The following is a 57,671-nucleotide window of genomic DNA, read 5'->3' on the forward strand; positions in this document are numbered from 1 at the left end:
GGAAGTATGGCTGTCCACAGACTGTCACTCCTTTAAATCTTCCAAATGTGGCATCAGCCATGAAGTGGAAATGTCGAAGAAAATAGGTTGGTGCTGATATTTATCCCCAGTAGGCAATATGAAGAGACAAAAAAATATGGATAAATTTGATTTGTTCACAACTTTATCCACAGCTTGTTGATAATTAAGAGAACAAACAAATCTATTCACATTCAAAAGTAATACCATCATAGCAAAACGCCCCTTATTTTTCAATGAGCAGGGCTATTTTATCCACAAATTCAAGCACTTGTGTACAATTATTAGGAACACCACTACATATTGTTGATAATTTGTTTACGGTTCGACACTTTACGCCAAAGGTTCGATAATTTTATACACAGGTTGTGCTCAACTGTGAGCAGTCGACTTTATTTTTTGATCACAGGTGGATAACTGTCATATCTTGTGGATTACTTTTTTTCTGGGGAGAGTTGTGGATAAACACCTGAGCTTGAGGGGGAGGAACAAGCCGGTTACTAGGTTGACTTTTGCTCATAAAATATGTTTAAATATATAAAGGTGTTTTCTGTAAGGATATGTCTCGATATATAAAAATGATGATTCTTGTAGATACTGTCCCTACTATAAGGACGGCTTAGTCCGTTTCTGCTTATATGACAGTAATTAAGTTCCTGTAAGGGAGGTGCAATTATGAGACCGACATTTAGACCAAATGTGAGCAAACGTAGTAAGGTTCACGGTTTCCGTAAAAGAATGAGCACGAAAAACGGCCGTAAAGTGCTGGCAGCTCGCCGCTTGAAAGGCAGAAAAGTTTTGAGTGCGTAAGTTAGGCCACTAAGGGACCACTGCGGTGGTCTTTTTTTACTGCTTTTTATTATTATTGCTCTGCAAAAGTCTAGGATCTCGCTTAATGCGCTAGCTACACTTTGCGGGGCTATTTAACGTATATTGAGAAATATTTTGTGAGAAGTTGAAATTATTTTTCCTACTATATATAGAAGCTTAATTTCAGCACAGCAAATGTGGTCGTTTATGGCTGCTTGCAAATGCCTATACTATTAGAAGAAAAAATTCGGAGGGACACTTAAACCGGATTTTTATGAAGGAGATTCCCGTGCACAAAAAGTTACGTTTACGAAACCGTGCCGACTTCAGTCGTGTATACCGCCATGGGAAGTCATTTGCGAATCATCAATTTGTAGTGTATTGGTTTGGCAAAAAAGAGGTAGAGCGATTTAGAGTAGGTGTGTCTGTTAGCAAAAAGGTCGGAAACGCGGTTGTCCGTAACCGTATGAGAAGATTAGTTAAGGAAATCGTCCGTCACCATGAACCCGAGATTGCAGGTGGCTTAGACATGGTGTTTATCGTAAGAAAAGGAGCGCTTTCCATGGAGTATGCAGAGCTCGAAAAAAGTGTGCTGCATGTGCTTCGTAAAGCCAAGCTACTCAAGGCTTCCCGCAAATAAAGGGTGCTTAAGAGGCTTGTTTATTTGTATTCATAATTATGGTATGATTTACGGTGGAATGGAATGTTTAAGAGAGGGGTTTTGAAGTGTCTCTAATGAAGACTAGACGAGGAAAATGGTTTCTCCTCATCACGGTAATGGTGTTGTCGTTAGCTGTTCTGTCGGGATGCGCTCCGTCGACTGCTGTTACGCACACTACGGAGGATTTGAAGAATGGAGGCTTCTGGCAAAGTAATGTAGTGTATTATTTCGCCATTGCCTTGGACAAGTTTGCAGATTGGTTTAACGGAGAATATGGTTTAGCCGTACTTGTGATGGTTATTATTGTCCGCACGTTGATTCTTCCGCTTACTATTAAACAGGTGAAGAGCTCGCGTGCAATGCAAGCCATTCAGCCGGAACTCCAAAAGATCCAGAAAAAATATAAAGACACACCTGAAAAGGTGCAGCAAGAAACAATGCGTTTGTTCCAAGAAAACAAGGTTAACCCAATGGCGGGTTGTTTACCGCTGATCGTTCAAATGCCTATCTTTATCGCTCTCTACAACTCGATCTACTATAATCCACATTTGCGGGAGCACACCTTCTTGTGGCTGGAGCTAGGTAAACCGGATCATCTGTTTATCTTACCAGTGCTAGCAGCATTAACAACATTTATTCAAACTAGAATGATGACCAAAATGAATCCAGTGCAACAACAAGGGCCAATGCAGTTCATGATGATGATCTATCCAGTTCTGATCTTCGTTATGTCGTACAACTTCCCTGCAGCCTTGCCACTATACTGGGTGTACAGTAACCTTTACACTATTATTCAGAACTACTTCTTATACCGCAACAACGATAAACACAAATTGGCAATCGCAAGTGCTGTAAAAAGTACAGATGACTCCAGTCCTGCTCCGAAGAGCAAAGGCGGCAACAAGTCATCGAAGGGAGCCAAAAAGTCAAAATGAGCAAAGTCGTCGCAACAGGGAAAACCATTGAAGAAGCTGTAGAACGGGGACTAACCCAGCTTGGAGTTCAAAAGGACCGGGTAACGGTCAACGTACTTGAGCAGCCATCAAGAGGATTCCTGGGATTGATCGGTGCGAAAGGTGCCAAGGTTGAACTAACCTTGATAGCCGAAGCCGCACCGGCATCAGCGGCGAGTGCTCCGTCACTGCCTCAACAGTCAGCAAGAGAGAGCAAACAGGAGGCCATCGGCGGTGTGCCACGCCAAGATTCCGGACAACCGGTGGAGGAAGCTTACCAAGAAGCCGTTCATTTCATTGTGGATGTCGCTAAGAGCATGGGGCTCGAAGTGGAGGTAGAAATCGTCCACACCAAGGAATCCACGATTCTGCAAATTTCCGGTCCAGATTTGGGACTGTTAATTGGCAGAAGAGGACAAACTCTCGATGCTCTACAGTATTTGGCTAATATTGTAGCTAACCGTTATTCCGACAGTTTTATACGGCTTGTGTTAGATGCAGAGAACTTCCGTGAGCGCCGTAAAAAAACGCTTGAAGAGCTGGCTGATCGTTTAGCCGGACGTGTAATTCGCACTCGTAAAGAGGTTGTATTGGAGCCAATGTCTCCTCAGGAGCGCAAGATTATCCACTCCAGGTTACAGGATCATCGGCAAGTGAGTACCCTCAGTAAAGGCGAAGAGCCAAATCGCCGCGTCGTTATAACCTTGAAGTAAAGACTATATGGATGCAATGACTCCTTGACCAATGTAAGGGGTCATTGTTTTTTTAAAAATAAAAGAACGTTTCTATTCAAAAAATATAAGTTTTGGGGTGAAAAACAGCATGCTTAGTGACACCATTGCTGCCGTATCGACGGCATTAGGCGAGGGAGGAATTGCTATTATTCGGGTAAGTGGCCCACAGGCTATTTCCCAAGTGGCACCATTATTTCGCAGCCGAATTCCATTAACTGAAGCGGAATCGCATACCGTTCATTACGGACATATCGTCAGTCCTGATAGCGGAGAGAAGATGGAAGAAGTGTTGGTAACCGTTATGAAAGGACCACGTTCTTTTACGACCGAGGATGTAGTAGAGATCAGTGCTCATGGCGGTGTGATTTCTGTAAGAAGAGTGATGGACTTACTTCTGCAGCAGGAGATAAGGTTAGCCGAGCCGGGGGAGTTCACCAAGCGTGCTTTCTTGGGCGGACGTATCGATTTATCGCAGGCTGAGGCTGTTATTGATCTGATTCGCTCTAAGTCTGACCGGGCTTTTTCTGTAGCTTTAAAACAGGTTAGCGGATCCTTATCGGATCGAATTCATGCTTTACGCCACACACTTATTGAGATGCTGGCTCATATTGAAGTGAATATAGATTATCCAGAACATGATGTAGAATCCATGACAGCTGAATTTATTAAAGACAAAAGCAGTGAGGTTATGGAGGGAATAACAAAGCTGCTTAAGACATCTAATGAAGGAAAAATACTTCGTGAAGGGATTACGACAGCTATTGTCGGACGTCCGAACGTTGGTAAATCATCATTGCTAAACGCATTAGCTCGTGAGAATAAAGCGATTGTAACAGATATTCCGGGAACAACACGTGATGTAATAGAAGAATTTATAACGATAAATAATATACCGCTTAAGCTGCTCGATACTGCGGGAATTCGTGAAACGATGGATGTTGTTGAGAAAATTGGGGTGGAGCGCTCCAAAGCGGCAGTTAGTGACGCCGACCTGATTCTACTTGTGCTGAATGCTAATGAAGAGCTGCATGAGGATGAATTGGCATTGATGGAACAAATACACGGTAGACAGTGCCTAGTAATCATGAATAAAATGGACTTACCGTCCAAACTGGATAAGGATAAGTTGCTCTCGTTTTTTGAGGAGTCTAACATTGTACCGATGTCCGTTCTGGAAGAGGAAGGTCTAGACAAACTTGAAGATGCCATTTCGACACTCTTTTTTGGTGGAAAGCTGGAATCGGGTGACTTGACATATGTGAGTAATGTGAGACATATAGCCCTGCTCAAAAAAGCCTATAAATCACTTCAAGACGCATACGATGCTGCAGAACAGTATATACCGATTGATATGATTCAAATCGATGTACGGCTCGCATGGGAACAGCTTGGGGAAATTATTGGAGATACAGCAGCTGACTCTTTGTTAGACCAAATATTCTCACAATTTTGTTTAGGAAAATAAGATTCACGATTTAATATAATTTCAAGGGGGAAACAGGACATGAGTTATGATGGAGGCAACTATGACGTTATCGTCATTGGCGCTGGTCATGCTGGCTGTGAAGCAGCACTGGCTGCAGCCCGGATGGGTTGCAGTACGTTAATGATCACAATTAACCTGGATATGGTTGCATTCATGCCCTGCAATCCGTCCATAGGCGGACCTGCCAAAGGACATGTAGTGCGTGAAATTGATGCGCTTGGCGGAGAAATGGGCCGCAATATAGATAAGACATTCATTCAACTGCGTATGCTGAATACAGGTAAAGGACCAGCAGTACATGCTTTACGTGCACAAGCTGATAAATTCCTTTATCAACATACAATGAAGGAAACTATGGAGAAAACGCCTAATTTGACACTTCGTCAAGGGATGGTTGAGCGTTTAATCGTTGAGGATGGACGTTGTGTAGGTGTAGTTACGAAGACTGGCACCGAATACCATAGTAAGACTGTTATCCTGACAACAGGTACTTACCTGCGCGGTAAAGTGATTATGGGTGAGCTAACATATGAAAGTGGACCTAACAATCAACAGCCATCCGTGAAGCTTTCTGAGAATTTGCGGGAGCTTGGGTTTGAATTGGTGCGTTTTAAAACAGGTACTCCACCACGTGTACATCGTGATACGATCGATTTCTCTAAGACAGAAATTCAACCAGGGGACGATGAACCGAAATTCTTTTCGTTCGAAACGAAATCATCCGATAACGAACAGCTTCCTTGTTGGTTAACGTATACCTCTGAGGTTACTCATCAGATTATTAATGACAACCTTCATCGTGCGCCGATGTTCACAGGTATTATCGAAGGAACTGGCCCACGTTATTGCCCTTCTATAGAAGATAAGGTCGTAAGATTCAGTGATAAATCTAAGCATCAGATCTTTTTAGAGCCAGAGGGAAAAAATACATCGGAATACTATGTACAAGGTCTGTCCACTAGTCTTCCTGAGGATGTACAGCTAGCTATCTTACGTTCCATCCCCGGTATGGAAAAGGTAGAGATGATGCGTAACGGCTATGCTATTGAATATGATGCAATGGTTCCTACACAGCTATGGCCATCTCTTGAAACTAAACGTCTTCCAGGTCTGTTCACTGCTGGACAAATCAATGGCACTTCCGGTTATGAGGAAGCAGCAGGCCAAGGGGTTATGGCTGGAATTAATGCAGCACGCAAAGTGCAAGACAAAGAACCCGTAATTCTAGATCGTTCACAGGGATACATTGGTGTACTCATTGATGATCTCGTGACTAAGGGAACGAATGAACCTTACCGTCTGCTTACTTCACGTGCAGAATATCGTTTGTTGCTTCGCCATGACAATGCAGATCTAAGACTTACACCTATCGGTTACGACATTGGTTTGATCACACAGGAGCGTTTCGATAACTTCACAGATAAGAAAGAACGGGTGGAGCGTGAAATTGTTCGTCTGCAAGAAACAAAGGTTAAACCTGTTGATGTAAACCAAGTACTAGCGCAATATGAATCGGCACCTATTGTAGATGGCAGTAATTTGCTAGTTCTGATGCGGCGCCCAGAGCTTGTATATAGTTTTGTTAATCAAGTATCACCATCACCAGAGATGCTGGATGCAGAAATGAAAGAGCAAGTAGAAATCCAAATTAAATATGCCGGATATATAGAAAAACAACTTCAACATGTGGAGCGCCTGCAAAAGATGGAGAAGAAAAAAATTCCAGATGACATTAATTATAATGAAATCCATGGATTAGCGATGGAAGCGCGGCAGAAGCTGACTAAGATTCACCCGATCTCTATCGGGCAGGCTTCTCGGATTGCGGGAGTTACACCTGCTGATATTTCCATTCTTCTTGTATATCTTGAGCATTACAACCGGGTAACCGCGGCGAAAGGATAAGCTATGGATAATACGGAAGTTCAATTCACACAACTATTACAGGAACGAGGCATATCCCTTACAGCAGAACAGTTAGCACAATTTGATCTGTATTATAAGGAACTCGTATCCTGGAATGAAAAAATGAATCTCACGGGTATAACTGAGCGAGAGCAGGTATATACAAAGCATTTCTATGATTCTATTTCATTAGCTTTTTTCCTTGATATTAACGAGGTCACCAATCTCGCAGATATCGGTTCAGGAGCTGGTTTTCCAGGAATTCCACTTAAAATATGTTTTCCTCATTTGAAGCTAACGATTGTTGATTCGCTCAATAAACGAATTTCATTTCTGCAGCATGTAAGTACGACATTGGGATTAACTGATGTACAATTGATCCATGGGCGGGCAGAGGATGTCGCGCGCAAGTTCACTCATCGTGATGCCTATGATTTGGTTACAGCACGTGCGGTAGCAAGACTGTCTTTATTGAATGAATTTTGTCTTCCCTTCACACGCAAAGATGGGGTGTTCGCTGCAATGAAGGGCAGCGATCCTTCAGAGGAATTAAGCGAAGCTAAGTACAGCTTAAAAGAGCTTCGTGCTGAACTCAGCAAAGTGGAGTCGTTCAGCTTACCAGTGGAGGAGTCGGATCGACATATTGTTATGATCCGTAAGACAGGAGCAACACCAGCTAAATATCCAAGAAAAGCGGGAATTCCTGCCAAAACGCCATTGATGAAATAATGTTTCACGTGAAACATTGCCGATACTCAAAGTTCCTTTAGGAGCATTCCCTTTGAACAAAGGGAATGCTCTTTTTTTATGAAGATGATGATAACAAAAATCGATAAATATCAATTTAGATGAAAATTAGATTTATAAGCTGATTTGGTTGTGCACCTGTAAAAATGCAGGAAAAATAGGTCTTTACGGAGAATATGATTATGTAGAGAAAAGTGATAGAATAGCATAGTAGACTTTAATTTTGTATATAACTCCTTCTCTGTACTCTTGTTCGAAAGAAGGAGAGATTATGATGCCTGTTCATTACAGGTAATTCCATAATATCAGAATGTTTTAGATTGCTGTACGATATGCTTTCCGTGAAGAAGGTCAAGAAGATCGTACTATAACGAAATTAGGTGGTTATGAACGGAATGAAAGAACAATTTACCAAGCTATTTGGGTTTAACGAGCGGAGCAGCGGAGAAGAAATCAAACAAATACCAGTTCATGAGGTCGTTAGCAGTCCTTACCAACCACGGACTATATTCGATGATGACAAAATTGATGAGTTATGTCAGACAATTAAAACTCATGGTGTCATTCAGCCTATTGTTGTACGTATGCGAGATTCTATATATGAGATCATCGCAGGTGAACGGCGCTGGCGGGCAGTTAAAAAGCTTGGTTTAGAGACGATCCCTGCTATTGTCCGTGAGTTCAATGATTCGCAGGCTGCATCTATTGCGCTCATAGAAAATCTACAGCGTGAAGGTTTGACCTCCATAGAAGAAGCTGTCGCTTATCAGAAGTTAATTGATCTTCATCAATTAACACAAGAAAGCTTAGCACAACGCTTAGGCAAGAGTCAGTCGACTATAGCGAATAAGATTCGTTTACTCCACTTACCTGAAGAGGTTAAGACAGCATTGATGGAACGTCAGATTTCCGAAAGACATGCGCGTTCACTCTTATCACTGGATAGTGTGGAAATGCAATTAAAAGTTTTGGCAGAGATTATTGCAAAAGGATTAAATGTTAAACAAACGGAAGCTCGTATTGCTTTCTATAAACAAGTCTCACAAACTAAAAAGTCAAAACGGGTCTCCTATACCAAGGATGTTCGTCTAGCTCTTAATACAATTCGTCAATCTATTGATATGGTGTCAGGCTCAGGTATGGAAATCAAAACGTCAGAAAATGACCGTGGTGACCATTACGAGATTGTAATCCAAATCCCCAAAAGATAAATTGTTTCAAAAGCTGAAGGCGGCCTTAAAGTGATTGGCCGCCTTTTGTGTGACTTGAACCAGGATGTATTGCTCAGTCCTGCATTTTAGAGTTTTAGCCTATATAAAGTAACATAGTTTGGCCGTTTGTACTTGCGATCTACGAGAAGATTCTTCCTAACTATTCGAGGTGAAATTAGTGTCCAAGATTATTGCCATAGCAAATCAAAAAGGCGGTGTCGGTAAAACAACATCCTCTGTGAACCTAGGTGCCGGTATGGCTACATTAGGAAAAAGAGTGCTTCTAGTTGATATCGATCCTCAAGGCAACACTACCAGCGGCGTTGGCATCAACAAGGCGGACGTAGCGAATTGTATATATGACATTCTCATTAATGAAGTAAATCCTCTAGAAACGATACTTGAAACTCAAAATGAAGGACTGCACATCATTCCAGCGACTATTCAATTAGCAGGGGCGGAGATCGAATTAGTATCAACGATTTCCAGAGAGTTGAAATTGAAAAAAGCCTTAAATGCGGTTAAAAATAATTATGACTATATCATCATTGATTGTCCTCCATCCCTTGGGATTTTGACGATCAATTCCCTTACAGCTGCTGATTCGGTAATCATTCCGATTCAATGTGAGTATTATGCGCTCGAAGGGTTGAGTCAGCTTTTAAACACCGTGCGTCTAGTGCAAAAAAATCTTAATCCGCATTTGAAAATAGAGGGAGTATTATTAACCATGTTGGATGCCCGTACGAATTTAGGGATCCAAGTCATCGAAGAGGTTAAAAAGTATTTTCAGGAAAAAGTTTACAGAACTATCATTCCTCGGAATGTCCGCTTAAGTGAGGCACCGTCTCATGGACAATCCATTATTACTTATGATCCTCGCTCAAAGGGAGCAGAAGTGTATTTAGAGTTGGCAAAGGAAGTGATTTCTTATGAGTAAACGTTTAGGGAAAGGTCTGGATGCTCTGATTCCTTCTTTATCTATTAATGAAGATGATAAGGTAGTAGAAATCCCATTAGCTCAATTGCGAGCTAACCCTTATCAACCACGCAAGGATTTCAATGAAGAAGCAATCCAGGAATTGGCTGAGTCTATCAGACAACATGGCGTGATTCAACCGATCATTGTACGGAGTGTTTTGAAGGGGTATGAAATCATTGCCGGGGAACGCAGATTCCGGGCTTCGCAATATTGTGGTAAACCTACGATTCCAGCAGTCGTAAGAAATCTAAGTGATCAACAGGTTATGGAGATCGCCCTGATTGAGAACTTGCAACGTGAAAATTTAAACGCCATGGAAATCGCAGTTGCTTATCAAGGTTTGATGGATCAATTTTCACTCACACAAGAAGAGCTATCTCTGAAAGTTGGGAAGTCCAGATCACACATCGCTAACTTCCTAAGATTGCTTACTTTACCGGAAGAAGTAAAAGAATATGTTTCACGTGGAACAATGTCTATGGGACATGCGAGAGCTATTGTTGCCTTGAAAGATCCGGAAGTTATTAAACAATTGGCTGAACAATGCGTGGAACAGCAATGGAGCGTAAGAGAGCTTGAAGAAACGGTGAAAAATCTGGATCGAAAGCCGACGAACGGTACAAAGATTAAAGTTGTTAAACGTGATCCCTATATTGATAATGTAGAGGAAGTATTGCGTGAACGGTTTAAAACAACGGTTAAGATAAAACAAGGTAAGGAAAAAGGGAAGATTGAACTGAATTACTACAGTGCGCAGGACTTAGAAAGACTGTTGGAATTATTGGGTAACTAAATGGGTATCTATGCCAAGAACATATCCTGAGCTATCCGTAATCGGATAAGTAGGGGTATGTTTTTTCAAAATATAAGGATGTATAAAGTAGAGCTGAATATTATCCTTATATTTTCTACAGATAAGGTTATTATCAATAAAGGGTGACAACGTTATTTCTTCTTAATGAAAAAGAGTATGAGACGAGGAGCGGGGTTATGGAAGACTTCGTATATTTGGATCATGCGGCTACGTCCTGGCCTAAACCTCCAGAGGTGGCAGCTGCGATGATGAATGCTTTGCAGTCGGGAGCAAATGCTGGTAGAGGAAATTATTCGCTGGCCATGGGAAGCGGACGGGTGTTGGTGAGAGCCCGGAGTTTGCTGGCGGAGTTGTTTGGGGTTTCTAATGCACAAGACATAGCGTTTACCCAAAACACTACGATGTCATTAAATATGGCGATTAGAGGTACGCTCAAAGCAGGGGACCATGTAATCTCCACAATGACTGAACACAATTCTGTGCGGAGACCTTTGGAATATTTACGTAAGTCACTAGGAATAAGTGTTGATTATCTGAAGGTGGATCGGGCGGGTCAATTGGATTTGAAGGAATTGGGCAAAACGTTTCGACCAAACACTAAAATGGTAATTTGTAATCATAGCTCCAACTTACTAGGTAGTATACTTCCCATTGGTGAAATCGGAGATCTAACTAAAGCAAAGGGTGCTATATTTCTAGTGGATGCTGCTCAAAGTGCAGGCTCGCTTGATATTGATGTAAAAAAGATGAATATTGACTTATTAGCTTTTCCTGGGCATAAAGGATTGCTTGGACCACAAGGGACTGGTGGACTCTATATATCACCTGAATTGGATCTCGAGCCCTTAATGCATGGAGGCACAGGCAGTCAATCTGAGAATAGTGAACAACCCTCCGTTCGCCCAGATCGGTATGAAGCGGGAACGCAAAATGCGGTAGGAATTGCTGGTTTACTAGCCGGTGTTCAAAAGGTAAAATCGATAGGGACAACCGTTATCCACGAAAGAGAGTGGAAGCTGACTCAACTGCTGATGGAGGGGTTGTCCCATATTCCAAACATTAAACTATTAGGACCCACATTAGGGGCTCCGAGAACTGGAATTGTGTCGTTTGTAGTGGATGGGGAAGAATCGGCGAATATAGCTCACCGTCTAGATCGTGAGTATAAAATAGCCGTCAGAGCGGGTATGCATTGTACCCCGCTGGCACATAAGGCTGTTGATACACTAGAAAGTGGTGCTGTTCGGGCGAGTGTAGGCGTAGATACAACAGAGCATAATATAAGCAGAATGCTAGCTGCTATGGATGAGTTATATGGCTGATGCCCGCAGCAGATAAATAAAAAGGATGGTCCATTCATGTCTGAAATGAATCAATTAATTAATGAACAGTTGCAGTGGTTTGTGTTTGGTTTCGTAGTAATTATGCTAGTACTGATAGTGACTGTAATCGCCCAGGGAGCTAAGCTGCGGACTATACGGCGCAAATATGAGGCCATGATGGCAGGAAGCGGTGTGGAGGATCTGGAAGGCCTTCTGGTTGATCTGAAGAACCAAAGCGACATGCTGGAAGAAGAACAACGTGAGCAAAAAGCGTTGATAGAAGCTACCCAAGTCAAAATCCGCAGCATGAAGTCAAATATCGCTCTCAAGCGTTATAATGCCTTCGGTGAACGTGGTAATGATTTGAGCTTCTCGGTGGCTATTCTGGATGACAATAGCAGTGGCATTGTATTAACCAGCCTTCATAATCGTGAGAACTCATATATTTACTCCAAGCCTATGCAAAATGGGGAGTCACAATATGCCTTATCGCCGGAAGAGAAAGAAGTTATAACTCTCGCGTTGCAGCAGAAGTAGCATGTAGGTTCCATTGTTTTAAAGCAGAATATAGACTTGTAGCGATAATATCAGATAATCGCATGACTAGACTTAGCCGTGTATTCTGCAATACGAAATACTCCATAAAGCCGCCGACATTAACGATTCCAGTCAAATGGATATCCCCAACCGGCGGCAATTGTTTATTTACGCCAGCTCCTGGTCTGAGGGGGCCTTCAACGACTTGGATGCAGCCAACACTAGTAGAGTGACCTAAGCAGGCATCTATTCCGATGACAAACGGGTTATTATATTTTTCATTAATTAGCGACAAAGTCTCTTCAAGATTGACGGCATGAACCGGTTCCTCAAGGGTACCGTATAAATGAAACAACGGGCTATGAAAACGGGATAATGCAGTACCAACAAGAGGACCGAGAGAATCTCCGGTGGAGCGATCAGTGCCTACACAGATGACGATAATTTGAGTCTCTGGACGCGTGCGTGAAAAGTGAAAAAGTAGCCGATGAGTAATTGCGGAATAGATATCGGGATCTGTATGTGATATTTTTAAACAGGACGTTTCTTGCGCTGCTGTAGCCTTGGATGAGGAGTTCATACCATCTTCCTTTCTAAAGGTGATTCTATTTGTTGGTATCTAGTATATGGATAGAAGAGGGGTTTTATACTACAGCAGCAAGAGATAGGACGATAAACCTATGGAGAGGCTTGACGTATATGCAGGATGAGATGTTAATAGCGTTTGACTCCACCCAGCAGGCGCTTCGTGCTGAAATGCTGCTTGAGTATGCTGAAATAGAAATTGATATATTTCCAACTCCGAAGGAAATCACCGCAGGCTGTGCAATTTCAATTCAGTTTTTTCAAAATGCGCTGGAAGAGGTAAAAAAGATTATAGTTGAGCAAGAAATAGAAATACGCGGCATCTACGGAAAACACAACGAGAACTACATACTGATTTAGGGGTAGGGAGGAGTACATGCGATGAATATGTGGATACTGGAGGCTGATACACCCGGTGCGGATACATTAAAAGATGCCATTCGCTTTAAAGATAAGGTGTGGAATTGGTTTACCGATGCTGATATGTGGGCGGATGTATTATTTGCGGGTCTACGGATTCTTGTTATTTTTCTCTTAACCCGGGTTATTATTAAAATTGTTTCTAATATTATTGATCGTTCGCTTGAGCGTAAAACCGGTGGCAGACTTCTGTCCAACACACGAAGGTTTACTACGGTTGGGGAATTGATGAAAAATGTAGTGACAGTTATCTGTAATTTTGTGATGATCATGCTCGTGCTTTCTGAGTTCCACTTCGATTTGGCACCATTGTTGGCTGGAGCGGGTGTACTTGGTTTAGCAGTAGGTTTTGGGGCGCAAAGTTTGGTGAAGGATGTTATTACAGGTTTCTTTATTATTTTAGAGGATCAATTTGCAGTGGGTGATGTGATTCAAACAGGTACCTATAAAGGAACTGTAGAATTAATCGGACTGCGAACAACCAGGCTGTTAAGCACAACTGGAGAAGTATTTATTATCCCGAATGGATTAATCACGAACGTGACCAATTATTCTCTCTCGAATGCATTGGCTGTAGTTGATGTTCCTGTAAAAATGGAGCGCAGCTTGGAGGCCACGCTAGGTTTGATTGGAGAAGCGTTAAAGGGAATAGAAGAGCGTAACTCTAATGTGCTTGCTTATCCTAATGTGCTCGGTATACAGTCCATGAGTACTTCGGAATATGTAATTCGTATAGCGGCTAGCTGTTTACCCAATGCAAAAGAGGTTGCGGAGAGACAGATTCAGAATGATATTAAGCAGGCACTAGAGAAACTAAGCAGTCTAGAGCAGGCTCAAGCTGCTCAAGCCGAAGAGGAAGCTCGTTTGAAGGCAGAAGAAGAAGCAAAGGTTGAAATTGAACTGGGAAAAACAGAAAATGAGCAGGAAGTATCGGATACGCCTGACACTCGATCAAGACGCCAAATCGCAGCTACACAAGAGGGGAAAAAGGGGGAAGGGTAGTGGAACGTAAAGTTTTTCAGCTTGGAGATATTGTACAGATGAAGAAACAGCACCCTTGCGGTTCTAATGAGATGGAGATCATTCGTATGGGGATGGATATCCGCATTAAGTGTACAGGATGTCAGCACAGTGTTCTGATTCCCCGGGCGAAATTCGAGAAGAATATGAAGAAGGTACTGCGTTCTGCAGAGGGAAATACAGACAATAATTAAGCTTGCAAATGGCATGTCTGCATGATACAATTATTTTTGCTGCGGAGAGGTACCCAAGAGGCCCAAGGGGGCTGACTCGAAATCAGTTAGGCGTGTCACAGCGTGCGTGGGTTCGAATCCCACCCTCTCCGCCACTTCAGCATAATATAACATTTTAATGAATCCTTCGTTCCTGTAACGGAGGTTTTTTTGTGTCCAATGAGCTGTTTGCAAAAGATCATAACATGCAAAAAGAAGGGCCCTTTCGGGTCCTTCTTTAAGAGGCAGTACATCAATGATGTTGGAATTTCTCTGTATATAGCTACTAAAGTGATTTAGGCGTTGCTGAGGTTACTGCTTTTTAGACAATAACCCACTACTATTCCCAGCTAACAATAGATGCTGAATCAGATATCCTGTGATTGTGTTCGTCTACGACGGCCAACGGAACCACACCTCTCTTTTGTACTGCCTGAGAATAGTATGGTGTAATGTCGTTTTTTTATACACATTTATTTTTAATTAATGTACACGTGCTTTTTCAACCTTTTTCCACTTCCGATTTTTGTTACTGGTCTCGGGGAAGGTATCCCCTTTTTCCATTTTAATATGCTGTGGATTCTGAATTTCGGTATGGAAGCTTCGCGCTTCACCTACCTCTGTATACATGCCTGGATTGGGGGCTTTGTCGCCTTTTTCATATTCTGTCTTTTCGCCCATCATTATCGCTCCTTCCTTAAGTGCAGATGAATTCACTGATTATTGTGCGCAGGTAGGGTTTTTTTCATGTAAAAAGAGGGTGGAGGGTTGTCCGGTATTAATATTGCTTGCACTCTGCTGCTCGTTTTGGTATATTAATCAGGTGCGAGTCTATGTTTGTGCTCGTTCCTTGCTCCTGACGTGATTAGGGGCCTCAGACCATAAGGAGGTGAAAATTATGCGCAAATATGAAGTGATGTACATTATTCGTCCTGACATTGAACAAGAAGCTGTTCAAGCAGCAGTCGATAAATTCCAAGGCATCATCTCCAATGGCGGGGAAATTACAAAGCACGAAGTGCAAGGTAAACGCCGTCTTGCGTATGAGATCAAGAAATTCCGTGATGGCGTTTATGTTTTGGTTAACTTCAATGCAGAACCTGCAGTAGTTACTGAATTAGAACGTCTTATGAAGATTTCTGACGAAGTTATTCGTTATCTCATTACGAACGACGTTGCTTAAGATCTTGACAAGCTTTGTAATGAATCGCTCTAAAGGAGGGGACCAGAATTGTTGAACCGTATCATTTTGATCGGACGGTTGACCCGTGACCCGGAACTTCGTTATACTCCCGCTGGTGTTGCCGTAACTCAATTTACGCTTGCCGTAGATCGTAACTTTACGGGCCAGAACGGTGAACGTGAGGCAGACTTCATCCCGGTTGTTACCTGGAGACAGCTAGCAGAAACCTGTGCCAATTATTTGCGCAAAGGTCGTCTGACAGCAGTGGAAGGACGCATCCAAGTGCGGAACTATGAGAATAACGAAGGTAAACGTGTATACGTAACTGAAGTTATTGCTGATAATGTTCGTTTCCTGGAATCTTCACAAAGCCGTGAAGGTGGAAATACTTCAAGTGGTGCAAGTAGTATGCCTGAAGAGCCAGCATATGGTGGCGGTGGTAACGCTGGACGCGGAAATAACAACAATAATTTCTCGCGTAACAACAATACTCAAGATCCTTTTTCGGGCGATGGTAAACCGATTGATATATCGGATGATGATTTGCCATTTTAATTAGGAAGGACTGAAAAGAATATGGCTTTTAAACCAAGAGAAGGCGCTGACAACGACAAAAGACCAGCACGTCGTGGTGGACGCAACAAGCGTAAAAAAGTTTGCTTTTTCACTGTGAACAAGATTACTCACATTGATTATAAAGATACTGAACTTCTTAAGAAGTTCATCAGCGAACGTGGAAAGATTTTGCCACGCCGTGTAACAGGTACAAGTGCAAAATACCAACGCGCTCTTACCATTGCTGTAAAACGCTCGCGTCAAATCGCGTTGCTTCCTTACACAACGGAATAGGACGTTTTATAGAAGCAGTCGGGAAACCGGCTGCTTTTTTTGTTGTGAAAAGCCAGCGTGCGGATTACGTTTGACGTTCAATCTGGAATGTGTTAAATTACAGCTATCCTATAATAAAAGGGGAAATATTGATGTTGGTGACCGTTCTTAACTAGCAATTTCATAACACTGGATTAGGAAGGCTTTAGCAGGCTCGTCTTTTGGCGTTTACGTGCTCTATTTGAGTCCGTCTCGCACAGATGTCTGTTGTTCCTAACGGTGGATGATTTAGTTAAGAACACACGAAGCGTCATATGGCCTCTTTACGGCTATTGTTCTCTTTGTAATTAACCGTGCTCTTAGAGCACGGTTTTTTTGTTTTTCGGCCACCCTGGCTTTTATAGGGGGACCTTAAAACGCCAGAGAACAATAGTATAAAAAGAAGGGCAAGGACTGCCATAGTGGCATTCTTTGTCCTTTTTGCGTTAGGGAGATTTTGTTCCAAAAAAATAGTTAGATCAATAAGGAGGATTTGCTGTGAATTTACAAAGTCTAAACACGTTGGAATACGAAATTATTAAAACCGAGCTTAGCCGTCATGCGGTATCTTATGTAGGAAAGAAAACTGTAGAAGAGCTTATGCCTATGACCTATTTGCCTTCCATTCAAAGAGCGATGGAGGAAACGTCTGAAGCTAAAGAGCTGCTGGAGCGGGGGTCCAGTGTACCGATTCCTTCATTAGAGGGGATTGAGTGGATCATGTCACTAATGGGGACTGGATATCTGTACAGTGAGCAAGACTTCACTGCAGTGGCTACATTTCTAAAGAGCTGTAGTCAATTGCGCAAATATATGGCTTCTAAAGAGCAAAGTGCTCCCCGGATTGCTGCTTATGCCTCCTCGCTGCTGGAATTAAATCATGTGCGGGAAGCAATTGACCGCTGTATCCGCTTTGGGGGAATTGATGATGGAGCTAGTAAGGGGTTAGAGCGGGTTCGTAAACGGATTGGCGTAGCTAAAGAACGTCTTCATAAAAAAATTGACGGGATCATGTCGCGCCATCAATCGATTTTGCAAGAGAATATTTATAGTCAGCGTGGTGGACGTTACGTTATCCCCGTAAAGCGGGAGTATCATAAGCAAATAAAGGGATCGGTACTTGATCAATCCACAAGTGGACAGACGGTGTTCATCGAACCAGATGAGATCGCCTCCATGCAGATTGAGCTGGATTTGTTATTAGGAGAAGAGGCACGTGAAGAAGCTGTGATCCTCAGTATGCTGACCAGCATGGTAGAACAGGAACAAACTGCACTGCGCCTAAATATCGAGGTTACAGGCACCTATGATTTTATTTTTGCCAAAGCAAAATATGCACGAACGCTGGGAGCATCTGAGGTTACTCTAAATGATAGGGGTTTTCTAAGGATGAACGGAGGCAGACATCCCATGCTGCAGGGCATGATTCCAATTAGCCTGGAGATAGGGAAGGGATATAAATCCCTAATCATTACAGGTCCAAATACAGGCGGGAAAACGGTGGTGCTCAAGACCCTCGGGCTGCTGACCCTCATGGCTCAATCGGGGTTGTTGATTCCGGTCGAGGAGGGGAGTGAGTTTACGGTCTTTACGGATGTGATCAGTGTAATCGGAGACGGACAAAGTTTGGCCCAATCACTCAGTACATTTTCGGCACAAATGAAGAGTATTGAGGGAATGCTGAGAGATGCCTCTAAAGGGGTGCTGCTGCTCATTGACGAGCTGGCGGCAGGTACAGACCCTGGGGAAGGAATCGCCCTCTCAATCGCCATTCTGGAAGAGCTGAGCCGTAAAGGGGCGAATATTATCGTCACAACCCACTTTAACGAGCTAAAAGCCTTTGCCGCTGCGACAGCCGGTTTTCAAAATGCACGAATGGAATTCGACAAAGAAACGCTGCAGCCGTTGTATCGTCTGACTATCGGAGAAGCGGGGGAGAGTTATGCTCTGCAAATTGCTAAAAAGCTGGGTATCCAGGATAACGTTATCAAGCGATCGTGGGAGATCGTTGAGGCGCAGCAGCAAAGGCTGCAGAAAGGTGATGGGTCGGCATGGGCAAGTCTTTTTAGCAAAGAGGGAGAGAAAGGGAAGACTGCACCTGTTATAGAGGATTTTGAAAAAGAAGAAAAGTCTGTGGAATCACTGAGCGATAAGGAGAAGCAGACCCAGTATGAAATTGGTGATGCCGTTCTTGTAACTTCACTGGGGCGGATAGGAATTGTTTATGAGAAAAAAGATCACTTAGGAATGGTCGGAGTGATGATCCAGAAGCAAAAAATGCGGATTAATCATAAACGTTTAAAGCCATATCTATCCAAAGATGAGCTGTATCCTGAGGAATATGACTTTGATATAATTTTTGAGAGCAAGGATACCCGTAAAAAGCGTAAATTGATGCAGCGTAAGCATGTCGAAGGCCTGAGAATTACGCATAAGGATGAAGAATAATGTAATAAAAGGATCTGCCTATGAGGTAGGTCCCTCTTTTTTTATAAATACTATGAAATATGCGTAAATTCAAGCAGGAGTATAGGCCTAAAGCTTAGAAGTTATTGTAACCATTCTAAAACTTTGTTACAGTAAATATTTATTCCATAGCTTAAATGTAGATATACGTTCAACTAGAGAAGGGAAGGAACACATGAAGAATAAGAAGATATGCGGGTTCTTGTTAACAATGCTCGTGATGACTACTGTATTGTCAGCATGCAGCAGAGCAGGTACCAGCAGTAATTCATTATCTTTACATCACAATGAGGTGGTCGAAAAGCCACAGACTGGCGGAGTAGTTACTTATGGATACTCATCGCCGTTTATGGGCTTCTTTGAGCCTGCTTTTTATGAAGGTGAAGATGATTTTCATGTGCTGGAGTTTATTACTGAGGCCATGTTTACGATAGATGATGATTTATCAACGGTTCCTAATATCGCCACTTGGCAGGAGTCCGAGGATCATAGAATATTTACCTTTAAAATCAAACCGGGAATCCGTTGGCATAATGGAGATGAACTGACCGTAGAGGACTGGAAATTTGCGATGGAGACTATTGCTAGTCCAGACTACACCGGATCACGTTATTATAGTGTGGAAATGATTCAAGGTGCGGAAGCCTATCATAAAGGTGAGGCGAAGAATATAACAGGTCTTAAGGTTATAGATCCTTATACTTTGAAAATAACAATGACAGCTGCCCGCGTAAATACGATTGATAATCTATGGCCGTATCCGATGAATAAAAAATATTATACTGGAGTCGCTGTTAAGGATATGCCTGAGAGTGATCAGATGCGAAAAAATCCGATAGGGATTGGTCCCTTTGAGGTGAGCCTTATTGAACCTGGCCAGCGGGTGGAGATGAAGCGCTTTGATCAATACTATAAAGGTAAGGCTTTATTGGATGGTGTGTTGTATAAGGTATTTGATGACAAGGAAATCATCAGCCTGTTTGAACAAGGCGTAATTGATATAGAGAATGCCCCACGAGATACTTATGAAAAGTTGAGTAAACTCGATAATATTAATATTTTACAATCAAATGAGCTTGCTTATGAGTATATAGGGTTTAAATTTGGGTATTGGGATAGTGAAGCTGAAAAAATCGTAATGGATAACCCTAAATTTGCGGATAAAAGATTACGTCAGGCGATGTATTATGCACTTGATCGGGAGGGGATCATTCAATCATTTTCTCATGGGTTAGGCAAGCCTATAGAAACTCCGGTTTCCAGTGCAAGCTGGGCGAAGATCCCTGATAGTCAGATTAATACGTATCCCTATGATCCGGAAAAAGCGAAGCAGCTGCTTGATGAGGCTGGTTTTGTAGATGTTGATGGAGATGGCCTGCGTGAGGATCAAAAAGGAGAAAAGTTAGTTATTAATTATGATTCTATGCTAGGCAGTCATTCAGCGGAGTTACGAACTGCTGCTATTCTGGAGGATTGGCGAAATGTGGGACTTGATGTGCAGCTTAATGGTGGGGCGTTAAAAGAGCTCAACACCTTCTATGAAGCAGTAGAGGCTGATGATCCGTCCATTGAGTTGTTTAACGGGGTATGGGGATTAGCTAATGATCCTGATCCTTCAGGTCTCTGGAGAGAGAATGATTTGTGGAACTACCCACGTTGGTCCTCGGAGCGGAATGAAGAATTGATTCGCGATGGCACAAGTATGAAGGCGTATGATAGAGATTATCGACAACAAATCTATTATGAATGGCAGAAGCTAGTGAATGAAGAGGTTCCTATGATCTTTTTTGCGGAAAGAGAAAGCATTACTGCTGTCAATAAACGTCTACAAGGTGTGCGTGTTGATTCTTTGGGCTCCATAATTGAGCCTAATAAATGGTGGATAAAGGACTAAATTAAAAAAAATAAAAAAAATTACGCAAAAAGTGAAATCAAATTGCTGTTTCATTCGTCATATATATTATGGAGGATGACAACGATGAAGAGACGGATATTAATATGGGCTGGTGCAGCTTTGATAGTCGTTGTCTTAATTACGGTGTGGAGGCCTATCGAGTTGGGCTTTAAACCGGATATTGACGCGGGTTCAGCAGTGCTGCTAGATATGGATAGTGGAGACATATGGGTCAATATAAACGGCGATGTGCCTATGCCACCGGCCAGTGTGTCTAAATTAATGACTGAAATGATTGTGCTGGATCACATAACCTCTGGAACCCTTAGGTGGGAGGATAGAGTCCCTATTAGTGCTTACGCCAGTCAAATGGGAGGTATGAGTCTCTCATTAAAACGAGGAGATTTCTATACAGTAAGGGAGCTATTCGAAGGCATCACCATATATTCTGCTAATGATGCTGCAGTTGCATTGGCAGAATATATGGCAGGATCAGAGGATTCTTTTGTACTTATGATGAATGATAGAGCACGTAGTTTAGGTTTATCTCCTAATACGGTATTTACCAACGCCTCTGGATTGTCGAGCAAGGATCTTGGTATCATTCGTCAGCCTACGCATATCGGTGGCCAGACGATGATGACAGCGAGGGATACAGCCAAATTGGCAGCTGCGCTAATCCATAATCATCCTGATGTACTGAATATTTCCGGTCGTACACAGATGCAATTAAAGGATAAAGGGTTATATGTTAGTAATAGCAACCTTATGCTTCCAGGTATGGGCGGCGCTTACGCATACGATGGAGCAGATGGGTTGAAGACTGGATATGATAGCCAGACGGGATATTGTATTGCGGGATCAGCCCAGAGGGAGGGGCACCGGCTTATTGCGGTCGTTATGGGGGCGGAGACTTATGGCAGCCGATTTGAGGGTGCTGCTAAATTGTTCGATTATGGGTTTTTCCGCGGTTTACATTATGGAGAACGGGTAAAACATATTATACATGCCCTTGGGATTCGAAGTTAAATTTGGAGCATCATACCAGTAATTATTACTTGGTATGGTGCTTTTTCCCTATTCATGTCGGTATTTGTTGTTTCTTTTTATCAATTTAGTGATTACAATAGAAATATTGTTTTATCCCATATTATTTTAGAAACACAAAAAAACTTTTTTTCTATAATTTAGAATGACCCGAATTTCCTGAAAGGGGGGACAATAAGATAATGGAATAAGGGACAGTAAATTCGCCGCCGAGAGAAATAAAACCATGACTGCCTGAGAACGATCAGGAGGCATTGTAAATATATGGTACGTGCAATTATTCTACAATAAAGAAGGAATCAAAGATGAAAAAAATAAAGAAAAGATACATTGCGCTAATTGTTCTCGTCGTTATTATAGCGGGAGGTTTTCTCTTTCGAAATTCTTTGGCCGTATTAGCTTTTGACCTCTTTTTGTCCGATCGGGTAGAAAGCAAGCTGAAAGAAGAATCTTACCAGCCACTTAAGGATGAGAATAAGGTTAAGCCAGAGCCGGTTGTATACAAAAGCGATCCATTCTCGCTGATGCTGCTCGGGACTGATCAACGCGACAATGAAACCGCACGTTCGGACACGATGATGTATGCTGTTGTTCGCCCAGAGGATTACAAAATTCTGCTTATTTCTATTCCACGTGATACGTATACCGAGATTATTGGGCATAACGATAATAAAAAAGATAAGATTACCCATGCTTATGCTTTTGGTGGGCAGCAAATGGCTAAGGATACTCTGGAAGCACTGCTGGAGCATGATATTCAGTATTATGCCACCATTAACTTTCAAGGGCTCAAGGATGCCGTTGATGCTATTGGAGGCGTTCCGCTGCCAATCAAGAAGGACATTGTAAACAAGGGTAAGGACCATGAAAAGTTTACGATCGAGGGTGGAAAGTCGAATTATAACGGTCAAGAAGCACTTAACTATACACGCTACCGTGAAGATAGTGACTTTAACCGGACCAAACGCCAACAGGTTTTTATTGATGTTGTAGCTAATAAAATGTTATCGATCAGCCAAATCGGCAATATTCCAAAGCTGCTGGATATTATGGGCAATAATTTTAAGACCGATATAGAGCCTTCAATGATCATTAGTCTGGCCAAGAAATTCATGGGCGGCAAAGACATGGATATCTCAAGCTTTACGGTAATGGGCGAAGGAAAACGTATTGACGGACTTTATTATGATATCGTTGATGAAGAGGATTTGCGTGAAGCTAAGGCGCTGATTGATAATTGGATGAATGCAGGAACACCAGTAGATCAACTGATTGAGCCGGGAAAAGCAAGTAATGCACTCGAGCCCAAAGCAACAGCAGTTACGCAGTAATTCTAATTGGAAAGCTAAACTCATATAAATAAATTGCAGCAGCCATAAACATTCTCATGGCTGCTGCTTACTGTCTTCATGTTATAATGAATTGGAACTATTATTTAGCTGCTACGTATAATCACATTGGCATGGCAGTAAAAGGAAGTTAAAGAACCGTAATTCCTTCGGAACTCTTTGAGGAGGATCAAGAGATGAATATTGCATTTTTTTTACTTCCGAAACAGGAGGTGGCCTGCGTAACGCTCGATTCTACGCTGCGCCAAACGCTTGAGAGGATGGAGTTTCACCGCTATACAGCAGTCCCGATTCTTAACCGTAATGGAGAGTATGCCGGCACGGTAACGGAAGGTGATCTGCTCTGGTACATGAAAGAGTCGGAGGGCAAGGTTTCGTTTGAGAACGCTTCAAAATTTTTGCTGAAGGACGTTCCATTACGTATGAATAACAAGCCGGTCTCGATTGATGCGGATATGGAAGATCTAATTAATTTGGCTAAGGTGCAGAACTTTGTACCTGTGGTCGATGATATGAACCGGTTTATTGGAATTGTTCGCCGGAGTCAAGTCATAGAGTATTGCGAGAAATTTGTAACAAGACAATCACAGGAATCATTATAGTCCCAGTGTATTCGCGGTTATAGAAGCTATCGGAACAAGGCCTGTATTTCCGGCGATAACGGAATGCGGGTCTTTTTTAAAGAAAGCTCCTCTCCAAAAAGAGGCATAGTCAGCATGGATTGAAGCATACTTAAGGGGCGCGGGGCGTCCAGTGTGACACCGAATTTTTTATGCTATAATGGAGAATAAAGCTTTTTGCCGGAGGTAGAGAGACGTGTCCAATGTGCCGAAGGATCTGGATGTAGCCAAGCGCGCCAAGGTAATTGAATGGCTGAAAACCGAAGTGATTGATCAAGTTTCACGGTTATTTAAAGCGTTATGGGAAGGCAGTACTACCCGTGTCGGTGACAGTCTGGCTAGCTTGATTATGAGCTCTTATATTTTGGGCCGCAGACTAGGGATTCCTTATCGTTCTTTAGATGACTTGCTACTGGAGAAGCTTAGAAAGCACAAGCAGGAAGGGCATCAACTGGAAGATTGGTACCAAGATATATCTGCTTTAGAAGAACATATGCGTAAGAGGTGAATACTGTTGAAATTTCGCTGGTCATCTGTGGCTTGGAGCGTAGCATACTTACTTTTGCTGCTTAGTTTAACGACTCCACTCCTCATCATCACTACCCTGTTTATGATTGTTCCGGCAGTAGTGTTGTTTACTACACTGAACACGAGACAATTTGTGCTGCATGTATTGCCGGTGTTGCTGATTGTAGGCTTGATTACACCAATTTATCTGTTGATAGCTGCGTATTTCTTAATACCGGCTCTGGTTATGGGGCGCTGGTATAAAAGACATGCCCCGGCCATGTCTACTGTGATCGCAGGTACGGTTACGATTCTTGCACAGTTCCTGCTGCTTTTGCTGCTGGGTACGGCATTATTTAATTTTGACCTGTCTACCTATGTGAACGATGTATTACAAATGGTTAATTCACCTCTGTCCGAGCTCGGAACTACCAATCCTCTGCTCACTGATATTGGATTTTCAACTGAGGATGTAAACAAGATAAGTCATATGACGGTCCAAATGATCCCTATGACTCTAATCGTAAGCTCCTTCATGATTGCTGTGATTACGCATGCTATTGCCCGCCCGATTCTGAACAGTATGAATTATGCAGTGCCTAAGATGAAGCCTGCACGTGAATGGAGACTTTCGAGATCGTTTATTTGGTACTATCTGATTGGTGTTGTTCTACAGCTCTTCTTCTCAGGGTCGGAGAACAATTTCATCCTCATGATTTCTGCCAATCTTCTGCCATTGCTGCGAATTGGCTTTATGATTCAGGCCATCGGATTTTTCTTCTTCCTGGCGCATGAACGCAAATGGAACAAGATGTCTGCCGTTTTGTTAGCGATACCGGTTATTTTACTGCCGCCGCTGCGCATTATTGGTATTATTGATCTTGCGTTCCCACTGCGGGAGTATGTGACCAAATCGAAACGATAGGGTGAGAGTTCATGCCTAAATTTCTGCAAAGACGCTGGCACGGCTATCATACCGTATGGGCGTTCATGCTGCTGTTGGTCCTTATTATAATTGTCAGTGTCTATAACTGGGCGCTTGGGGTCGCCGGCCTGTTTCTGTCAGGTACTTTATGCTTCTATATGTTGAAAGCGGAGATCTCGTTCCGTCGTAATCTGGTGGAATATATTAATGGGCTGTCTTTCCGCATTAAGCGGGTAGAGGGCGAAGCAGTCAGCATGCTGCCGCTTGGAATCATTCTGTTTAGCGAGGATCGAACGGTGGAATGGAATAACCGCTATGCCGGCGATATTTTCGCACGCAAGTCTTTAGTTGGGGAATCACTGCAAGAATTATTGCCTGATATGCAGTCTTTTTTTACAGGTGCTGCAGCGGGTAAGCGGGAGGTCGGCAAAGAAGGTGTGCTCCATGACACCCGCCTTGAGATCACCGTGGATGAACGATTTTATCAAGCTGTCATTATTCCGAGTGAGCGTATTCTTTACTTGTATGATATCACTGAGCTTGTGGTGTTACGTGAGCGGTATGAGGATGAGAAGCTGGCGATCGGCATAGTGATGATGGATAACCTGGATGAATCCGCTCAAGGAATGGATGATCAACAGCGAACCTCGCTGATTGCTAAGGTGACGAGTGAGATCACTGAATGGAGTAAGCAGTTTGAGGTTTATCTGCGGCGGTTGTCCTCGGAACGTTATCTAATGCTGCTTAATCATCGTAGCCTGCAAGCGTTGGAAGAGAGCCGCTTCGTGATTCTAGATGAAGTCAGAGAAATGACTGCTGATCTCAAGGTACCTATGACACTGAGTATTGGTCTGGCCTTTGGCGCAGACTCTGCAAGTGAATTAGGGGCATTGGCCCAATCCAGTCTAGACATGGCGCTGGGCCGAGGTGGTGATCAGGCGGCTGTAAAAGCAGGCCAACGGTTATCCTTCTACGGTGGCAAGAGTAATGCTGCTGAGAAGCGTACCCGAGTGCGGGCGCGGGTCATTGCGCATGCTTTGCGGGATCTGATGCAGGAGAGCGATCGTGTGCTGATCCTAGGTCATCGGACACCGGATATCGATGCTGTGGGTGCTGCAATCGGCCTGTTAAGGGCTGCGCAGATGTATAATGTAGAGGCTAGCATTGTGATGGAGACTCCAAATCCATCGATAACTAACATGATGGAGCAGATTCGTAAGGATGACGATTTGTATAAGTCATTCATCACAACGGAGCAATCCCTACAGATCATGACAGAGCATACCCTGCTTATTGTTGTGGATACACATAAGGCGTCTATGACGATGGAGCCGCGGCTAGTACAATATGCCAGCAGAATCGTAGTGGTGGATCATCACCGCAGAGGTGAAGAGTTCATTAATGATGCTGTATTGGTATATTTGGAACCTTACGCTTCATCGACCTGTGAGCTGGTGACAGAGCTGCTTCAGTATATCCATGAGAAGGTAAAGATCAGTCCGCTGGATGCTACAATGTTGTTAGCGGGGATCACGGTGGATACAAAGCACTTTGCGCTCCATACGGGTTCGCGTACCTTTGAGGCGGCAGGCTTCCTGCGCCGGAATGGTGCCGATACCGTACTTATTCAGCGCATGCTGAAGGAGGATTTACAGGAGTATATTTCCAAAGCCGAAATTATCAAACATGCGCGAATGGTGTATGACCAAATCGCGCTCGTAGTTACGGCACCAGGCATGAAAATCCCGCAGCTTCTTATTGCTCAGACTGCGGACACGCTGCTTGGGATGACCAACGTAGTCGCTTCATTCGTCATCAGCGAGCGGCCTGACGGCCTGATTGGCATTAGTGCCCGATCACTCGGACGTATGAATGTACAGGTCGTGATGGAGAAATTAGGCGGCGGTGGGCATCTGTCCAATGCCGCAGTACAGCTTGAAGGAACATGTAAAGAAGCAGAAGCCAGATTACTGCAGGTGCTGGCGGAAATCGAATCGAAAGAGGGGTTATTCGAATGAAGGTCATTTTCATAAAAGATGTTAAGGGTCAAGGTAAAAAAGGTCAGGTTAAAGAGGTATCCGAAGGTTATGCTTCCAACTTCTTATTGCCACGTGGATTGGTTCGTCCGGCAACGGAAGGCAACGTGAAGACGCTGGAGAATCAAGCAGCTGCTGAACAACGCCGTAAAGATAACGAAAAAGAAGAAGCACAGCAATTGGGTAAGAAGCTTGACGAGTTAACACTGACAATGAAAGCAAAATCAGGTGAAGGCGGACGTTTATTCGGCGCTATTACAAGCAAACAGATTGCTGAGACACTGGCTTCCACCAAAGGAATTACTATTGATAAGCGCAAGATTGAATTAGGTGAGCCAATTCGCCATATAGGAGTATTTCAAGTAAGCGTAAAATTGCATACTGAAGTAAAGGCCACACTTAAGGTTGAGGTAACGGAGGAGTAACATGGGTGGAGATCTCTTTTTCGATCGGGTTCCCCCGCAGAATCTTGAAGCCGAGCAGGCGGTAATTGGTGCGGTTCTGTTGCAGGATGAAGCGCTCATTACTGCAATGGAACGGGTGAATACTGAAGACTTCTACGATAAAGCGCATCAAATGATTTTTGAGGCGATGGTGCAGCTCGGAGAAGAGAGCCAGCCGATTGATCTTGTTACACTTACGTCCAGACTGCAGGACAAAGGAGAGCTTGAAGATATTGGTGGTGTTAGCTACTTAGCTAAGCTGGCGCATGCCGTGCCTACTGCTGCTAACGTAGAATACTACGCCCAGATTATCGAAGAGAAAGCCATGCTGCGCCGTTTGATTCGCACAGCCACGCAAATTGTGAGCGAAGGTTATACTGGCGGTGAAGATGTAGCCGATATGCTGAGTGATGCAGAGCGGCGTATTCTTGAAATCTCCAACCGGCGGAGCGGCAGTGGATTTATTGCGATCCGCGATGTCTTGATGGAAGTGTTCGACAAGGTTGAGTTGCTTCATCAAAATAAGGGGGGTACCTCAGGTATCCCAACCGGATTTGTGGATTTAGATCATATGACTAACGGATTCCAACGTAACGATCTGATCATTGTTGCGGCTCGTCCATCTGTTGGTAAGACTGCATTCGCCCTGAATATTGCACAGAACGTGGCAGTACGCGCTAAAGAAACTGTTGCGATATTCAGTCTGGAAATGTCAGCGCCACAGCTGGTACAGCGGATGATTTGTGCTGAAGCCAACTTAGATGCCAATATTATGCGTACCGGTGACTTCAAGAGTGATGATGATTGGTCCAAGCTGACGATGGGCATTCAGTCTCTATCTGAAGCGGAGATTTATATCGACGATACACCAGGTATCACGGTAACCGATATTCGTGCAAAGTGCCGGAGACTGAAGAAGGAAAAAGGACTTGGCATGATCGTCATCGACTACTTACAGCTCATTCAGGGCCGCGGTAAAGGCGGAGAGAACCGTCAGCAGGAAGTATCGGATATATCTCGTACATTGAAGCAGATTGCTCGTGAGCTGGATGTTCCGGTTATTGCTCTGTCGCAGTTAAGCCGGGGTGTAGAGCAGCGTCAGGATAAACGTCCAATGATGAGTGACTTGCGTGAATCGGGTTCTATCGAGCAGGATGCCGACATTGTTGCGTTTCTGTATCGTGATGATTATTACAATGCGGATACGGAGAAGAAGAATATTATTGAGATCATTATAGCTAAACAGCGTAATGGTCCCGTAGGTACGGTAGAACTGGTCTTTCTTAAAAATTTCAACAAGTTCGTTAACTACGAGCGAGCACATGCGGAACCCTTTGCTGGTTAAACCTGACATGTATAATTCCCGAACGATTGCACATTTCTTTGTGTAATCGTTCGTTTTATTTGACTTTGAAAAAAACCGCTGTTACACTGAGAATTGTCCTTTAGCGGGTTAAATCTGCTTGGCGTCCGGAGGGCCACGTACATAAGAATGACGTATAGGGCCCATATTATGAAAAATAATGGTGCTAAGTAGCACCTACGGAGGAATGAACATGTCAACGGTAGTCGTCGTGGGAACACAATGGGGAGACGAAGGTAAAGGGAAAATCACTGACTTTCTAGCGGAAAGTGCAGATGTGGTCGCCCGTTATCAAGGGGGCAATAATGCCGGTCACACGATTCTGATTGACGGTGAGAAGTTTAAGCTCAGCTTGATCCCTTCGGGTGTATTTTATAAAGAGAAAACTTGTGTAATTGGTAACGGAATGGTTATTAATCCGGCTGCCTTGATCCAAGAAATTAATTATATTCACGAGAACGGTTTTGACACTAAGAACTTAGTGATCAGTGATCGTGCTCATGTCATTATGCCATACCATATGGTGCTGGATGCTCTCGAAGAAGACCGTAAGGGTCCGAACAAGATTGGTACTACACGTAAAGGTATCGGTCCTTGTTATATGGATAAGGCAGCACGCAACGGTATCCGTATTGCTGACTTGATGGACGCTGAGGAATTCGAACTGAGACTCCGCCCCTTGATGCAAGAGAAGAACCAAGTGATTACACAGGTCTATGGTGCGGAAGCTCTTAACGTAGAAGAGATTCTGACTCAATATCTGGAATATGCAGAAGTGCTGCGTAATTATGTAACAGACACCTCTGTTATTCTTAATGAAGCCATTGATGCGGATCGCAAAGTGTTGTTTGAAGGTGCGCAAGGAGTAATGCTTGATATCGATCAAGGTACGTATCCGTTTGTTACTTCATCCAACCCATCTGCCGGTGGGGTATGCATAGGTTCTGGTGTGGGACCGTCCAAAATCAAACAGGTTATTGGGGTTGCAAAAGCCTATACCACTCGTGTTGGAGATGGCCCGTTCCCTACAGAGCTGAATGATGCAACAGGTGATTATATCCGTGAAACAGGTCATGAATATGGCACAGTTACCGGACGTGCGCGCCGTGTAGGCTGGTTCGACAGTGTAGTTGTGAGTCACGCTCGTCGTGTAAGTGGAATCACAGGGCTATCTCTTAACTCGCTGGATGTACTTAGCGGACTTGAGACTGTGAAGATCTGCACAGGCTACAAATACCGTGGTGAGGTAATTACTCATTACCCTGCTAGCCTCAAAATGCTGGCAGAATGCGAAGCGGTATATGAAGAGCTTCCAGGCTGGAGCGAAGATATTACTTCTGCAAAAACGTTGGATGATCTTCCAGCCAATACACGCAGATATGTTGAACGTGTATCTGAGCTTACGGGTATTCCGATTGCTATCTTCTCAGTGGGTCGTAACCGTGAGCAGACGAATCAAGTATTGCCAATTTATATCTAAAACCTAGTTATACTAAGGAGCCTCGTTAGAGGCTCTTTTTTTTGTTCTGAGGACTATATCTCTCTCTTTTGGGGCCTAGATTTATGCCTAGACGTTTCCCAAGGCCGGTTCTAGTCAATACTGGATGTATAGAAGAACATGTACATGATCTACCAGATAGACTTGAACATAGGTGAGAGGAGAAATGAAGATGAAGATCGTGAAGCGTGCACTTAGCGTATGTCTGATTGTGGTACTTGCCAGCACTCTTTCAATTCTAACAACGGGCGTGGTTGTAAATGCTTATATTCAGTCGGTACTGGCTAGCTTCGATATTAAAGTGAATACTCCCGGTCCGGGATTTGGAGGAATGATTCGGAGCATTATTGGCATGGATAACAAATCTGACTCGGATACAGCTAATAAAGAAGTAACCACAGGGAGTACAGTTAGCAAGGAGACCGACAAAAGCACGGATTCGCCAGCTAAAGGCAAGGGTGAGCCCGTAGATGATAATACTCCGACTGATGCCTTACCAGTTATGGGGCAAGTTACAACCGAAAGTTCAGCTGATAGCGGAAGTGGAAGTGTTGGTGACCAACAATTAGTAATGACACCTGAGGCACTCAGTGACTTTAAAGATAATCTTCCATCGGAAGAGAAGGTAAATATATTCAATATTTTGATGTCCAAACTACCCCAGGATGAGATGGCAAAAATTTCAACAGCGATGGAGGATGGATTAACAGAAGATGAGGTTAAAGAGCTGCAGCAGGTAATTGCAAAATATGTTGATGCAGACGAATATGAGAGCATAATGAAAATGCTTACACCAACTACAGAATCTACGCAATAGCATTTGTAATTGTCACTTTATAGACACATGAAAAAGGTTAAAATTTCATATTTGCGCAAAAAACCCGCGTATTTGGCGGGTTTTTTGTTATGTCTAAAGTTGAAATTTTTCTCTAAGCTATGGTACAGTAAACAAGGACCTCAAGAGGTTAATTTTTTGTAACCTCCTTAACAACCTTTTTATAGGTTCATTAGAAGCAGGAATTAAGCACTAGTATACGCAGAAATTTACATGGACGTAATCTATATAATCGAGGTCGTACAATTAGCTTGGCCGCTTTTGTCGGAAGTAAAAGCGGACTGAAAGGGAGAGTTTCATGAAGGGATTTATGTTCATGCGTCGGATGAGCAAGCTGCAGGATGGACATCCAGCAGAGTCCGAGGCGAATGTTCAACAGAGCCACAATTTCGATCACGACTCCAAACACTTTCAACAAGAGAAAGGTACTCGCAGATTTCGGCGCGCTTGGATTTTGGGATCTGTCGGCCTTGTGCTTCTAGCTACGGTGTTGGTTGGAGCAGAGAAAAGGTATGTAGCTGCTAACACGGTTACCTATTATCAAGTGTTGGTGAAGGGTGAAGAAATCGGAAGACTTACCGATCAGACGCAGCTTAACCAGCTATACGATAAGAAACAACGAGAATATCAGGAGAAATATCCGAATTCAACCATGGTGCTGCAAACAGAGGGCATTACAATAGAAGAGCAGAAGGCATACAAGCCAGAAGTTGATAGTGAGGCGACACTTACTAAACTAGATGGAATGCTGAAGGCTTATGCGGTAGGCGTACAATTGATGGTAGATGGCAAGGCTGTTGGCATAGTTAAGGATCAGGAAACTGCTAATGCAGTGCTTGAAGGGGTAAAAAATCATTATGTCCCACAAGCAGAAGTAGCAACGACGGCTAGTAAGCTAACAAGAACGGCTGCTTCCAGCTCATCTGCTGCAAAAGCGAAGACTCCGGAGCAAGTAGAGTCGGTAGAGATTAGTGAAGATATTTCTATCGTTCCTATCAAAGCAGATCCTAATAAAGTGTTGGATGTGGAGGCAGCGGTCCAGACACTTACCGAAGGTAAAGAGGCGCCCCTTCTTTATACCGTTCAAGAGGGTGATACGATTTCGGGGATTGCCAAACGGTTTGAAATCACCCAAAAAGAGATTTATAGTAACAACCCTAACGTGAAAGAACTGACGTTGAAGATTGGAGATACACTGAAGCTGAAGGTACCCCAACCAGATGTTACAGTAGTAACAGTGGAAAAAGTGACTGAGCAGATAGTGACTGAGCCGGAAGTGGTTGTGCGTTCGAGCGATCAGCTAGCGGCAGGCAAAAGCAAAGTCGTTCGTCCAGGGCAAACTGGACTTAAAGAAATGGAGTATCGGGTAACGAAGGAAAATGGTACGGTCGTCCAAGAAGAATGGTTAGGCCAGACCGTTATACAAGCCTCGCTGCCAGAAGTTGTTTATCGGGGAACGAAGGTTGTTGGTGAAGGAACAGGCATGTTCAGTTGGCCGGTAAGCGGGGCGACCCTGACAAGTAGCTTCGGCGAGCGTTGGAGCCGTGCCCATAAGGGTATTGATATGGTATCTAGCAATCGGAATATAAAAGCTTCTGATGCCGGGACCGTGATCTTTGCAGGTGTGCAGAGTGGATACGGGAATGTAGTTATTGTAGATCATCGCAACGGATACCAGACCTATTATGGTCATTTAAAAAGCATCTCGGTTTCTACAGGCCAACGCTTGGAGCAGGGTGGCAAGATTGGCGTAATGGGCAGCACCGGACGTTCGACAGGTACACATCTGCATTTTGAGATTCGGAAGAATGGCACTGCTGTAAATCCAATGAAGTATTTGCAATAATTCATACTTTGTCCTTTAACTGCTCGATTTCAATCGGGCGGTTTTTATTTTTTTTAATCTACGAGTGACGGCAAAGCCGTTTCTTTTTGCTGGGCAGGGGGATTGCTTATTTCGTAGGATGTGACGGTTAGACAGGTATGTTAAAATAAAGGAATGATCATTAAGTAAGGATAGGAAGGTGAAGCTGGGACATGCAGATGGGAACGATTCTGGTAGTAGATGATGAACAGCCTATTGCTGATATATTGAAATTTAATTTAGAAAAAGAAGGCTACGAGGTTATTTGTGCTTTTGATGGCAACAGTGCAGTGGAGCTGGCATTGTCCAAAAGGCCCGATCTTATGCTGCTTGATCTTATGCTGCCCGGCAAAGATGGCATGGACGTCTGCCGCGAGGTGCGTTCTGCGCACTTGGACATTCCTATCATTATGCTTACAGCCAAGGACGGAGAGATTGATAAGGTACTTGGCCTGGAGCTTGGTGCTGATGACTATGTGACCAAACCTTTTAGTACACGTGAATTGCTGGCCAGAGTTAAAGCCCAGATGCGGAGACAGCATAAACCGTCACCACAGGGGATGGCGAGTGAACCAGCAGAGAATAAGCAGGGCATTTATCATTTTGATCTGTTTATAGATACAGATATGTATATGGTCTATAAGGGCGGGGAGCCGCTTGACTTGACCCATCGTGAATATGAGCTGCTCTACTATATGATCAAACATGCCGGTAAGGTGATGACTCGGGAGCATTTGCTGCAGGCAGTGTGGGGATTTGAGTATTTCGGTGATGTGCGGACCGTTGACGTGACGATCCGTCGTCTAAGAGAGAAAATTGAGGAGAACCCCAGCAAGCCCGAATATATTTATACTCGGCGTGGACTCGGCTATTTGATGCATAGCCCTAAAAATGGAGGACTGTGATGAAGTGGCGGTCCTTTATCCGGACAATTCAGGCAAAACTTATTATTATTTACGTATTGCTAATTCTGATAGCTATGCAGTTGATCGGGGTTTATTTTGTCAGCTCGATGAAGAACTCGTTAACAGATAATTTCACCAAGGACCTTAAAGCACGTGCTGAGATGTTGTCTATCCTGACTGCTGATAAATTTGGTAGTGAGGCTGGAACCGCAGATGAGGAAACCGCTGTGGAAAGTCTGCGCGGAATGGTCAATAATCTGTACATTAACGGGGCTGAGATTCAGGTACTGGATGCCAGCGGCAAAATCATCACCACTTCCGTTCCCTCGCAGAATGACTATGTCGGGCAGCGTAACACCCAGACAGTTGTGAATCGGGCCTTGCAGGGCATCAGTGATAACGAGGAATATATTATTGCCGATGATAATGTGCGTAAAAAGGTTGTGGCCAAGCCTGTGCTCTCGGGTGACAAGGTAGTGGGCGCAATCTATATTGCTGCTGACATGAAGGATCTGTACGCCACGATGGGCCGGATCAATAGTGTATTTATCTCAGGTTTGCTGTTAGCTCTAGCGTTAACGGTTGTTTTATGCGTCATTCTGGCGCACACCATCACGCAGCCTATTAAGGAAATGACGAGGCATGCTACGGCTGTCGCTGAAGGCCGATTCAATCGTAAAATGCCTGTATTAGGAAATGATGAAATTGGACAACTCAGTCAGGCGTTCAATTATATGACCGGTAGATTGCGTGAGGCACTCTCGCAGAATGAAGAGGAGAAGGAGAAGCTTACCTCTATTCTGACGAACATGAGTGATGGTGTTGTGGCTACAGATGAGAACGGAGTAGTGATTCTGATGAATCGGCGGGCAGCACTGATGCTCGGAAATGAAGGCCCGTTGCCGGAAGGCGCTCCTCTAGATAAACTGTTGGGCTTAGATTACGAACAAAGCGGATCTCTGGCTAAAGGTAATGCCCAATCTGCAATGCTTCATCTGACCCATATGGGTGGAGAAGATTCTAATATCGTAAGAGTGACGTTTACTCCCATTCATCGTCGTGAGGGTGGCATTGCCGGCACAATTGCTGTGCTGCAGGATGTCACCGAACAGGAGAATCTGGAGGAATCACGCCGGGAGTTCGTGGCGAACGTTTCGCATGAGCTAAGAACACCACTTACCACTATTAAAAGCTATGTTGAAGCACTGGATGATGGAGCACTTGAAGATCCGCAGCTGGCGGTTCGATTTGTTGGGGTTATTCGCAACGAAACCGAACGGATGATCCGTCTGGTTACGGATTTGCTGCATCTTTCCCGTCTGGATTCCAAGGAAGCTCTTCTTCGAATTCAGCAGACGGATATTACCGAGATGCTGGAGGATGTGGCGGATCGTTTTTCTTTTCAAATTCGGCAGAAGCGTATCGATATAAGTACAAGGGTCCGCAAAGATGTTACCACGGCGTGGCTTGATCGCGATCAAATCGATCAGGTCTTGGGGAATTTGGTCTCCAATGCGCTAAAATATACGCCAGAAGGCGGTACGATTGAACTGGAAGCGTTGAAGAATGAGGATGGAATGCTCTCCATTTCTGTGCGTGATTCGGGGATAGGGATTCCGAAAAAGGATATCGAGCGGATCTTCGAACGATTTTATCGCGTGGATAAGGCACGTTCGCGGAACATGGGAGGCACCGGACTTGGCCTTTCCATTGCCCGGGAAATTGTGAAGGCACATGGAGGCTCCATTTCCCTGCAATCCGAGCTAAATGAAGGTTCAAAGGTAACCTTTACCCTGCCTTTGAACGAGCAAAGGGGGAGTGAGGCATGAAGGAACGAATCAAATCATGCATTCTAGCCTTGCTCGTGCTCGGAAGCCTGGTTGAAAGCTATTATTTGATCTACCGTTTGCCTGGTGCTGATTCAGCAGTGCTTTCTGAGAACCTGTATGTGAAGACAGATAATATGGGTCCGGAAGAGAAGGTAGAGAACCTGTTATACCCTGACAAAATGATCATCCATATGGGAGAAGGCAAACATACGCTTTTTTATCCGGATTCTACGTTCTATAGCTTGATCATGAATCGCTTAAAAGGTCGTGGCTTCGAAAGCTTCCAGCGGCATTCGGTACAGGATTATGATTGGGATAAGATCCGCAATGAGAATCCTGGGATTGAGCTTTCATTCGGAGCGGGCATTCCGGTAACGTTATTGCAGCGGGTGATGCAGTTATCGCCAGATTCCCTTTTTGAAGGAGAAAGCATTGATCGCATTTGGATCTATAACATTAAGAATGATTCCAAGGCCCATGCTATTTTCTTCAGTACGAGAGGCGACATCATATACGAAGCGGCAAAAGCGGATTTAACGGTTCAGGATGTGCAGCAGCATGTTGATTTCGGTAAGAATTGGACGCCTTACAAGACCGTAAGCGGGGATTATTATGTGCCAGACAGTAAGATTTCTCTGGTTCAGGTAGACATGCCTTCCGGGATGTACACCATAGAGCAAATGCAGAGTAATCTTTTCTTCGATGTTGGAAGCACTAGATATATTCGGGAGAAGAACGGCTCGGAGATTTATACGGATAGCAAACGGAGCCTTCAGGTGGACCAGGGTAAGAACTGGATGAGCTATAGTGACCCTGCAGCGCTTCCAGCTGGAGAAAGTACCCCTGCCAAGGATGCTTTGGAAGCTGTAGAATTTGTGAACCAGCATGGCGGATGGAATGGGACTTACCGTTTGGAGGCTACAGAGGAAGGCAGACAGGAGAGAAAGGTCTCTTTTCAACAATATTATGGCTCCTATCCGTACGGCTCCTATCCGATTATGAGCAATTCATCATTACAGTATGGTGTAATAAATCTGGAACTGCAGCAGGGAACAGTATCCTCTTATGAACGTTCTCTAATCTATATAGATGAAAGTAAGGCCGTAAAAAAGGTAGTGGAGCTATCTGGAGGTGCGGATCTGGAGTATAGGTTGTCTCTGGTCAGTAAAACTTCGGCAGTGAAGGATTTAACGCCTGCTTATGTGCCTGAGGTGAAGGAAGATCATCTGGAGCTGATACCTGTCTGGAAAGTTACACTTAGTGATGGCAGTGTTCTTACTTTAAATTAATGGACAAGTGGTTCATATAACAATTAGGAGGTTCGGGTATGGATTGGGGAAGAGCTAAAAATGTACTGATTTGCGCCTTTTTAGGTCTGAATCTGCTGCTATGTTACCAGCTGTGGGTCGATTTGCGCGATCAGGTTAGTGCTAATCTTGATTTTACTTCCCTGTCTGCTGAGACCCAAGCCGTAATGGAGCAGAAAGGGATTCGTGTATTGTGTCCCATTCCGGCGTCTACCCCGCAGCTTCCTAACATTACTTATCGTTATTCTGCTGAAGAGCAGACTGAACCACCAATTAAATTAGATGTACCTATAGACAGCAAGCTGATCTATTCTTCCTTCTCAGAGCTTAGCAAGGCGCTTGAGGATAAGATTCCTGATATTTCCAATTATCGCTTTGATTCACAGGAAAGTGAGGTTGGGAAGTTTGTTCTTCATCCGCTGGTTCAAAATCAGTGGTCGTTGTTCCGTGTTAGGCTAGAGTTGATTAACAGTGATCAAAAAATCGTAGCTTACCGCTGGCCGAAGATTGAAATAGGGACAAGCAGCAGCGATAAAGAACAGAAGGTGCTTCCAGCATCGCAAGCACTTAGTAGCTTGATAGAGAAGTATTTTCCGGCAGATTCCGTAGTGAAGGAGATTGAGCTGGGGTATTACGGTGAGCTGTTCAACTCGGAAAGTCAGGTAGCTTCGCCGATGTGGCGGTTTATGCTGGAGAACGGCAATGCCTATTATGTGGATGCTATTAGTGCGGACATCATCAGTCCTAAGACAACAGAGTAGAAGGAGTAAGGAAAATGGGGATTTCATTTACAGTACTGTCCAGTGGTTCTACCGGCAATGTAACGGTGGTACGAAACGGGGAGACAACACTTATGATTGACGCAGGTTTTAGTGCCAAGCGGATCGATGAGCTGTTGGCCATGCGTGAACTAACGGGTAATGATATAGACGGGATTCTAGTTACACACGAACATTCCGATCATATCAAGGGACTCGGGGCCATGGCCCGTAAATACGATCTTCCGATTTATGCGAACACCAATACCTGGGGAGCTATCGAGAAGGGAATTGGTAAAATACCGGAGTATAACCGTATGATCATGGAGTCTGGCCAGCACAAGGATTTCGGCAGTATGCGAGTAGAATCCTTTGCGATTTCTCATGATGCAGCGGAGCCAGTGGGTTACAATTTTTATGATGGAAAAGAGAAGTTATGTGTAGCTACAGACCTGGGCTATGTTAGTGATAAGGTAAGAGATGCAATTTCAGATGCAGATGTATTGGTGCTGGAGGCGAATCATGATATCGAATTGCTGAGAATGGGACGTTATCCGTGGAATACGAAACGGCGCATCCTAGGCGACATGGGTCACCTTTCCAATGAGGCAGCTGGAGCTGCGCTTAGCGAAATTCTTACAGGGCGGACCAAACGGACCTATTTGGCGCATTTAAGCCGGGATCACAATATGATGGATTTGGCAAAAATGTCGGTACGCGGCGCAATGGAGGATCGGGGCTGTTTTTTCAAAGATAGTGAGTTCAGACTGTGTGATACGTATTATGATCAACCTACGCCATGGGATAAGCTGAGCCAGTCATAAGCTGATCAAGTTCAGCGGTCTTGCGATCTAATTCTTGGCGGGAGATTAGGCCTTTTTCAATCATCAATTCGATCATTGCGCTAAAGGCAAGGGTCATGTGGTAGTGTTCATCCTTTAAGTCACCAAGCTTACCGATAAACTCGACTAAATCCATACTTGTTGAAAAAGAACTCATAATTAATCCTCCTTTAATAGTGTGAATATATAGTGTAATTAGAACTGAAAACTGTAAAAAATTCGCAGGTGTTTTAGCTGAGGAAAATCCCGAATTGCAGGTTGCCTGTGATACAATTAAAAGCGTGATGAGCAAAGCTAAAATTTTAGGGACACTTCTATTTTATTGTAGTCTTTTAAGTTGCAAAATATTCCTAATAGAGAAGATATATTAAAAGATTATCATAATCTAACGATTGATCGAAACTCTTGTGGGGTTAATGGATAAAGTGAAACTTTTTAGTGATATTTGGAGTCTAATGGTTACAGAGGTTTGGTTCGGACGTGGTTGCTATAGGTTCAGGTCTTAACAACAGTGAACGCTTGGCAATAGAAGGGGGAGATTTTCGGTGGGATTGTTTGATGATGATTTCTATTCAACTAAAGTTTCGCGGTCCAGAGGGGATGAAGCATCAAAGGGATCGTTTGCTAACCGTAGACATTCTGTACGCAGATCGCGTAAAGGGCTATCTACCTGGCAAATATCCGCCGTTTGCTCCTTAGTCAGCGCTGTGGTGGCAGTTCTGTTATTCAGTATGTTTACAGGCCAGATGAGTCATGAGACTGCTCAAAAGCCGGTTGTAACAACTGGAAATGTTGCCCCAAGCAGTAGTGATCCATTTGACCGGATTATTCAAGCTGCTGCCACGGTTCGCCCTGCAGTAGTAAGTATTATCAATCATAAAGAAGATAATGAAGAATTAAACATTCTGGATGAGTCCGCACTAGGCTCAGGAGTGATCTATAAAAAGACAGGAAATAAAGCATTTATCATTACCAATAATCATGTCATCGAAGACTCCGGTAATCTCGAGGTAGTTACAGTGAACGGAGAGACCCGTAAGGCAACACTCGTTGGAACGGATAAAGTAAGCGACATTGCGGTACTCTCTATTGATGCCAAAGGAATCGATACCATCGCGCAGCTCGGTGATTCCTCTAAGCTTCGTCTAGGTGAAACGGTCATTGCTATCGGTAATCCGCTAGGACTTGGTGATACATTGACCTCGGGGATTGTTAGCTATACTGAACGGATGGTTCCCGTATCCCTTAATCAGGATGGAGTATATGACTGGGAACAAGAAGTGATACAGACTGATGCGGCGATTAATGAAGGAAATAGTGGCGGCGCGTTAGTGGATCTCGATGGCAAGGTCATTGGAATTAACACGATGAAGATTTCAGATACGGGTGTAGAGGGTCTGGGTTTTGCAATTCCTGCGAATCATGTGATAGATATCGCTAATGAGCTGGCTGAAAAAGGGCATATTGCCCGTTCGTACTTGGGTGTATATTCAGTTGATTTGAACAATCCGTACGTTCCACTAGCAGAAGATCAACGCAATGAATTGAACCTGCCGAACAGTGTTAAGGATGGAGTAGTTGTTCTAGAAGCCGTTGGCCCTGCGAAGGAAGCTGGACTGCAATTCAATGATGTCATTACCAAATTTAATGATCAATCCATCATATCTACCCTTTCTCTTCGCAAGTACTTATATAATCATACGAAGATCGGTGATGATCTGAAAATTACTTACTATCGAAACGGCGAGGCCAAACAGGCAACAGTTAAACTTCTTGAAAAACCACAGGAATAATATGCTGGAAGTCGGTATATAATGATATAGCAGTTACGACAAGTAGAGCGGACTACCCCTTCGATTCCAAGGGGGTACCTTCTTGAAAAAGCGGATAAAAGTAACGTTTTTGGGAAAGCTATTTTTCTAAAACCATGATAATTATGCCAGAAAAAGGATCTATTTAGGGAATAAACACTAAGTGGCAGCCCTTACATTGGAAGGTAATACTTATTAGGGCAAAACCGGATATATTCGGATGCTTGCTTGCCTTTGCTAATCAGGTGTGGTAATATGATATCAATCATACATTTAGTCCCTAATTCTCGCATTGAAAAGGGCTGTCATATTTGGTAATACAACCTTTTTCAATGTGTGAATTTTTTCTTTGTTTGAAGATAAAAAGAACATATTAATTTAAATTTGTGGAGGTAACACACATGCAAACAGGTACAGTTAAATGGTTCAACGCAGAAAAAGGATTCGGATTTATCGAAGTTGAAGGCGGAAGCGACGTATTCGTTCACTTCAGCGCAATCACTGGCGACGGCTTCAAAACTTTGGACGAAGGCCAACGCGTTGAATTCAACGTTGTTCAAGGCAACCGTGGACCACAAGCCGAAAACGTTGTAAAACTGTAATAATAGAAGAAACCGTCCCAGCTTGTGAAAGTTGGGACGGTCTTTTTATATCTAGTTACTCACTATTGACTTACAGGATGGGAGGAACGGCAATGAACTACCGGAAGAAACCTTTGGAAGAAATACCGGAAGAAAATACCGCAATTTGGGCATGTACCAATGAGGGATGCAACGGATGGATGAGGGATAATTTCGCATTTGAACATGCGCCTTCTTGCCGTCTATGTGACTCTCCAATGGTTCGCAGCACGAAGATGCTACCTCAATTGCTTAATTCAAATGGCGATCTCAAATCGCTGAAGAAGGGTATTTCCATCTAACCAATACCTAAATGAGTCAAGCATTTAATAGAACGACGAACCACTCAAGACGGGTAAACCGTCTTATTTTTTTTGCTTTCTTTATGCTAAAATGTGATCTTTGTCACAAATCATTTGAATTTCACCGTTAAATGACTATCTTTATGTGACATTTATCACAAAAAGAAGCTTAAATTTTTGACAGAATATAATTAACGAAAAGGGGAGAAGGAAGGGACAAATATGGATACAGTAATGCTGTCGCGTATACAATTTGCGTCGACGACAATATTCCACTATTTCTTTGTACCGGTATCAATCGGACTAGCGCTCTTGATTGCAATCATGGAGACAATGTACGTTAGAAAAGGTAATGAAGAGTACAAAAAAATGGCGCAGTTCTGGGGAAAGCTATTCCTCATCAATTTTGCAGTAGGGGTAGTTACAGGGATATTGCAGGAATTTCAGTTCGGGATGAACTGGTCCGATTATTCACGTTTTGTGGGTGATGTATTCGGGGCTCCACTTGCAGTTGAGGCATTGGCAGCCTTTTTCCTGGAGTCTACTTTTATTGGGATATGGATATTCGGCTGGGATAAGGTATCCAAGCGAGTACATTTACTGTCCATCTGGCTGGTAGCATTCGGTACGATGTTATCTGCATTCTGGATTCTAGCGGCTAACTCTTTTATGCAGCATCCTGTGGGTTTTGAGATAAATAATGGACGTGCAGAAATGAATGATTTCTTCGCGCTTATTACGAACGGACAATTGCTGGTTGAATTCCCACATACAGTACTGGCTGCTTATGCAACAGGTGCTTTTCTTGTAACAGGTATTAGTGCTTATAAAATATTGAAGAAACAAGAGGTTTCTTTCTTTAAGAAGTCTTTTCAGATTGCAGCTATCGTAGGGATTATTTCTTCTATTGGTGTAGCTGTTGCTGGTCACGCCCAAGCGCAATATTTGGTTGAAACTCAACCAATGAAAATGGCAGCTTCCGAAGGACTGTGGGGTAAGAGTGGTGACCCGGCACCTTGGACCGTATGGGCAAACATTGATCCAGAGAATCAAATCAGTACTGGAGAATTTCAAATTCCTTATATGCTGAGTTTCCTTTCATACAGTAAATTTTCCGGTGAAGTTAAAGGTATGCTTGAGCTGCAAGCGGAGTATGAGCAAACCTATGGCCCCGGTGACTATATTCCACCTGTACGTACGACATTCTGGAGTTTCCGGATCATGGTTCTAGCAGGAACGTTAATGATTGTATTGGGAATGTACGCTATGTACTTAATGTGGCGCAAAAAAATGGACCGTCCGAACACTTGGTTTATGCGGTTCATGTTATGGGGCTTGCTGCTTCCTCCGATTGCGAATACAGCCGGTTGGGTCATGACCGAATTCGGGCGTCAGCCATGGACGGTATTCGGACTGATGACAACGGAAGACAGTGTGTCGCCTAATATTACAAGTGGTCAAGTTCTGTTCTCCGTGATTTCTTTTACAACGATTTATTTAATTCTAGGATTAGTGTTGGTCGGATTGTTTATTAAAGTGATTAAAAAAGGTCCTTATGCGATGGATAACGATCACGGCGATTCGAATGATCCATATAACGAGGAGGGTTCCCATGATATCTCTTAATGAATTGTGGTTTGTGCTGATTGCAGTTCTGTTTATAGGGTTCTTCTTCCTGGAGGGTTTCGATTTCGGCGTAGGGATGGAAACACAAATTCTCGCTAAAAATGATACAGAGCGCCGTGTTCTGATTAACTCGATCGGACCTTTCTGGGATGGGAATGAGGTATGGCTTATCACCGCTGCGGGTGCAATGTTTGCGGCTTTCCCGGAGTGGTATGCAACGCTGTTTAGTGGATTCTATATTCCTTTTGTATTTGCCTTATTAGCTCTGATAGCGCGTGGTGTCGCTTTTGAATTCAGAGGTAAACGTGATTCATTAGCTTGGAAAAGAACTTGGGATGCCTGTATCTTTATCGGCAGCTTCCTTCCACCATTCCTCTTGGCTGTAGTGTTTGCAAGCTTTATCAAAGGGTTGCCTATTGATGGGGATATGCAAATGTATGCAGGGTTCACAGATATCGTGAATGTGTACACTGTAGTAGCAGGGCTTACTGTTGTCCTTCTGTGCCTAGTGCATGGTCTCATGTTCACAACGCTGCGTACAGTGGGTGATCTACAGGCTCGCGCTCGTAAGTTGGCACAAAAATTGCTGATACCACTCGCAGCTTTATTTACTGCTTTTGTGATTATGACTTATAATATGACGGATATTTTCGAGCAACGTGGAACGGTTCTTATGATTATTGTAGCCCTGGGAGTTATCGCCTTTGTACTGTCCGGTTACTTCATGACGAAGAAGAAGGACGGCTACGCTTTTGGAATGACAGGAGCGGTAATGGCTCTTTCGGTAACTTCTATCTTTGTAGGATTGTTCCCGCGTGTTATGATTAGTTCAATTGATCAAGCTTTTAATTTGACGATCACTAATGCGGCTTCGGGCCATTACTCTTTGAAGGTAATGACGATTGTGGCACTGACCATCCTTCCGTTCGTATTGGGATATCAAATTTGGAGTTACTTTGTCTTTCATAAACGGGTTCACGAGAAGGAGCATCTTGAATACTAATGGATAAAAACTTGCTTGGGTATAAAGGAGTTAAGCCAGTCTTTCTGATTGTAGGCTTCCTTACCCTGGTGCAAAGCTTGTCCATACTTCTGCTGGCTAAATCGCTGGCAGAAGTAATCTCTGCGCTATTTGCGGGAGAACCTCTGAAGGAACAATGGGGCACTGCGCTATTGTTCCTTCTTGCATTTCTTGTGCGCCATGCTTGTGCTATGCTGATGAGCCGTGTCTCTTACCGCTTCGCGGAAGCAACGGGCAGCACTATGCGGAGGGAAATGATGGACAAGCTCTTCCAGCTTGGCCCTAGAATGGTGGGCGGGCGTGGAACCGGGGATCTTGTTACACTAGTGCTGGAAGGCGTAACTAAATTCCGCACGTATCTGGAAGCAATCATTCCTAGAATGGTAGGGATGTCTGTTACACCGGTCTTGGTGCTTATTTACGTCTTTACGATGGACACTACGAGCGGGATTATTCTTACGGTAACTATGCCGATTATTATTGTTTTTATGATTTTGATTGGGATGACGGCCCGTAAGCAAATGGATCGGCAATTGAAATCATATCGCACATTATCTAATCATTTCGTAGACTCACTACGTGGACTAGAAACATTAAAATTTCTAGGGCGCAGTCGTAGTCATAGCGACAGCATTGCTACGGTCAGCGATCGTTATCGCTCGGCGACCATGCGTACGCTGCGAGTGGCCTTTTTGTCATCGTTCGCCCTGGATTTCTTCACTATGCTGTCTGTAGCTTCTGTAGCGGTAAGTCTTGGTTTGCGGCTTGTAAATGAACAAATGACATTGGTTACGGGCTTAACGATTCTAATCTTGGCTCCGGAATATTTCCTGCCTGTCAGATTGGTGGGTTCAGATTTCCATGCTACTTTGGATGGGAAAGAAGCCGCTGAAGCAATGAAGAGCATTATAGATCAAGATGAGGTGAAGGCTGAAGTAATCGGCCCTAACGGTAATCTATCTGTCGGTTCTGCAGCAAAAACATCGGAACAAATATTCACTTGGCATGAGAATAGCGTGCTCACATTAAATGACGTTAGCGTGAAGTATGAGGAAGCAGGGCTTTCTTCGCTGGAAGCGCTGAACCTGCAATTTAAAGGAGCTAGCAAAATTGGGATTATCGGAGAGAGCGGGGCCGGTAAATCTACTTTAGTGGATATATTAGGGGGTTTCTTACACCCTACCTCAGGAAGTATCACGGTTAACAGTACAACGGTTAGTGCATTAACGGATGAGGCTTGGCGAAAACAGACCTCATATATCCCGCAGCGTCCGTATATTTTTAGCGGCACGTTAGCGGATAATATACGTTTTTATTACCCTGAGGCTTCTATGGAAGCTGTTGCCGCGGCAGTGAAAGCTACTGGTTTATCGGGGCTGGTGGATACTCTTCCGCATGGTTTAGATGAGATGATTGGTGGCGGTGGCCGTTCGTTCAGCGGTGGCCAGGAGCAACGGGTGGCATTAGCCCGGGCACTGCTTAGCAGCCGTCCAATTATGCTTCTAGATGAGCCAACGGCGCATCTGGATATTGAAACGGAATATGAGCTGAAGGAGACGATGGTGCCTCTTTTTGAAGGAAAGCTGGTCTTTCTGGCTACCCATCGCCTACACTGGATGCTAGATATGGACATTATTGTAGTAATGAAGCAAGGCCAAGTGGCAGAAATCGGTACCCATCAGGAGTTACTTGCCCGCAAGGGTGCGTATTATGAGTTGATTGGGTCGCAATTGGAGGGAATCCATTGAAACGTGAAGGATGGTTTGCTCCCTATGTATCGTCGTATTTTTGGCGTTTTGTGCTAATTATTGTGCTTGGGGCGTTGACGATATTTACAGCCTCTTCATTGATGTATACTTCAGGATTTCTGATCTCAAAAGCGTCTACACCGGTCGAAAATATCCTGATGATCTACGTGCCGATTGTTGGTGTACGTACGTTCGGAACAAGCCGAGCAGTCATTCACTACGTGGAACGGCTGATTGGGCATGACACCATTTTACGGATTCTTTCTAAAATGCGTGTGCGCCTGTACAATATTTTGGAGCCACAGGCCTTGTTCCTGTCGTCGCGTTTCCGTACTGGGGATATTCTCGGGATGTTAGCTGATGACATCGAATATTTGCAAAATGTATATCTGAGAACTGTATTTCCAAGTGTTATTGCTTTATTGATCTACGGGGTTGCGGTGATTGCGTTGGGCACCTTTGATATCGGTTTTGCGTTATTAATGGCTTTGTATATTTTGGTGTTGGTCGTGGTATTGCCGCTTATATCTTTGTTGTTCACCCAGAAACGTCAACGTGAAGTGAAGGTAGAGCGTAATCGCCTCTATCAAAAGCTGACTGACGCCGTTCTCGGTATGGGCGATTGGGTCATTAGTGGACGGCAAAGCCAGTTCGTGGAGACCTATGAAGCAGATGAGAAAAAAGTGGCCAAAACGGATGCAGCGCTGCGCAGCTGGGCGCGTCTACGTGCGTTCATCGGGCAAGCAGTTGTTGGAGTTGGCGTGCTTTCGATGTTATATTGGGCCGCCGGGGAGTATGCGGATGGTGCTATTGCAGGTACGTTGATTGCGGCGTTTGTATTGGTTGTTTTTCCTGTGGCAGATGCTTTTTTGCCAGTATCCGAAGCTGTGGAGAAAATCCCGCAGTACCGTAACTCGCTGGAGCGGTTGTCTGGAGTGGTTGGAGAAGAGCATAATATAGTTTCCGAACAGGCATCTGTAGTTGATGTTCTACCTCAGGCCATAAAAAGTGCTCATATCCAGCTCGAAAATGTGGGTTACCGCTATGGATCAGAGGATAACTGGTCGGTTCGTGATCTCAGCCTCGACATCCCACAAGGCAAAAAAATTGCCATCATCGGCCGTAGTGGGGCAGGGAAATCGACGTTGTTAAAGGCTATTCAAGGGGTTATCCAACCTTCTGCAGGTTCGGCTATGATTAATGGAATCGCGGCGGCTGCCTATGGCGATAATATTCCTTCTATTATTGCGGTGCTAAATCAAAGCCCACACTTATTTGATACTACGGTAGCGAACAATATTCGCATGGGTGATCCGAAGGCTTCCGAACAAGCGATTAAAGAAGCTGGCGCATTAGCCAAAATGGATACGCTGATCTCCTCGTTACCAGAGGGATACAATACCTTTGTCCGTGAAGCGGGGCAACGTTTCTCCGGTGGAGAGCGTCAGCGGATAGCGTTAGCTCGTATTTTGCTGCAAAATACACCTGTCGTCATTCTTGACGAACCGACCGTAGGGCTGGACCCAAGCACGGAACGTGATCTTTTGCAGACGATGTTTGAAGCTATGGACGGTAAATCTCTGATCTGGGTAACGCATCATTTGGTTGGTGCAGAGCAGATGGATGAAGTAATTTTTATGGAAAATGGCTCGGTAGAAATGCGTGGAACCCATGCGGAGCTGATGGAAAAAGAACCACGTTACCGCAGATTGTATGAGCTGGATCGTCCAGTGGAGTTTCTAGGGTAAGATGGAGAGTTGGTAGATAACATTTATAGAAATTAGAGAGATATTAGTGAAGAGATTCCTTTTGCCCGTTTGGGGTGAGAGGAATCTTTTTTTTCGGTAGGGCAAGAATATAGACAATGGATGAACAGATTGCTGGAATGGATAGATAGGAGTTCCATTTTCGTGGGAAGTATGGTAGAACAATAGAAGGAGTATAGGCCGCAGCGGCACAGAAAGGGATGCTTGGTTGAATGTATGTAGTATGTAAAGAACATGTAGAGTTAGCCATCGACAAATTTGTGGACGAGTATGAGGATGCACCTGATATTGTGGACTTGAAGGAGACCGAGTTCTCGGACTGGGACCCGCCGGCCAAATGTGCGGAATGTGAGAAGAATGCGGAATATTTAGTGGTCTAAAGGACTGTTAAAATTTATTAAAAACACCTTGCAGTCCCGGAAATGGGCCGCAGGGTGTTTTTTTGCATGAAATAATATATGTGTTAGCCGATTAGGTCTTATGCATCTGCTGCATCTACTATGTCGGTCAGCGAGCTACTTCGGTTGCCTCGGCGGTAGAGAATAGCTGAGATGATGGCGATCAATGCTGCAATAGAGAGTCCCCAGTAGATATTGGAGTAGGCTGCAGAAAGCGGCAGTCCGCGCTGCCATTCTAGTGCGCTTGCGGCCATAGCCACGCTGAAGGCGCCGCTGAAGAATTGCAGCAGCTGGAACAGGCCCATCCCGGAGCCAATTTGTGAAGAAGGCAGAATCCGAGAGATTTCATTGGATACACTACTGGACAGTGTCGTGAAGGCCAGACTCATAATCATATAGATGAACATGACGGCAATCCATGACCGCCCAGCAAAGAAAGCGAATAGGATGGTAGCGGTCAATACGAGCAATGGTGCAAAACGCAAAATCCCCGCATTGCCATAACGGTCAATGATTCGCCCGACGGAGCGGGAGACAAAGATGGCGAGCAGCGAACCCGGAAAGATCACAAGCCCGGCATGGCTTGCGCTGAAGCCGAAACGGTGAGTCAGAATCTGCGGCAGCAGGAATAACGTGGCAAAGCTGCATAGGTAGGAGGCAACTCCGATCAGAGCCAACACGAGATATGAGCGGTTACGGAAAAGATCCGGCATCACGAATGGATCAGGTGTGCTGCGGATACGGCCAACAAATAAAGCAATGGCGACAATTCCGGCGATCAAGGCAATCCACAACCCGCTGGTCAGGAACAGCAGCAGCCCGGTCGTGCCGACGCCCAAGAACAGCCCGCCAAGCACATCAAAGGAGCCACGGGTGGGTACTTCTTTGGGCAGCAGGATAAGGAACAGCGGCACTAGAAGCAGAATAGCTGCCGTTACAGAGAATAGCCAAATCCAGCCGAGATATTCGACGATGGCTCCGCCCGCGACCGGCCCAAGCCCTAGACCCAGCGAGACGGCTGACATAATTGTCGCCATTGCTTTGCCGCGGCGGGCTTGCGGGATATAGCGGGTAAACAGGACAAGCGACAAGGACATTACTGCGCCCGCGCCTGAGGCCTGGAGAATGCGTACGATAAGCAGGAAGATAAAGTTAGTGCTGAAAAAGCCGGCAACAGCCGCGAGGCCCAGCGTCAACAAGCCTATAACCAACAGACGGCGAATCGGCAGAAAATCAGAAAGCCGGCTGTACGTGATTGAGGCAATCGAGAACATAATGGAATACCCGGTGACAATCCAAGAAGCGGACGCAGCCGTAATCCCGAAGGCTTCGGTCACATCAGGCAGCGCCAGATTGAACATAGCCGTATTCATGATTACGAGAACCACAGCGACACTGAACAGCAGGGTCAGCAGGCCTTCTCGTGGAAGAGGCGCTTCCGGAACGGAGGCTTCATGATCCGCATTCGCGGAGAGGTTATTTACAGAAGTCATGTGCGAAGCACTCCTTTTATTATTGTTTAATAGTTCGATTACTTACGAACAATTGAAATATAGCATGCGTTGATATAAAATGCAATTAGGAACACCAATATTTTTTTCGCATTCATCGTACGACAAAAGGGGATAATCATCCGTGAAAATACTATTTCATCCGGACCGCAAGGACATTCAGCTTGCCTCCGTATTGTATGCACTCAGCGATCCGATTCGCTTACATATCGTATCGGATATTCACTTAAATGGAGAACAGGCTTGCAACGGCTTCAACGTCCCGATCGCAAAATCCACTATGTCTCACCATGCCCGTACTTTGCGCGAGTCAGGAGTTGTTTTTACACGAGTTCAAGGAACACAGCGCATGTTGTCCCTGCGGACTGAGGATCTTAATGCACGTTTCCCAGGCTTGCTGGACTCTATATTGAGCGCTTATGAAGCTGGGGGGAAACCGGATTTAGTGATGGAGGAGCAGGAAGAAAGTAAGTAGGGATGGATTGAACCTGCTGAGGACGAGGAATACATGAAATTCTAGATTCAGGCAATCTAGGAATACGTGGGATCAGGAGATCCATAGATTGCATGAAAAATAGGACATTTAGGGACTGCGCAAGAGTAGGCCGTTTTAATTGTCGTTTCTTTTCCACCAAATATGTGATAGAACAGAAGGTACTTACTAAAACTACAAGGGACGCCCAGTGCGCGTCCTTTTGCTATTTCTATAGAGGATTATGACAGGAGGCACTTATGCTTATTCAAATTATTGGCGTAGGAAAATTGAAGGAAAAGTACTTGATCGATGGCATCGCGGAGTATGCAAAACGGCTGACACCATACCTGAAGTTTCAGGTCATTGAGGTGGCAGATGAAAAAGCACCCGATTCTCTAAGCGAAGCAGAGGTCGTGCAGGTAAAGGGACGCGAGGGCGAACGCATCCTCGCGCAGATTAAGAGCGAGGCGCATGTCATTGCGCTCGCGATCGACGGCAAGCTGTGGAGCTCGGAAGAGCTTGCCGCAGAAATTGACCGGCTCGGCACCTACGGGACGAGCCATGTCGTGTTCGTCATCGGAGGGAGCCACGGGCTCTCCGACGAGGTCATGCGCCGCGCGCAGCAGCGCATGAGCTTCGGGCGCATGACGCTGCCACATCAGCTCATGCGCCTGGTGCTGGTGGAGCAGGTGTATCGCGCGGTGAAGATCAATCGGGGGGAACCGTATCACAAGTAAGGCGAACTTGTATACTTGCAAAAATAACTCCGAAATCCAGCGTTATGCGATTTAGGATTTAAACTATTTCAGAGTGGTCTCAAGAGATGGCGGATGAATTTCAGCTGTGTTAGAACAGACATTAAGGTGTGATATTTAATTCGAATCAAATGCAGATGATGAAGACCTGCGGGAAGAACTTTGTGAGTGCTGCCATTTTTTGATTTGAACTGTGCGCGGTGCTTATCGTTCACCCCCTCCTTTTTACTGTGTACTCCTTTCGTAGGACTTAAACCTTTTATTATTCGACTATGATGTTTAAACAGAGTCGAATGATAGAAGGTTTTTTTGCATGAAGACAATCAATATTGAAGCATCTAAGCATCTAGTTTTGGTAAATAATCAACAAGGAGCGAACATGAATGGAACAAACGGTTAAGAATAAAGTCACAGGAGAACAAATTACTTTTCTAGAAACGGCAAAGGACACGGAGGGAGAGTATTTATTAATCGAAGTTGCACTGCCTCCATTTGGCAAAGGTCCACCTTTGCATATTCATGATCAGCTTGAAGAGCAATTCGAAGTAATTACAGGTAAGCTCACCGTAACTTTAGGTAAAACAGAGCATGTGTTAGAAGCGGGAGACCGCCGTATTGCCCCACTTAAAACGTCACATACCTTTGCGAACGAGCATGAAGAGCCAGTTGTATTCCGCGTCCGGCTAACGCCGCCAAGCAAGTTCGAGCAATCGGTTCGCATTCATTACGGGCTCATGGACGATAGATTAACAGATGAAAAGGGCAAACCCAAGTCACTTGCCCATACCGCTTTCGTTTTAACACTACAAAACACCCTAATCGTGGGTATTCCCTTCTGGTTACAACGTTCTCTCTTTAAATTCATTATTAAACGAGCCCGTAAAAAAGGAGTTTATGAAGTTCTGAAAAAGTATACAGGAGAGGTGCTGTAAGGAGAATTAATCGTTCATTTCTCACACAATCTTATAGAATACTACTTTCGTAGGACTACAAACTATTATATTTCTCACTATAATGTCCAGAGGAAGTCGAATTATAGTTGTTTTTTTGTTGCTTTGATTTTATCGGGTGAAGGGGGATCAATGTGAGGAAAGTATATCGTCGTTTAATAGTTGCTGTTATGAGTTTCACATTAATTGGAGGTACAGCCGCAGGGGCTGCCGGCATTCAAAGTGAGCTGTACCTGGGTGACAGCCATGAGGCTCTTTCAAAAGTAACAGTATTTGCAGGAAGTGGTGAATTTGACGATTGGGATGGAGCGGCATCAGAGGCTTCTTTTCGTATGCCTCAGGGAATCGCTGTCTTGAAGGATGGTTCTGTGCTTGTGGCAGACACCCGGAATCATCTCATCCGTCAAGTGAAGAATGGAGAGGTTTCTACCTATGCGGGCTTAATGCTTGACGGGGAAGACTACGGAACTCCTGAGGGAGCTTGGCACGATGGTGCTAAAGAAGATGCTGTGTTCAACGGTCCTTCGGGCATGGATACGGATTTGGAAGGTAATATATACATAGCAGATACCGAAAATCATCGGATACGAAAAATATCTAAGGATGGGATGGTAACAACGGTTGCCGGTGATGGCATAATCGGCAATGAAGACGGTATAGGTAATGAAGCGGGATTCTATCATCCCCAGGATGTGGCTGTCGCTGCAGATGGAACCTTGTATGTTGCGGATACGTTAAATCATTTAATCCGGCAAATAACAGCGGATGGTCAAGTGACTACACTTAACGCTGCATCTGATCGAGTCGTCGAGGTGATTGGCGGCTATGCTGTTCCTGCAGGTGATTATGCAGATGGAGAGCTTTCAACCGCCAAGTTTAATGATCCTACCAGCATTGCGATCGACCATAAAGGCAACTTATATGTAAGTGATACGGGCAATCGAGTAATTCGCTATATTGATCTGGCCAAGCGTACAGTGACAACCGCGGCGGGTTTGCCTGCGGGGGAGGAGCCTGTGTATGCGAATGGTAGCCTGTATGCCGAAGGTGGTTATGCGGATGGTGCCGCTACACAGGCACGCTTTCAGTCTCCTAGAGGAATCGTCGTAACAAAGGATGGGGGACTAGTCATTGCCGATAGCTTGAACCACACGATTCGTTATCTTGTTGACGGGTATGTGAGTACAATTGCTGGTGTACCTGCTCAGTTTGGTCAAGTAGATGGCATTAACGGTCATAATCTGCTCCATAATCCGACAGATGTAGCGGTTCTGCCAAATGGCGGCTTGCTCATTGCGGACAGCTATAACAATAAAATCCGTGAGCTTGAGTATTACCAGCTTCCAACCAATTTGCCCCACAATGATCAGGTGAAGGTTGTGATCAATGATACCGTGATCAGACTTGACGTGCAGCCCGAAATTGTGAAGGGGCGCACAATGGTGCCCGTGAGAGCTTTAAGCGAAATGCTGGGCTATAAGGTTGGATTGTTGGATAACCAGCGTACCATTGAATTGACAAAGGGAGACGTAAGTATCAGGCTGCAAATGGAGAGTAAAGTGATTTCCATTAACAATGCCGAGACGGGTGCAGAAGAGCAGCGAGAGATTGAGACAGCGCCATATAACAAAGATGGCCGTTCCTATGTTCCGATCCGATTTTTCAGTGAGGCATTTGGAGCAGATGTACAATGGGATTCGAACACGAGGACGGTAATTTTACGGGAAATCGCGGAAGCGGTCGAGAAGCTGCCTGCAGCAGATCGCAAGTCGCGTGTGACGGTAATCGAACAGATTAAAGGAACGGTCTGGATCAATCAGGCGGGCGGTTCATTGACTTACCGGGCCTATAATGGCATGAATCTTCATCAAGGTGATCATATTCTTACGGAAAAAAATACGAGCGCGATATTAAGGACGGCCGATCGTGGGGATGAAATTACGATAAGCGAAAACTCGGAGCTGTACATTTCAAACTTAAGTGATGCGTCCCGTGTAAAGCACACGAGCTTTATGTTATGGAGCGGGCTAGCTGCGGCCAATGTGTCCTCACTGGTAAGTGCCAAGGATACCTTCAACATCCTTACGCCGACGGCTGTGACTGATGTTCGAGGCACGAATTTTATGGTGGGTATCAATCCGGTTACGTTGTTTCCGATGATTACTGTAAACAGCGGTCTAGTTCAGGGAAGCGGCAACGGAACTAGTCAGGATCCAGCCCTCCTCGTATATCCTGGGCAGCAACTGAGCTTAAATCCAGGATTAGATTCGCAAACGCCCAATGTGCCTTATGTGGTTGATCTTTCCGGTCTCGTTAATCAAGCTTCACCTGCTGTTATCGAAGCCATATTAAAGGCTAAGCAAAAAATAGAGCAGGAAAATGAGGAGATGCTGGAGAGGTTTAGAAATCAAGCCCCAGGGTCTATCCCTAGCGGAAATCCGGGTGGCTTGTCTCCAGACGATCTGGATCGATACCAAAATAATTTAGATAATCTTCTTCCTAATATTTTAAAGCAGGCTCGTGATCAGAATTTAATAGGACCAGAACAATTGCAGGCACTTATCGATGAGGCCAATAAGCAATCCGGTAAAAAGATCGATTTGAATAATGTCCTGCCGCTTCAATTATCGGATGAGGAAAAGCAGCAGCAGGCAAGGCAGAAGCAATTGGAGGAAGAACAAAAAAGACTGCTGGAGGAGCAAAATAAGCAGCGTCTACTAGACGCACAGAAGCAGGCCCTAATAGATAAGCTTCTAGCTGCAAAAGTACTGCAAGAGCAGGAGAATAAGAAGAAACTTGAAGAAGCCGGTAAACAATCGGAGGAAAAGTTGATGCAACGACTTTTGGATGCTGAGAAGAAAAGATTTGAGGAGCTGAAAAAATTTTTGGAGCAGATGAAGAAGCTGCAAGAACAAGCTCAGCGGCCGCCAACACCGACGACACCATCAGGACTATCGGGATTGACACCGACGCCGACGCCAACACCGACGCCGACGCCAACACCGACACCGACGCCAACACCGACACCGACGCCAACACCGACGCCGACGCCAACACCGACACCGACGCCAACACCGACACCGACGCCAACACCGACGCCGACGCCAACACCGACACCGACGCCAACACCGACACCGACGCCAACACCGACACCGACGCCAACACCGACGCCGACGCCAACACCGACACCGACGCCAACACCGACGCCAACACCAACACCGACGCCAACACCAACACCAACGAATACTGCTCCTGAGGCGGTTAAACCAATATCTAATCAAATGGTAAATTCTAATGCGCCATTTGAAATCGATATGAGCGAGGTTTTCCATGATGCGGATGGTGATTCGTTAACATTCACAGCCCGTTCGAGTGATACGGCAGTTGTAGAGGTAGATGTGGAAGGAGCTAGCATGCGCATTAGCCCAACTGGTTTCGGTTCAACAGAAATTCATATAACGGCCAATGACGGTAAAGGCGGACTAACTACAGCCTCCTTCCGTTTCGCGTACTATGGGGAGATACAGAATATGAGGTCTGAAGTTCAGCCTCATTTCATTGAGCTCTATTGGAATGAGTATGGGGAAGAGGGGATCAACTATCACGTTTATATGAATGAGGAGCTGATCGAAACCACCCCAACCACCCATGTTTCACTTAGGAATCTTAATCCGGAGACGGTGTATAATCTGCGTGTAATTGCGGTTACTCGCGATGAAAAGATCATAGCGTTATCCGATTATTCGGTAACGACACTTCCTATCTACTTTGAGCCTATACCAAGTGACGGCTGATTCAATTACCGTATGTGGAACAAATAAATAAGCAGCTTTTTTGGAGGACTTTACGCTCCTATCATTTGTCTATGTTGTTTAGATAAAGCGAAATGATAGGAGACTTTTTATATGGAGACGACCAAGAGGCTTCTATTAATATTGGTGGCTTCTAGCGATGAAGAATTCTTTATGCGTAAGGACAAAAGAATGATGACAAGGAAAAGTAGGAAATTAGCAATAATGTTATTGATTATCCTTTTTATAATAGGAGGTATTTCGGGAAGCGTAGAATTTGGCGGCATATCGACTGTTGCAGCCGCTACAAACATCTCCGGTCAAGATGGAATTGGGTATAGTGGCTCCATTCTTGGGGATGAAGTGTTAGGAAGAACATTTACTGGATATCAGGCATGGCCAAGCGGATTTATAAAAGGATCTTCTGCCTTTGCCGGCGGTGTCTATGACGGAACTAACACAAGGTCGAAGCGGGAATCGGTTCGAACCGGAGTCGGAGGCCACACGGGCTGAGGAGGCGGTACTTATATTACGGTTGCTTCAACAGAAATAGTCAGGCGAATGCATGTGTTTTTGCCAATAGTTTCGCTGAGCTGAACCCTATAAGGCACCCGGACCGGGTGTCTTTTTTTCGTGCGCCCATAGTATATTTGAGTTAACTTACAGGGGGGGAATTAAAACTAATGGACTCCAAAAGCATCATAGATTAATATTTATAATAAACTTATCTTCCTAACCAAAGAGATCAGGACCTTTCGAACCATCTATAACTCAAAACTTAACTTATATTTTAGGTAGGTGCGTACGATTGTCGGCTATGATTAAGAAACTAAAAGATTACATAAAGGAGCCTCCTATAGAGATTGAAGGCTTCATTGAGCTCTCCATCCCATTGACGGAATTGGTGCTCCGTGAGCATCAAGAGAATGGGATGATCGGATGCTTGAGCCCCGTTAACATCAGTATTCAATGGGATGAAAAGACGGCGCGCATGATAAAGATCGGGGTAGGTAATGCTGCTTATCGGTCTCCTGAGCAATCAGGACGGATTAATCGTGTGCCGGATGAACGCAGCGATCTATACGCAGTAGGCGTTATTTTTTATGAGCTGTTCACCGGACAACTGCCTTTTCTTCCTGAAGACGGTGAAGATTGGAGTACTGTACATATTAGCAGGAAGCCTCAGCTTCATAATCGGTTGGAGGGAGAAGGGCCGCTGCAAAATATTTTGATGAAGTTACTTGCCAAATCTCCGGAGGATCGGTACCAGAGCGCTTACGGGTTACTTGAGGATCTGAAGTGGTGTCGGGACATGCTGAATAAACAAGGATCGCTGACGCCCTTCGAAGTAGGCCGCCTAGACCAAATTCGTTCGCTAGGTCGAACCGATAATTGGTACGGGCGCAGCGCTGTAGTAGAGCAAGTGGAGGCCAAACTTGAGCAGGCGGCTCAAGGGATGAGCGTATTTTCATGGGTGAGCGGCCAGGAGGGCATTGGCAAAACGACGCTCGTTCGCAGATTACAGTTAAAGGTCGCTCGGCGTGGAGGCATGTTTGTTGAAGGGAGAGCAGAACCTCTTCAGCAAACTGCACCGTATGAACCGATTCTTCAAGCTTTGCGACAATGGGTGGATCAGCTGTGGAGCGAGCCGGCAGATGTCATTTCACAGCTTAAAATAAAGCTGCAGGCGGAGTTTGGACGAGATGTGAGGGAAATCGTCACTATTTTGCCCGAGATTCATTCGCTGTTTGGAACCGAGACGGAGGTATCGGCTGCCGTGGACGAAGAAAATGGCTGGGATCGTGCCAGAGATCATCTGCCACATCTCATGCAATGCATGGCCGAATGCAAGCCCCCGCTTGTCCTGTTTATTGATAACCTGGAATGGGCCGACCATGGAACGCATGCGGTACTTGACTCCCTTGTGAAGCATACGGTACCC

General features: G+C 44.5%; 54 protein-coding genes, 1 tRNA gene and 1 pseudogene (2 of these 56 running past the window's edge). 51 read left to right on the forward strand and 5 right to left on the reverse strand.

Annotation, left to right across the window (positions count from 1 at the left end):
- On the reverse strand, positions 1–18 hold the beginning of the coding sequence (gene dnaA / locus NST45_RS27105) for a chromosomal replication initiator protein DnaA (RefSeq protein WP_036677741.1). The gene continues 1,329 nt to the left of window position 1, outside the view; the window shows 18 of its 1,347 coding nt (coding positions 1–18); the start codon lies at positions 16–18; the stop codon falls past the left edge of the window.
- A gap of 675 nt (positions 19–693) precedes the next feature.
- Between dnaA and rpmH the strand changes: the two genes are divergently transcribed.
- The 12 genes from rpmH (at position 694) to NST45_RS27165 (ending at position 12,180) form a co-directional block, all read left to right on the forward strand.
- Positions 694–828, forward strand: a complete 135-nt coding sequence (rpmH, locus tag NST45_RS27110; RefSeq protein ID WP_036677745.1) for a 50S ribosomal protein L34 — start codon at positions 694–696, stop codon at positions 826–828.
- Positions 829–1,117: 289 nt separating this feature from the next.
- Positions 1,118–1,468, forward strand: a complete 351-nt coding sequence (gene rnpA, locus NST45_RS27115; protein WP_036677842.1) for a ribonuclease P protein component — start codon at positions 1,118–1,120, stop codon at positions 1,466–1,468.
- Positions 1,469–1,554: 86 nt separating this feature from the next.
- The gene (locus NST45_RS27120; RefSeq protein ID WP_036677747.1) at positions 1,555–2,424 is read left to right on the forward strand and encodes a YidC/Oxa1 family membrane protein insertase; all 870 of its coding nucleotides are present in this window, start codon (positions 1,555–1,557) and stop codon (positions 2,422–2,424) included.
- Positions 2,421–3,155 carry an RNA-binding cell elongation regulator Jag/EloR gene (gene jag, locus NST45_RS27125; protein WP_036677749.1) on the forward strand — a complete coding sequence of 245 codons (735 nt, stop codon included), beginning with the start codon at positions 2,421–2,423 and terminating at the stop codon, positions 3,153–3,155. Before NST45_RS27120 ends, jag begins: the two co-directional genes overlap by 4 nt.
- Before the next feature lie 109 nt (positions 3,156–3,264).
- Entirely contained in the window at positions 3,265–4,641 is a 1,377-nt protein-coding gene (gene mnmE / locus NST45_RS27130; protein ID WP_038573972.1) for a tRNA uridine-5-carboxymethylaminomethyl(34) synthesis GTPase MnmE, read from the forward strand.
- A gap of 39 nt (positions 4,642–4,680) precedes the next feature.
- Positions 4,681–6,567 (forward strand): tRNA uridine-5-carboxymethylaminomethyl(34) synthesis enzyme MnmG, encoded by a 1,887-nt coding sequence (gene mnmG, locus NST45_RS27135; protein WP_339824260.1) that lies wholly within the window; start codon positions 4,681–4,683, stop codon positions 6,565–6,567.
- Positions 6,568–6,570: 3 nt separating this feature from the next.
- Positions 6,571–7,296: a 16S rRNA (guanine(527)-N(7))-methyltransferase RsmG gene (gene rsmG / locus NST45_RS27140; RefSeq protein WP_036677757.1), complete on the forward strand. Its 726-nt coding sequence runs from the start codon at positions 6,571–6,573 to the stop codon at positions 7,294–7,296.
- Between the two features lie 413 nt (positions 7,297–7,709).
- A complete protein-coding gene (noc, locus tag NST45_RS27145) occupies positions 7,710–8,525 on the forward strand; it encodes a nucleoid occlusion protein (RefSeq protein WP_036677760.1) in 816 nt (271 codons plus the stop codon).
- 178 nt (positions 8,526–8,703) lie between these two features.
- Positions 8,704–9,465 (forward strand): AAA family ATPase, encoded by a 762-nt coding sequence (locus NST45_RS27150; RefSeq protein ID WP_036677762.1) that lies wholly within the window; start codon positions 8,704–8,706, stop codon positions 9,463–9,465.
- Positions 9,458–10,300 carry a ParB/RepB/Spo0J family partition protein gene (locus NST45_RS27155; RefSeq protein WP_036677764.1) on the forward strand — a complete coding sequence of 281 codons (843 nt, stop codon included), beginning with the start codon at positions 9,458–9,460 and terminating at the stop codon, positions 10,298–10,300. Before NST45_RS27150 ends, NST45_RS27155 begins: the two co-directional genes overlap by 8 nt.
- Before the next feature lie 197 nt (positions 10,301–10,497).
- Positions 10,498–11,643 carry an aminotransferase class V-fold PLP-dependent enzyme gene (locus NST45_RS27160; RefSeq protein ID WP_038573968.1) on the forward strand — a complete coding sequence of 382 codons (1,146 nt, stop codon included), beginning with the start codon at positions 10,498–10,500 and terminating at the stop codon, positions 11,641–11,643.
- 36 nt (positions 11,644–11,679) lie between these two features.
- A complete protein-coding gene (locus tag NST45_RS27165) occupies positions 11,680–12,180 on the forward strand; it encodes a DUF4446 family protein (protein WP_038573966.1) in 501 nt (166 codons plus the stop codon).
- Here NST45_RS27165 and yyaC read toward each other — a convergent pair.
- Entirely contained in the window at positions 12,152–12,760 is a 609-nt protein-coding gene (yyaC, locus tag NST45_RS27170) for a spore protease YyaC (RefSeq protein WP_036677770.1), read from the reverse strand. The two genes, NST45_RS27165 and yyaC, sit on opposite strands and share 29 nt — an antisense overlap.
- Positions 12,761–12,879: 119 nt before the next feature.
- On the opposite strand from yyaC, the gene NST45_RS27175 reads away from it, so the two are divergent.
- The 4 genes from NST45_RS27175 to NST45_RS27190 all read left to right on the forward strand — a co-directional run bounded on the left by NST45_RS27175 (position 12,880) and on the right by NST45_RS27190 (position 14,533).
- Positions 12,880–13,125 carry a DUF3343 domain-containing protein gene (locus tag NST45_RS27175; RefSeq protein ID WP_036677843.1) on the forward strand — a complete coding sequence of 82 codons (246 nt, stop codon included), beginning with the start codon at positions 12,880–12,882 and terminating at the stop codon, positions 13,123–13,125.
- 21 nt (positions 13,126–13,146) lie between these two features.
- On the forward strand, positions 13,147–14,187 hold the full coding sequence (locus tag NST45_RS27180) for a mechanosensitive ion channel family protein (protein ID WP_076140566.1): 1,041 nt from the start codon (positions 13,147–13,149) through the stop codon (positions 14,185–14,187).
- On the forward strand, positions 14,187–14,399 hold the full coding sequence (locus NST45_RS27185; protein ID WP_036677772.1) for a DUF951 domain-containing protein: 213 nt from the start codon (positions 14,187–14,189) through the stop codon (positions 14,397–14,399). Before NST45_RS27180 ends, NST45_RS27185 begins: the two co-directional genes overlap by 1 nt.
- 43 nt (positions 14,400–14,442) lie before the next feature.
- Positions 14,443–14,533 (forward strand) — tRNA-Ser (locus NST45_RS27190).
- Between the two features lie 367 nt (positions 14,534–14,900).
- Here the strand turns inward: NST45_RS27190 and NST45_RS27195 are convergent.
- A complete protein-coding gene (locus tag NST45_RS27195; RefSeq protein WP_036677774.1) occupies positions 14,901–15,098 on the reverse strand; it encodes a YjzC family protein in 198 nt (65 codons plus the stop codon).
- A 217-nt stretch (positions 15,099–15,315) separates the two neighbouring features.
- Between NST45_RS27195 and rpsF the strand changes: the two genes are divergently transcribed.
- From rpsF to NST45_RS27300, 21 genes are all read left to right on the forward strand, one after another.
- Positions 15,316–15,600, forward strand: a complete 285-nt coding sequence (gene rpsF, locus NST45_RS27200) for a 30S ribosomal protein S6 (protein WP_036677776.1) — start codon at positions 15,316–15,318, stop codon at positions 15,598–15,600.
- Between the two features lie 48 nt (positions 15,601–15,648).
- Complete coding sequence (gene ssb / locus NST45_RS27205; protein WP_036677780.1) at positions 15,649–16,155, forward strand: single-stranded DNA-binding protein; 507 nt, start codon at positions 15,649–15,651, stop codon at positions 16,153–16,155.
- A 21-nt stretch (positions 16,156–16,176) separates the two neighbouring features.
- Complete coding sequence (gene rpsR, locus NST45_RS27210; protein WP_036651767.1) at positions 16,177–16,449, forward strand: 30S ribosomal protein S18; 273 nt, start codon at positions 16,177–16,179, stop codon at positions 16,447–16,449.
- Between the two features lie 516 nt (positions 16,450–16,965).
- The gene (locus NST45_RS27215) at positions 16,966–18,915 is read left to right on the forward strand and encodes a DNA mismatch repair protein MutS (RefSeq protein WP_076140567.1); all 1,950 of its coding nucleotides are present in this window, start codon (positions 16,966–16,968) and stop codon (positions 18,913–18,915) included.
- Positions 18,916–19,108: 193 nt separating this feature from the next.
- Positions 19,109–20,827, forward strand: a complete 1,719-nt coding sequence (opp4A, locus tag NST45_RS27220) for an oligopeptide ABC transporter substrate-binding protein (protein ID WP_076105179.1) — start codon at positions 19,109–19,111, stop codon at positions 20,825–20,827.
- A gap of 84 nt (positions 20,828–20,911) precedes the next feature.
- Positions 20,912–21,856 carry a D-alanyl-D-alanine carboxypeptidase family protein gene (locus NST45_RS27225; protein ID WP_036677789.1) on the forward strand — a complete coding sequence of 315 codons (945 nt, stop codon included), beginning with the start codon at positions 20,912–20,914 and terminating at the stop codon, positions 21,854–21,856.
- 323 nt (positions 21,857–22,179) lie between these two features.
- A complete protein-coding gene (locus tag NST45_RS27230; protein ID WP_036677792.1) occupies positions 22,180–23,205 on the forward strand; it encodes an LCP family protein in 1,026 nt (341 codons plus the stop codon).
- 194 nt (positions 23,206–23,399) lie between these two features.
- Positions 23,400–23,825, forward strand: a complete 426-nt coding sequence (locus NST45_RS27235; RefSeq protein WP_036677795.1) for a CBS domain-containing protein — start codon at positions 23,400–23,402, stop codon at positions 23,823–23,825.
- Positions 23,826–24,048: 223 nt separating this feature from the next.
- Complete coding sequence (locus NST45_RS27240) at positions 24,049–24,351, forward strand: MazG-like family protein (protein ID WP_170914153.1); 303 nt, start codon at positions 24,049–24,051, stop codon at positions 24,349–24,351.
- Positions 24,352–24,357: 6 nt separating this feature from the next.
- Complete coding sequence (locus NST45_RS27245; RefSeq protein ID WP_036677800.1) at positions 24,358–25,275, forward strand: DUF2232 domain-containing protein; 918 nt, start codon at positions 24,358–24,360, stop codon at positions 25,273–25,275.
- 11 nt (positions 25,276–25,286) lie between these two features.
- On the forward strand, positions 25,287–27,293 hold the full coding sequence (locus tag NST45_RS27250) for a DHH family phosphoesterase (RefSeq protein ID WP_036677802.1): 2,007 nt from the start codon (positions 25,287–25,289) through the stop codon (positions 27,291–27,293).
- On the forward strand, positions 27,290–27,736 hold the full coding sequence (gene rplI / locus NST45_RS27255; protein ID WP_036677804.1) for a 50S ribosomal protein L9: 447 nt from the start codon (positions 27,290–27,292) through the stop codon (positions 27,734–27,736). Before NST45_RS27250 ends, rplI begins: the two co-directional genes overlap by 4 nt.
- 1 nt (position 27,737) lies before the next feature.
- Positions 27,738–29,099 carry a replicative DNA helicase gene (gene dnaB, locus NST45_RS27260; protein ID WP_036677807.1) on the forward strand — a complete coding sequence of 454 codons (1,362 nt, stop codon included), beginning with the start codon at positions 27,738–27,740 and terminating at the stop codon, positions 29,097–29,099.
- A gap of 211 nt (positions 29,100–29,310) precedes the next feature.
- The gene (locus NST45_RS27265) at positions 29,311–30,597 is read left to right on the forward strand and encodes an adenylosuccinate synthase (protein ID WP_036677809.1); all 1,287 of its coding nucleotides are present in this window, start codon (positions 29,311–29,313) and stop codon (positions 30,595–30,597) included.
- A gap of 190 nt (positions 30,598–30,787) precedes the next feature.
- Positions 30,788–31,432: a hypothetical protein gene (locus NST45_RS27270; protein ID WP_038573956.1), complete on the forward strand. Its 645-nt coding sequence runs from the start codon at positions 30,788–30,790 to the stop codon at positions 31,430–31,432.
- Positions 31,433–31,748: 316 nt separating this feature from the next.
- Positions 31,749–33,296 (forward strand): M23 family metallopeptidase, encoded by a 1,548-nt coding sequence (locus NST45_RS27275; protein WP_076140569.1) that lies wholly within the window; start codon positions 31,749–31,751, stop codon positions 33,294–33,296.
- A 191-nt stretch (positions 33,297–33,487) separates the two neighbouring features.
- Entirely contained in the window at positions 33,488–34,219 is a 732-nt protein-coding gene (yycF, locus tag NST45_RS27280; protein WP_076124308.1) for a response regulator YycF, read from the forward strand.
- Complete coding sequence (gene walK / locus NST45_RS27285; protein ID WP_036677817.1) at positions 34,219–36,048, forward strand: cell wall metabolism sensor histidine kinase WalK; 1,830 nt, start codon at positions 34,219–34,221, stop codon at positions 36,046–36,048. Before yycF ends, walK begins: the two co-directional genes overlap by 1 nt.
- Positions 36,045–37,337 (forward strand): two-component system activity regulator YycH, encoded by a 1,293-nt coding sequence (yycH, locus tag NST45_RS27290; RefSeq protein WP_036677820.1) that lies wholly within the window; start codon positions 36,045–36,047, stop codon positions 37,335–37,337. The genes walK and yycH overlap by 4 nt, the downstream gene beginning before the upstream one ends.
- Before the next feature lie 38 nt (positions 37,338–37,375).
- Entirely contained in the window at positions 37,376–38,116 is a 741-nt protein-coding gene (yycI, locus tag NST45_RS27295) for a two-component system regulatory protein YycI (RefSeq protein ID WP_036677823.1), read from the forward strand.
- Positions 38,117–38,130: 14 nt separating this feature from the next.
- Positions 38,131–38,937 (forward strand): MBL fold metallo-hydrolase, encoded by an 807-nt coding sequence (locus NST45_RS27300; protein WP_036677825.1) that lies wholly within the window; start codon positions 38,131–38,133, stop codon positions 38,935–38,937.
- Here the strand turns inward: NST45_RS27300 and NST45_RS27305 are convergent.
- Positions 38,906–39,112 (reverse strand): hypothetical protein, encoded by a 207-nt coding sequence (locus NST45_RS27305; RefSeq protein ID WP_036677826.1) that lies wholly within the window; start codon positions 39,110–39,112, stop codon positions 38,906–38,908. The two genes, NST45_RS27300 and NST45_RS27305, sit on opposite strands and share 32 nt — an antisense overlap.
- A 388-nt stretch (positions 39,113–39,500) precedes the next feature.
- On the opposite strand from NST45_RS27305, the gene NST45_RS27310 reads away from it, so the two are divergent.
- The 8 genes from NST45_RS27310 to NST45_RS27345 all read left to right on the forward strand — a co-directional run bounded on the left by NST45_RS27310 (position 39,501) and on the right by NST45_RS27345 (position 48,229).
- Entirely contained in the window at positions 39,501–40,748 is a 1,248-nt protein-coding gene (locus NST45_RS27310) for a trypsin-like peptidase domain-containing protein (protein WP_036677827.1), read from the forward strand.
- Positions 40,749–41,167: 419 nt separating this feature from the next.
- Positions 41,168–41,368 carry a cold-shock protein gene (locus NST45_RS27315; RefSeq protein ID WP_019914582.1) on the forward strand — a complete coding sequence of 67 codons (201 nt, stop codon included), beginning with the start codon at positions 41,168–41,170 and terminating at the stop codon, positions 41,366–41,368.
- Between the two features lie 92 nt (positions 41,369–41,460).
- A complete protein-coding gene (locus NST45_RS27320; RefSeq protein WP_036677829.1) occupies positions 41,461–41,688 on the forward strand; it encodes a cold-shock protein in 228 nt (75 codons plus the stop codon).
- A gap of 222 nt (positions 41,689–41,910) precedes the next feature.
- Positions 41,911–43,314 carry a cytochrome ubiquinol oxidase subunit I gene (locus tag NST45_RS27325; protein WP_036677831.1) on the forward strand — a complete coding sequence of 468 codons (1,404 nt, stop codon included), beginning with the start codon at positions 41,911–41,913 and terminating at the stop codon, positions 43,312–43,314.
- The gene (cydB, locus tag NST45_RS27330; RefSeq protein WP_038573947.1) at positions 43,301–44,317 is read left to right on the forward strand and encodes a cytochrome d ubiquinol oxidase subunit II; all 1,017 of its coding nucleotides are present in this window, start codon (positions 43,301–43,303) and stop codon (positions 44,315–44,317) included. Before NST45_RS27325 ends, cydB begins: the two co-directional genes overlap by 14 nt.
- The gene (gene cydD, locus NST45_RS27335) at positions 44,317–46,083 is read left to right on the forward strand and encodes a thiol reductant ABC exporter subunit CydD (protein ID WP_076140570.1); all 1,767 of its coding nucleotides are present in this window, start codon (positions 44,317–44,319) and stop codon (positions 46,081–46,083) included. Before cydB ends, cydD begins: the two co-directional genes overlap by 1 nt.
- Positions 46,080–47,831 carry a thiol reductant ABC exporter subunit CydC gene (gene cydC / locus NST45_RS27340; protein ID WP_076140572.1) on the forward strand — a complete coding sequence of 584 codons (1,752 nt, stop codon included), beginning with the start codon at positions 46,080–46,082 and terminating at the stop codon, positions 47,829–47,831. Before cydD ends, cydC begins: the two co-directional genes overlap by 4 nt.
- Positions 47,832–48,061: 230 nt before the next feature.
- Positions 48,062–48,229 carry a CxxH/CxxC protein gene (locus tag NST45_RS27345; RefSeq protein WP_063829780.1) on the forward strand — a complete coding sequence of 56 codons (168 nt, stop codon included), beginning with the start codon at positions 48,062–48,064 and terminating at the stop codon, positions 48,227–48,229.
- 98 nt (positions 48,230–48,327) lie between these two features.
- Here NST45_RS27345 and NST45_RS27350 read toward each other — a convergent pair whose 3' ends face one another.
- Positions 48,328–49,740, reverse strand: a complete 1,413-nt coding sequence (locus NST45_RS27350; RefSeq protein ID WP_076140574.1) for an MFS transporter — start codon at positions 49,738–49,740, stop codon at positions 48,328–48,330.
- Positions 49,741–49,882: 142 nt separating this feature from the next.
- Here NST45_RS27350 and NST45_RS27355 point away from each other — a divergent pair, with 142 nt between their 5' ends.
- The 6 genes and pseudogenes from NST45_RS27355 to NST45_RS27380 all read left to right on the forward strand — a co-directional run.
- Complete coding sequence (locus tag NST45_RS27355) at positions 49,883–50,233, forward strand: helix-turn-helix transcriptional regulator (protein ID WP_038573939.1); 351 nt, start codon at positions 49,883–49,885, stop codon at positions 50,231–50,233.
- Between the two features lie 257 nt (positions 50,234–50,490).
- Complete coding sequence (gene rlmH, locus NST45_RS27360) at positions 50,491–50,970, forward strand: 23S rRNA (pseudouridine(1915)-N(3))-methyltransferase RlmH (RefSeq protein WP_036677839.1); 480 nt, start codon at positions 50,491–50,493, stop codon at positions 50,968–50,970.
- A gap of 401 nt (positions 50,971–51,371) precedes the next feature.
- Entirely contained in the window at positions 51,372–51,920 is a 549-nt protein-coding gene (locus NST45_RS27365) for a cupin domain-containing protein (protein ID WP_036677840.1), read from the forward strand.
- A 152-nt stretch (positions 51,921–52,072) separates the two neighbouring features.
- Entirely contained in the window at positions 52,073–55,732 is a 3,660-nt protein-coding gene (locus NST45_RS27370; protein ID WP_339308850.1) for a stalk domain-containing protein, read from the forward strand.
- A gap of 111 nt (positions 55,733–55,843) precedes the next feature.
- Complete coding sequence (locus NST45_RS27375; RefSeq protein ID WP_076140575.1) at positions 55,844–56,242, forward strand: hypothetical protein; 399 nt, start codon at positions 55,844–55,846, stop codon at positions 56,240–56,242.
- A 799-nt stretch (positions 56,243–57,041) separates the two neighbouring features.
- Positions 57,042–57,671, forward strand: a pseudogene (locus NST45_RS27380) (AAA family ATPase) (its annotated part continues 2,937 nt past the right edge of the window); the annotation flags it as partial.

It is taken from the genome of Paenibacillus sp. FSL R7-0163 (assembly GCF_037969975.1).
Classification (GTDB): domain Bacteria; phylum Bacillota; class Bacilli; order Paenibacillales; family Paenibacillaceae; genus Paenibacillus_AQ; species Paenibacillus_AQ odorifer.

Coding starts and splice junctions, on each gene's coding strand:
- NST45_RS27225 (WP_036677789.1), top strand. CDS start 20,912: ATGAAGAGACGGATATTAATATGGGCTGGTGCAGCTTTGATAGTCGTT.
- NST45_RS27180 (WP_076140566.1), top strand. CDS start 13,147: ATGAATATGTGGATACTGGAGGCTGATACACCCGGTGCGGATACATTA.
- rsmG (WP_036677757.1), top strand. CDS start 6,571: ATGGATAATACGGAAGTTCAATTCACACAACTATTACAGGAACGAGGC.
- NST45_RS27165 (WP_038573966.1), top strand. CDS start 11,680: ATGTCTGAAATGAATCAATTAATTAATGAACAGTTGCAGTGGTTTGTG.
- rplI (WP_036677804.1), top strand. CDS start 27,290: ATGAAGGTCATTTTCATAAAAGATGTTAAGGGTCAAGGTAAAAAAGGT.
- NST45_RS27325 (WP_036677831.1), top strand. CDS start 41,911: ATGGATACAGTAATGCTGTCGCGTATACAATTTGCGTCGACGACAATA.
- NST45_RS27235 (WP_036677795.1), top strand. CDS start 23,400: ATGAATATTGCATTTTTTTTACTTCCGAAACAGGAGGTGGCCTGCGTA.
- NST45_RS27375 (WP_076140575.1), top strand. CDS start 55,844: ATGGAGACGACCAAGAGGCTTCTATTAATATTGGTGGCTTCTAGCGAT.
- NST45_RS27320 (WP_036677829.1), top strand. CDS start 41,461: ATGAACTACCGGAAGAAACCTTTGGAAGAAATACCGGAAGAAAATACC.
- NST45_RS27275 (WP_076140569.1), top strand. CDS start 31,749: ATGAAGGGATTTATGTTCATGCGTCGGATGAGCAAGCTGCAGGATGGA.
- NST45_RS27160 (WP_038573968.1), top strand. CDS start 10,498: ATGGAAGACTTCGTATATTTGGATCATGCGGCTACGTCCTGGCCTAAA.
- NST45_RS27305 (WP_036677826.1), bottom strand. CDS start 39,112: ATGAGTTCTTTTTCAACAAGTATGGATTTAGTCGAGTTTATCGGTAAG.
- mnmE (WP_038573972.1), top strand. CDS start 3,265: ATGCTTAGTGACACCATTGCTGCCGTATCGACGGCATTAGGCGAGGGA.
- NST45_RS27175 (WP_036677843.1), top strand. CDS start 12,880: ATGCAGGATGAGATGTTAATAGCGTTTGACTCCACCCAGCAGGCGCTT.
- NST45_RS27155 (WP_036677764.1), top strand. CDS start 9,458: ATGAGTAAACGTTTAGGGAAAGGTCTGGATGCTCTGATTCCTTCTTTA.
- cydD (WP_076140570.1), top strand. CDS start 44,317: ATGGATAAAAACTTGCTTGGGTATAAAGGAGTTAAGCCAGTCTTTCTG.
- NST45_RS27300 (WP_036677825.1), top strand. CDS start 38,131: ATGGGGATTTCATTTACAGTACTGTCCAGTGGTTCTACCGGCAATGTA.
- NST45_RS27350 (WP_076140574.1), bottom strand. CDS start 49,740: ATGACTTCTGTAAATAACCTCTCCGCGAATGCGGATCATGAAGCCTCC.
- mnmG (WP_339824260.1), top strand. CDS start 4,681: ATGAGTTATGATGGAGGCAACTATGACGTTATCGTCATTGGCGCTGGT.
- yycH (WP_036677820.1), top strand. CDS start 36,045: ATGAAGGAACGAATCAAATCATGCATTCTAGCCTTGCTCGTGCTCGGA.
- cydB (WP_038573947.1), top strand. CDS start 43,301: ATGATATCTCTTAATGAATTGTGGTTTGTGCTGATTGCAGTTCTGTTT.
- walK (WP_036677817.1), top strand. CDS start 34,219: ATGAAGTGGCGGTCCTTTATCCGGACAATTCAGGCAAAACTTATTATT.
- dnaB (WP_036677807.1), top strand. CDS start 27,738: ATGGGTGGAGATCTCTTTTTCGATCGGGTTCCCCCGCAGAATCTTGAA.
- NST45_RS27345 (WP_063829780.1), top strand. CDS start 48,062: ATGTATGTAGTATGTAAAGAACATGTAGAGTTAGCCATCGACAAATTT.
- rpsF (WP_036677776.1), top strand. CDS start 15,316: ATGCGCAAATATGAAGTGATGTACATTATTCGTCCTGACATTGAACAA.
- NST45_RS27315 (WP_019914582.1), top strand. CDS start 41,168: ATGCAAACAGGTACAGTTAAATGGTTCAACGCAGAAAAAGGATTCGGA.
- yyaC (WP_036677770.1), bottom strand. CDS start 12,760: ATGAACTCCTCATCCAAGGCTACAGCAGCGCAAGAAACGTCCTGTTTA.
- noc (WP_036677760.1), top strand. CDS start 7,710: ATGAAAGAACAATTTACCAAGCTATTTGGGTTTAACGAGCGGAGCAGC.
- yycF (WP_076124308.1), top strand. CDS start 33,488: ATGCAGATGGGAACGATTCTGGTAGTAGATGATGAACAGCCTATTGCT.
- NST45_RS27270 (WP_038573956.1), top strand. CDS start 30,788: ATGAAGATCGTGAAGCGTGCACTTAGCGTATGTCTGATTGTGGTACTT.
- NST45_RS27230 (WP_036677792.1), top strand. CDS start 22,180: ATGAAAAAAATAAAGAAAAGATACATTGCGCTAATTGTTCTCGTCGTT.
- NST45_RS27265 (WP_036677809.1), top strand. CDS start 29,311: ATGTCAACGGTAGTCGTCGTGGGAACACAATGGGGAGACGAAGGTAAA.
- rpmH (WP_036677745.1), top strand. CDS start 694: ATGAGACCGACATTTAGACCAAATGTGAGCAAACGTAGTAAGGTTCAC.
- yycI (WP_036677823.1), top strand. CDS start 37,376: ATGGATTGGGGAAGAGCTAAAAATGTACTGATTTGCGCCTTTTTAGGT.
- jag (WP_036677749.1), top strand. CDS start 2,421: ATGAGCAAAGTCGTCGCAACAGGGAAAACCATTGAAGAAGCTGTAGAA.
- rpsR (WP_036651767.1), top strand. CDS start 16,177: ATGGCTTTTAAACCAAGAGAAGGCGCTGACAACGACAAAAGACCAGCA.
- rlmH (WP_036677839.1), top strand. CDS start 50,491: ATGCTTATTCAAATTATTGGCGTAGGAAAATTGAAGGAAAAGTACTTG.
- opp4A (WP_076105179.1), top strand. CDS start 19,109: ATGAAGAATAAGAAGATATGCGGGTTCTTGTTAACAATGCTCGTGATG.
- NST45_RS27250 (WP_036677802.1), top strand. CDS start 25,287: ATGCCTAAATTTCTGCAAAGACGCTGGCACGGCTATCATACCGTATGG.
- NST45_RS27365 (WP_036677840.1), top strand. CDS start 51,372: ATGGAACAAACGGTTAAGAATAAAGTCACAGGAGAACAAATTACTTTT.
- NST45_RS27195 (WP_036677774.1), bottom strand. CDS start 15,098: ATGGGCGAAAAGACAGAATATGAAAAAGGCGACAAAGCCCCCAATCCA.